The sequence below is a fragment of the Vreelandella glaciei genome, from assembly GCF_013415125.1.
Taxonomy (GTDB): Bacteria; Pseudomonadota; Gammaproteobacteria; order Pseudomonadales; family Halomonadaceae; genus Vreelandella; species Vreelandella glaciei.
Genome location: NZ_JACCDE010000001.1, coordinates 228,650 through 269,121 on the forward strand (window position 1 = coordinate 228,650; position 40,472 = coordinate 269,121).

38 protein-coding genes and 1 pseudogene (1 of these 39 cut by a window edge) are annotated in these 40,472 nt (G+C 54.7%); 20 read left to right on the forward strand and 19 right to left on the reverse strand.

What is annotated here, in order from left to right:
• The 4 genes in view from ppc to HZS80_RS01080 are tightly spaced (at most 36 nt apart) and all read left to right on the forward strand, a layout consistent with a single transcriptional unit that may run on beyond the window.
• Positions 1–1,463, forward strand: the 3' portion of a protein-coding gene (gene ppc / locus HZS80_RS01065; RefSeq protein WP_179914867.1) for a phosphoenolpyruvate carboxylase. 1,186 nt of this gene lie to the left of the window's left edge; only the last 1,463 of its 2,649 coding nucleotides appear in the window; its start codon lies beyond the left edge, outside the window; the stop codon is at positions 1,461–1,463.
• Between the two features lie 32 nt (positions 1,464–1,495).
• Positions 1,496–2,041: a DUF924 family protein gene (locus tag HZS80_RS01070; protein ID WP_179914868.1), complete on the forward strand. Its 546-nt coding sequence runs from the start codon at positions 1,496–1,498 to the stop codon at positions 2,039–2,041.
• Positions 2,042–2,077: 36 nt separating this feature from the next.
• Positions 2,078–3,175: a 23S rRNA pseudouridine(2604) synthase RluF gene (gene rluF, locus HZS80_RS01075; RefSeq protein ID WP_179914869.1), complete on the forward strand. Its 1,098-nt coding sequence runs from the start codon at positions 2,078–2,080 to the stop codon at positions 3,173–3,175.
• 26 nt (positions 3,176–3,201) lie between these two features.
• Positions 3,202–3,477 (forward strand): DUF1294 domain-containing protein, encoded by a 276-nt coding sequence (locus HZS80_RS01080; protein WP_179914870.1) that lies wholly within the window; start codon positions 3,202–3,204, stop codon positions 3,475–3,477.
• Positions 3,478–3,507: 30 nt separating this feature from the next.
• Here the strand turns inward: HZS80_RS01080 and HZS80_RS01085 are convergent, their stop codons facing one another.
• From HZS80_RS01085 to HZS80_RS01095, 3 genes are read right to left on the reverse strand one after another with little or no spacing between them, the layout of a single operon-like run.
• Positions 3,508–4,188 carry an anthranilate synthase component II gene (locus HZS80_RS01085; RefSeq protein ID WP_179914871.1) on the reverse strand — a complete coding sequence of 227 codons (681 nt, stop codon included), beginning with the start codon at positions 4,186–4,188 and terminating at the stop codon, positions 3,508–3,510.
• Positions 4,185–5,606, reverse strand: a complete 1,422-nt coding sequence (locus HZS80_RS01090) for an anthranilate synthase component I family protein (protein WP_179914872.1) — start codon at positions 5,604–5,606, stop codon at positions 4,185–4,187. The genes HZS80_RS01085 and HZS80_RS01090 overlap by 4 nt, the downstream gene beginning before the upstream one ends.
• Before the next feature lie 2 nt (positions 5,607–5,608).
• Complete coding sequence (locus tag HZS80_RS01095) at positions 5,609–5,881, reverse strand: Trp family transcriptional regulator (RefSeq protein WP_179914873.1); 273 nt, start codon at positions 5,879–5,881, stop codon at positions 5,609–5,611.
• 96 nt (positions 5,882–5,977) lie between these two features.
• Between HZS80_RS01095 and HZS80_RS01100 the strand changes: the two genes are divergently transcribed.
• Positions 5,978–7,873, forward strand: a complete 1,896-nt coding sequence (locus tag HZS80_RS01100) for a monovalent cation:proton antiporter-2 (CPA2) family protein (protein WP_179914874.1) — start codon at positions 5,978–5,980, stop codon at positions 7,871–7,873.
• Here HZS80_RS01100 and HZS80_RS01105 read toward each other — a convergent pair.
• The 9 genes from HZS80_RS01105 to HZS80_RS01145 form a co-directional block, all read right to left on the reverse strand.
• Complete coding sequence (locus HZS80_RS01105; protein ID WP_179914875.1) at positions 7,870–8,433, reverse strand: hypothetical protein; 564 nt, start codon at positions 8,431–8,433, stop codon at positions 7,870–7,872. The genes HZS80_RS01100 and HZS80_RS01105 overlap by 4 nt on opposite strands.
• A gap of 92 nt (positions 8,434–8,525) precedes the next feature.
• Positions 8,526–9,350, reverse strand: a complete 825-nt coding sequence (locus HZS80_RS01110; protein ID WP_179914876.1) for a class I SAM-dependent methyltransferase — start codon at positions 9,348–9,350, stop codon at positions 8,526–8,528.
• 3 nt (positions 9,351–9,353) lie between these two features.
• Positions 9,354–11,057, reverse strand: coding sequence for an AMP-binding protein (locus HZS80_RS01115; RefSeq protein WP_179914877.1), 1,704 nt, complete (start codon positions 11,055–11,057; stop codon positions 9,354–9,356).
• 86 nt (positions 11,058–11,143) lie between these two features.
• Positions 11,144–12,049: a hydroxymethylglutaryl-CoA lyase gene (locus HZS80_RS01120; protein WP_179914878.1), complete on the reverse strand. Its 906-nt coding sequence runs from the start codon at positions 12,047–12,049 to the stop codon at positions 11,144–11,146.
• A gap of 9 nt (positions 12,050–12,058) precedes the next feature.
• Entirely contained in the window at positions 12,059–14,113 is a 2,055-nt protein-coding gene (locus HZS80_RS01125; RefSeq protein WP_179914879.1) for an acetyl/propionyl/methylcrotonyl-CoA carboxylase subunit alpha, read from the reverse strand.
• Positions 14,110–14,934 carry an enoyl-CoA hydratase/isomerase family protein gene (locus HZS80_RS01130; protein WP_179914880.1) on the reverse strand — a complete coding sequence of 275 codons (825 nt, stop codon included), beginning with the start codon at positions 14,932–14,934 and terminating at the stop codon, positions 14,110–14,112. Before HZS80_RS01130 ends, HZS80_RS01125 begins: the two co-directional genes overlap by 4 nt.
• 12 nt (positions 14,935–14,946) lie before the next feature.
• Positions 14,947–16,554 carry a carboxyl transferase domain-containing protein gene (locus HZS80_RS01135; protein ID WP_179914881.1) on the reverse strand — a complete coding sequence of 536 codons (1,608 nt, stop codon included), beginning with the start codon at positions 16,552–16,554 and terminating at the stop codon, positions 14,947–14,949.
• A 10-nt stretch (positions 16,555–16,564) separates the two neighbouring features.
• Entirely contained in the window at positions 16,565–17,734 is a 1,170-nt protein-coding gene (locus HZS80_RS01140) for an isovaleryl-CoA dehydrogenase (protein ID WP_179914882.1), read from the reverse strand.
• 94 nt (positions 17,735–17,828) lie between these two features.
• Positions 17,829–18,296, reverse strand: a complete 468-nt coding sequence (locus tag HZS80_RS01145) for a MerR family transcriptional regulator (protein ID WP_022523812.1) — start codon at positions 18,294–18,296, stop codon at positions 17,829–17,831.
• A gap of 326 nt (positions 18,297–18,622) precedes the next feature.
• Here HZS80_RS01145 and HZS80_RS01150 point away from each other — a divergent pair, with 326 nt between their 5' ends.
• The 9 genes from HZS80_RS01150 to HZS80_RS01190 all read left to right on the forward strand — a co-directional run bounded on the left by HZS80_RS01150 (position 18,623) and on the right by HZS80_RS01190 (position 27,881).
• Complete coding sequence (locus HZS80_RS01150; RefSeq protein WP_035566060.1) at positions 18,623–19,414, forward strand: ABC transporter ATP-binding protein; 792 nt, start codon at positions 18,623–18,625, stop codon at positions 19,412–19,414.
• Positions 19,411–20,154 (forward strand): ABC transporter ATP-binding protein, encoded by a 744-nt coding sequence (locus HZS80_RS01155; protein ID WP_035566056.1) that lies wholly within the window; start codon positions 19,411–19,413, stop codon positions 20,152–20,154. Before HZS80_RS01150 ends, HZS80_RS01155 begins: the two co-directional genes overlap by 4 nt.
• Positions 20,155–20,321: 167 nt before the next feature.
• Positions 20,322–21,545 (forward strand): ABC transporter substrate-binding protein, encoded by a 1,224-nt coding sequence (locus HZS80_RS01160; protein ID WP_179914883.1) that lies wholly within the window; start codon positions 20,322–20,324, stop codon positions 21,543–21,545.
• Positions 21,546–21,645: 100 nt separating this feature from the next.
• Positions 21,646–22,533, forward strand: a complete 888-nt coding sequence (locus tag HZS80_RS01165; protein ID WP_179914884.1) for a branched-chain amino acid ABC transporter permease — start codon at positions 21,646–21,648, stop codon at positions 22,531–22,533.
• Between the two features lie 5 nt (positions 22,534–22,538).
• Entirely contained in the window at positions 22,539–23,531 is a 993-nt protein-coding gene (locus HZS80_RS01170; RefSeq protein WP_179914905.1) for a branched-chain amino acid ABC transporter permease, read from the forward strand.
• Positions 23,532–23,769: 238 nt separating this feature from the next.
• Positions 23,770–24,924, forward strand: coding sequence for an acyl-CoA dehydrogenase family protein (locus HZS80_RS01175; protein ID WP_179914885.1), 1,155 nt, complete (start codon positions 23,770–23,772; stop codon positions 24,922–24,924).
• A gap of 17 nt (positions 24,925–24,941) precedes the next feature.
• Positions 24,942–26,057, forward strand: coding sequence for an enoyl-CoA hydratase/isomerase family protein (locus tag HZS80_RS01180; RefSeq protein WP_179914886.1), 1,116 nt, complete (start codon positions 24,942–24,944; stop codon positions 26,055–26,057).
• 32 nt (positions 26,058–26,089) lie between these two features.
• Positions 26,090–27,001 carry a 3-hydroxyisobutyrate dehydrogenase gene (gene mmsB / locus HZS80_RS01185; protein ID WP_479694278.1) on the forward strand — a complete coding sequence of 304 codons (912 nt, stop codon included), beginning with the start codon at positions 26,090–26,092 and terminating at the stop codon, positions 26,999–27,001.
• 253 nt (positions 27,002–27,254) lie between these two features.
• Positions 27,255–27,881 carry a glutathione S-transferase family protein gene (locus HZS80_RS01190; RefSeq protein ID WP_179914888.1) on the forward strand — a complete coding sequence of 209 codons (627 nt, stop codon included), beginning with the start codon at positions 27,255–27,257 and terminating at the stop codon, positions 27,879–27,881.
• A gap of 110 nt (positions 27,882–27,991) precedes the next feature.
• Here the strand turns inward: HZS80_RS01190 and HZS80_RS01195 are convergent, their stop codons facing one another.
• Entirely contained in the window at positions 27,992–28,912 is a 921-nt protein-coding gene (locus HZS80_RS01195; protein WP_179914889.1) for a ketopantoate reductase family protein, read from the reverse strand.
• Positions 28,913–29,200: 288 nt separating this feature from the next.
• Between HZS80_RS01195 and HZS80_RS24220 the strand changes: the two are divergent.
• The 3 genes and pseudogenes from HZS80_RS24220 (at position 29,201) to HZS80_RS24230 (ending at position 30,619) form a co-directional block, all read left to right on the forward strand.
• Positions 29,201–29,556, forward strand: a pseudogene (locus HZS80_RS24220) (transposase).
• A gap of 57 nt (positions 29,557–29,613) precedes the next feature.
• A complete protein-coding gene (locus HZS80_RS24225) occupies positions 29,614–29,952 on the forward strand; it encodes a hypothetical protein (RefSeq protein ID WP_472956343.1) in 339 nt (112 codons plus the stop codon).
• Positions 29,933–30,619, forward strand: coding sequence for a transposase (locus tag HZS80_RS24230; protein ID WP_479694277.1), 687 nt, complete (start codon positions 29,933–29,935; stop codon positions 30,617–30,619). Before HZS80_RS24225 ends, HZS80_RS24230 begins: the two co-directional genes overlap by 20 nt.
• 435 nt (positions 30,620–31,054) lie before the next feature.
• Here the strand turns inward: HZS80_RS24230 and HZS80_RS01205 are convergent, their stop codons facing one another.
• From HZS80_RS01205 to HZS80_RS01220, 5 genes are all read right to left on the reverse strand, one after another.
• On the reverse strand, positions 31,055–33,772 hold the full coding sequence (locus tag HZS80_RS01205; RefSeq protein ID WP_179914890.1) for a cation-translocating P-type ATPase: 2,718 nt from the start codon (positions 33,770–33,772) through the stop codon (positions 31,055–31,057).
• Positions 33,762–34,409, reverse strand: a complete 648-nt coding sequence (locus HZS80_RS01210; RefSeq protein WP_179914891.1) for an amino acid kinase family protein — start codon at positions 34,407–34,409, stop codon at positions 33,762–33,764. The genes HZS80_RS01205 and HZS80_RS01210 overlap by 11 nt, the downstream gene beginning before the upstream one ends.
• 650 nt (positions 34,410–35,059) lie before the next feature.
• Positions 35,060–35,362: a hypothetical protein gene (locus HZS80_RS01215; RefSeq protein WP_179914892.1), complete on the reverse strand. Its 303-nt coding sequence runs from the start codon at positions 35,360–35,362 to the stop codon at positions 35,060–35,062.
• The gene (locus HZS80_RS23790) at positions 35,355–35,480 is read right to left on the reverse strand and encodes a hypothetical protein (protein ID WP_281372494.1); all 126 of its coding nucleotides are present in this window, start codon (positions 35,478–35,480) and stop codon (positions 35,355–35,357) included. Before HZS80_RS23790 ends, HZS80_RS01215 begins: the two co-directional genes overlap by 8 nt.
• Positions 35,477–35,992, reverse strand: coding sequence for a tyrosine-type recombinase/integrase (locus HZS80_RS01220; RefSeq protein ID WP_179914893.1), 516 nt, complete (start codon positions 35,990–35,992; stop codon positions 35,477–35,479). The genes HZS80_RS23790 and HZS80_RS01220 overlap by 4 nt, the downstream gene beginning before the upstream one ends.
• 368 nt (positions 35,993–36,360) lie before the next feature.
• Between HZS80_RS01220 and HZS80_RS01225 the strand changes: the two genes are divergently transcribed.
• Complete coding sequence (locus tag HZS80_RS01225) at positions 36,361–36,969, forward strand: hypothetical protein (RefSeq protein WP_179914894.1); 609 nt, start codon at positions 36,361–36,363, stop codon at positions 36,967–36,969.
• 181 nt (positions 36,970–37,150) lie between these two features.
• Positions 37,151–37,915, forward strand: a complete 765-nt coding sequence (locus tag HZS80_RS01230) for a hypothetical protein (RefSeq protein WP_179914895.1) — start codon at positions 37,151–37,153, stop codon at positions 37,913–37,915.
• Positions 37,916–38,080: 165 nt separating this feature from the next.
• Here the strand turns inward: HZS80_RS01230 and HZS80_RS01235 are convergent, their stop codons facing one another.
• Entirely contained in the window at positions 38,081–38,959 is an 879-nt protein-coding gene (locus HZS80_RS01235; RefSeq protein ID WP_179914896.1) for a LysR family transcriptional regulator, read from the reverse strand.
• Between the two features lie 100 nt (positions 38,960–39,059).
• Here HZS80_RS01235 and HZS80_RS01240 point away from each other — a divergent pair, with 100 nt between their 5' ends.
• Positions 39,060–40,016: a permease gene (locus HZS80_RS01240; protein ID WP_179914897.1), complete on the forward strand. Its 957-nt coding sequence runs from the start codon at positions 39,060–39,062 to the stop codon at positions 40,014–40,016.
• Positions 40,017–40,472: the final 456 nt, after the last annotated feature.

Sequence of the window (40,472 nt, forward strand, 5' to 3'; positions counted from 1 at the left end):
GCCAGGAGGCCAGCCGCCACGCACAGGTGATTGAAGAGCTGACCAGTACGCTGGGCCTTGGTCACTACCGCGAATGGGACGAAGCCCAGCGCCAGGAGTTTCTGCTCGCCGAACTGGCCTCACGTCGCCCGCTGATCCCACGCCGCTGGGAGTGCTCCGCCGAGTCCCGTGAAGTACTGGATACCTTCAAAGTCATCGCCCAGGAGCATTCAGAAGCGCTGGGAACTTACATCATTTCCATGGCCGCTGAGCCCTCGGACGTGCTTACCGTAGCACTGCTAATGAAAGAGGTGGGAGGGCAGGTAACGCTACCTATCGCACCGCTGTTTGAAACCCTTAATGACCTGGATCACGCAGGCGATGTGGTGGATCAGCTGCTGGCGATACCGGGCTACCGTTCGCTGATCGATGACCGTCAGGAGGTCATGATTGGTTACTCGGATTCGGCAAAAGATGCCGGCCAGCTGGCCGCTGCCTGGGCGCAGTATCGCGCTCAGGAGTCGCTGGTGAATGTGTGTAATCGACACGGCGTCGATTTAACCCTGTTCCACGGTCGCGGCGGCACCGTTGGTCGTGGCGGCGGCCCGGCCCACGCGGCGATACTCTCCCAGCCCCCGGGTTCGGTAAACGGCAGCCTGCGGGTGACCGAGCAGGGCGAGATGATTCGCTTCAAGTTTGGCCAGCCTGATATTGCCCTGCGCTCCATGGAGATCTATGCCTGTGCAGTGCTGGAAGCCACGCTGTTGCCGCCACGCGCGCCAGAACCGCACTGGCGTGAGGAGATGGATCAGCTCGCCAAGGTAGCGCATGGCGCCTATGTGGGCGTCGTGCGTGAAGACCCGGACTTTGTGCCTTATTTCCGCGCGGTAACGCCGGAGGGCGCGTTGGGTAGGCTGCCGTTGGGTTCACGCCCCACCAAGCGGCGCCAGGATGGCGGGGTGGAAACCCTGCGCGCCATTCCATGGATTTTTGCTTGGACGCAGATTCGCCTGATGCTACCCGCATGGCTGGGCAGCGGCGAAGCCTTTGCGCGGCGCTTAGAGCAGCCCGGTGGACGCGATGTGCTGCAAGAGATGCGCAATGAGTGGCCCTTCTTCGGCACCTACCTGGACATGCTGGAGATGCTGCTGGCCAAAGCCGATGTCGCCATTGCCGCTTACTACGAGCACCGCTTGGTCGATGAGCCCTCGCTGAAGGCATTGGGTAAAAAGCTACGCCACCGTTTCGCGTCCCTGGAAGAAGCCGTGCTGGATATTCTTCAGCAGGAGAAGCTGTTGGAGAACACGCCGCTGATTCGCCAGGCAATCGATGTACGCAACCCCTACATCGATCCGCTGCATGGCCTTCAGGCGGAGTTGTTGCAGCGTAACCGCGATGCCGACGGGGCGATTAGCGCCGATCTTTCCCGTGCGCTGATGGTGACCATGGCAGGCATTGCGGCAGGATTGCGTAATACCGGCTAGGCATAACCATATTTAACGACTAGGAGGCATCAATGTCCTCAGATGCTCAAGCGGTACTCGACTTTTGGTTTGAGGAGTTGACGCCTGCTCAGTGGTTTAAAAAAGACCCTGAAATGGATCGTACAATCTCGCAGCGGTTTGGTGCGCTGAATGCCCAAGCCGCACGGTGCGAATGTTATGCATGGCGTCAAACGGCTCAAGGGCGTCTTGCGGAGATCATCGTGTTGGATCAGTTCTCGCGCAATATCTATCGCGATGACGCTCGTGCTTTTGCCACCGATACCTTGGCGCTAGTACTAGCCCAGGAGGCGGTGTCCGCTAGTGCCGACGCCGAGTTAACCAGTCAGCAGCGGGCATTTCTGTATATGCCCTATATGCATAGTGAGTCAACGGCCATCCATGAAGTGGCGATGGAGCTGTTTAACCAGCCAGGGTTAGAGAATAACTACGACTTTGAAGTGCGCCACAAGGCGATTATTGATCGCTTTGGGCGCTACCCGCACCGCAATGCTTTGTTGGAGCGGGACTCTACCGACGAGGAGTTGGCCTTCTTGAAGGAGCCCGGCTCCTCTTTTTAATTGTTTGCTTATCCTCTTTTAGCCACGTGGCGTTTTATGTCGTTTCGAAAATCTACCCGTATCAATAAATATATTAGCGAGAGCGGGATGTGCTCTCGCCGTGAAGCCGACCGTTTTGTTGAGCAGGGCAACGTGTGGATTAACGGTCGCCGTGCCACCACCGGTGATCAGGTGGTGGCGGGGGACTTGGTTAAAGTAAACGGTCAGGAGATCGAGCCTCAGGAAGAGGAGGATCTGGTGCTGATCGCGCTGAATAAACCGGTGGGCATTGTCAGTACCACCGAATCCAGCGAAAAGGACAATATCGTTGAGTTTGTGAAGCATGGCGTGCGCATTTTCCCCATTGGGCGGCTCGATAAAGACTCCCAGGGGCTGATTTTTTTAACCAATAACGGCGACCTGGTTAATAAGATTCTGCGCGCCAATAACAACCACGAAAAAGAGTATCAGGTGACGGTAAACAAGCCGATCACCGACGAGTTTATCGAGGGCATGCAGAGCGGTGTACCGATTCTTGGCAAGGTGACCAAGCGCTGCAAGGTGCAAAAAGAGTCCACCTTTGTGTTCACCATCACGCTGGTGCAGGGGCTCAATCGGCAAATTCGCCGTATGTGCGAATATTTCGGCTATGAGGTTACGCAACTTATTCGCACGCGCATTATGAATGTGCCGCTAAAAGGCTTGGCCCTGGGCGACTGGCGCGATCTCACTGCCAAAGAGATCGATACCATTATTGCGCTGACCGAACGCTCAGAGGCGGTACCCGAGAAGAAAAGTAAAGCTAAGCCGGAAAGACCCAACTACAGCTCAGGCGCAGGAAAGGCAAAGCCGCCTTCCGCGAAAGGGCGACCGGCTAAAGCAGGCGCGAAGGCGGCTGGTGCCAAAGCGGCTGGGGCTAAACCACCCGTCAAGGGTAAAAAAGCCGCCAGCGGAAAAGTCAGTGGAAAAACAGGTGCCGGCCCGAAAGGCGGTGTGGCAGGCAAGCCGCACCCCAAGGGTGGTAAAGCCCCCGGTAAGCCTGGTGTTAAAAGTAAGCCCGGTGTTAAAAGCAAGCCTGGTGCTAAAGGTAAGCCCGTTGGTAAAGGCCGCGGTAAGCCAGCGGTGGGCGGCAAACCTTCTCAACGACGCAAGTAGCTGCTAACCACTCAAGAGTCTCCACTGTGATTCCAATCGTCGCCTTTTACGCTGTGGTGAGCGTTATCGCTTATATCACTTACGCTATCGATAAAAAGGCGGCTATTAACAACCGCCGTCGGGTGAGTGAGAAGTCGCTACATCTGCTTGGGGTAGTGGGTGGCTGGCCGGGTGCGCTACTGGCCCAACAGCAACTGCGTCACAAAACCCAGAAAACCACCTTTCAAGTTATGTTCTGGCTGACGGTTGTCGTGAATCTGGTCTGCGCCGGGTGGCTAACGGTTTCATTGAGTCTCATTTAGCCACCCGTTTAGCCACCCTATGCTGAGTGCCTACGCTCTGGCGTGATTGCCGGGCGCGAAAAGAAAATTAGCGATTAGCTCTTTACCGCCCTCGGTGGCAAACGATTCCGGGTGGAACTGGATGCCGTGAATCGGGTACTCCCGATGCTTAACCCCCATCAGTTCGAATTCACCCAATGCCTGCCAGCGGCTGCGCTGCTCAAAGCTATCCGCTTCAAGTGCGCCAACGGTGGCGGTCACTTCCAGGCACTCGGGCAAAGTGGTCGCATCGGCAATTAGCGAGTGGTAGCGCATGACCTCAAGCTGGTCGGGCACGCCGTTAAACACCGAGGCGTTATTGTGGTTGATCGGGCTGATCTTGCCATGCATCGGCAGCGGCGCTTTCACCACCTTGCCGCCAAACACATGCACGATGCCCTGCATACCCAGGCACACTCCCAGCAGTGGCGTGGTCTTACCCAGTTTTTCGATGACTTCAGCGCACACGCCAAAGTAGCGTGGGTCATCCGGCGAGCCCGGGCCGGGGGAGATGATTATGCGATCCGGGGCCATGGCTTCGATGGCGTTGAAATCGATTTGATTATTGCGCTTAACGAGTATCTCAAAATTAGCCAGCCCGCCGCGATTCTTCTCCGTGGTCAAAATCTCACCAATAAACTGGTAGAGGTTATAGGTGAAGGAGTCGTAATTATCGATGATAAGTACCTTCATGCTGGGCTCTCCATGTCCGTCTCCATAAAGGGGGCAAGGGCTTTGCGGGTGCCGGCAAACTTGCGGCGAATCTCTTCATACTCATCGGCGGCGTTGCTATCAAACACATTGCCGCCGCAGGTTTGCACGTAGGCGCGCTCACCGTTCACAAACACCGTACGAATGGGTATCGCAAAGGTGCAGTCGCCGTTAAACGAGAACTGACCCACCGCGCCGCCGTAGGGGCCGCGGCCGTCGGTTTCCAGATCGTCGATAATCTTCATCGCCTCAATTTTGGGTGCGCCGGTGAGGGTGCCTGCCGGGAAGTTGCTGGCCAGCGCCGTAAACATATCTTCACCTTCGGCGATAATACCGACGATCTCGCTGGAGATATGCTGCACGTGGCTAAAGCGCTTGATATCCATCAGGCTACGTACTTTGACCGTGCCAAACTGGGCTACGCGGCCAATATCGTTGCGGTGTAGATCCACAATCATATTGTGCTCGGCGATCTCTTTGGGGTCGTTGAGCAGCGCCCGGGCGAGCTGGGTATCTTCTTGGGTTGTTTGCCCCCGGGTGGTGGTGCCCGCCAGCGGAAAGGTCTCCATTTCACCCTGACGCAGCCGGAATAAAAGCTCCGGGCTCGCGCCGATCAGCTTCTGCTCGCCAAATTTGACGTAGTACATCTGCGGCGACGGGTTGATGGTGCGTAGCTGGTCATAGAGCGCCAGGGAATCCCCTTTAATACTGAAGCGTTTTTTAAAGCCGACTTCGCACTGGAACACTTTGCCGTCGATAATATCCTGCTTCACCTTGGCCACCGCCTCGGCGTGCTCTGCCTGGCTCATGGTGTCGCCGAGGGCAGTTATCTGCAGTGGGCCTGCCGGCTCATCGTCTGCATCAATTAGCGTCTGCAGAAAGTCGTAGCGGCTGTTGTCGTAATAGAAGTAGGTGACTTCCCCGGTCATCTTGTCGAGGATCAGGCCATCTTTGTAAAGCCCAAAGCGGAAGGTATCGAAATCATCGCTGGCTTTTAAGGTAAGCGATGGTTCGAAGTACTGCATGGCATCATAGCCAAGATAACCGCTGAGCCCACCGGCATACTTGCGGGAAATAATATTCTGCGGGATCAGACTGCGCAGCAGCTCATAGGGGTTATCGCTGGGGTAGTGATTGGCGTTGCCTTTGCGGTCTTCGATCGTCAGCGTGTTGCCGTTGGCGTAGAGCGTGTACTCGGGGTCGAAACCGATGATCGAGTGGCGCGCCATATGGCTGTCTTCGCCCAGAGACTCCAGCATGTAGCAGGTATCAAATTGGCGTTCGATTTTTTGAAACAGAGCAAAGAAGTCGCAGTCCGCCGCCAATGTCACATAGTGAGGTTTGCGTGGCAGCGTAAAAGGCTGCGGGCCTGGTGAGGCGTGCGTGTCAGCAGTGGTCATGATCAATCAATCCGTGAAGAAGGGCTTGAAGAAGGTAACGTGGTAAGGGCACGAGAGCCCCGTGAAACCGTGGCGATACCCACGCCCAGGGTTTCGGCAATTTTGCGGTGGGGCACGCCTTCACGCAGCAACTTAAAAATTTGTAGGCGTTTACTGATTTCTTGGTACTCTGCAGGCGTTAGCAGGCTAGCCAGGGCTTCGTCCATTGCTTTAGGTGAGTCAATGGCGAGCAAATGGCGAATGAGTTCAGCCTGGTAGTTATCGTCTGTTGTCATATGTGCCACCAGGTAATATGCATTGTACTAGCGTACTAGTACGCTACCTGATTGCTCAGGGAAGTCAAGCAGCACGTTTCATTTTGAGGAGTCCCCATGACCAGTTATTTCATTCAGGCGTTTATTTATCTTGTTGCCGCGGTGATTGCAGTACCGCTTGCCAAGCGTTTTGGCCTGGGTTCTGTGCTGGGTTACTTGGTTGCCGGTGTCGTGATCGGTCCAATACTGGGGCTGGTGGGTCAAGAGACCACCACTATTCAGCATTTTGCCGAGTTTGGCGTGGTGATGATGCTGTTTTTGGTCGGCATGGAGCTGGATCCCAAGGGCCTTTGGGCGATGCGGGTGCGGTTGATTGGTCTGGGTGGGCTTCAGGTTGTGTTAACCGCCGCGGCTGGCACCGCTATTGCCTGGTGGCTGGGGCTGGTTTGGCAAACTGCCCTGGCGGTGGGGCTGATTTTTGCGCTCTCTTCCACGGCGATTGTGCTGCAAACACTCAATGAAAAGGGGCTCGCCAAAACGGAGGGTGGGCGCAGCGCTTTCTCGGTGTTGCTGTTTCAGGATATTGCGGTGATCCCCATGCTGGCGCTGATCCCGCTGCTGGCGCTGCCTGAGTTGATGGGGGCGGGCGGTGATGACGGTCATGCCAGCTTAAGCCTGGTAGCGAACTTGCCCGGCTGGGCTCATGCCTTAGTGGTTGTGACAGCTATCGCAAGCGTTATTGCCGCTGGCTACTATTTGATGCCGCTGCTATTTCGCTATGTAATTGGTTCTGGCCTGCGTGAAGTATTTACCGCTACCGCGCTAATGCTGGTGATTGGCATCGCCGCACTGATGAGTGTAGTCAATTTGTCCCCCGCCCTTGGCGCCTTCCTGGCGGGAGTGGTGCTCGCCAACAGCGAATTTAAGCACGAACTGGAAGCCAATATTGAGCCCTTCAAAGGACTGCTGCTGGGGCTGTTCTTTATTACCGTAGGGGCAGGTATCAACTTCTCGGTGTTAGCCGCAGAGTGGGGCACGGTGCTATCGCTAGGCTTGGCGGTTATCGTTATAAAGGGTGTGATTCTGCTGGGTTTGGCGTTGCTGTTTCGGGTACATGGTAGCAACGGCTGGCTATTCACTTTAAGCCTTGCCCAAGCCGGTGAGTTCGGTTTTGTACTGCTGACCTACAGCGTTCAAAACAACGTAATACCTACCGATATCTCCCAGGTGCTTTCGTTAGTCGTGGCGCTATCGATGTTCTTAACGCCGCTGCTGTTTATTGCCTATGACCGGCTGGTGCTGCCGCGCTACCTTATTGCTAAAAACGATGACACCGAGGCCGATACTATTGAGGAGCAGGCCCCCGTCATCGTTGCGGGCGTAGGGCGGTTTGGACAAATTATCTGCCGCTTGTTGCGCGCCAATAATATCCCCATCGTGGCGCTGGATCTGGAGATCGAGCAGATCGAGAATCTGCGCAAAATTAACATCAAAAGCTACTTTGGCGATGCCAGTCGCTCCGACTTGCTAGAGACCGCGGGGATCGAGCACGCCCGGCTACTGGTTATCGCGCTAGACGACCGTGAGCGTGCCGTGCAGATGGTTAAGCATGTGAAGTATGCCTACCCCCAAGTGTGGGTACTGGCCCGTGCATTCGACCGTGGGCATGGCTATCAGCTACGTGACGCGGGTGCCGACGACGTTATCAGTGAAACCTATCATTCAGCGCTGGAGCTGGGCGGGCACGCACTGACAGCCATGGGCGTTCACCCCATGCGCGCCAAGCAAATGACCTGGGCGTTTGTGCAGAACGAAGATGCCCATGAGGATGAACTGTTTGAGGCCTGGAAAGAGATCGAAGAGGGCATCAGCTTCAGCCCCCGCTACGGTGAGCTATTTATGAAGCTGGAAGAGTCGTTGAACAGCGCAATGCAGCAGGATTGGCCAGAGCCCCAACAGGAAGATGTGCCGATCTGGACGCCACCTGAAAGCGATCAAGATCAAAAAGCCTAAAACGGCAGGTGCAACGAGGCGCTTAACATATTGAGGTGGCTAAGGGTGGGGGCGTCGATGCGTTCGTACTCTAGGCGGCTGACGAGTCGATTGATCGTCACCGTGGCGCCGAAACCTTGCAGCAATGCCGTGCCGCTTTCATCGGCGCCTTCCTGGTCGCTTTCCCCCCGCCATTCTGTGATGCCGGACTTTGCATAGACGCTGAAGGCGCCCATGCGAACTCCGGCAACAATGGCACCGCCCAAACTCAACGTATCCATAATTAGTGGATTTACACTGGAGGAAATGGGAATTTCTTCGCTTTCCCGGTAGGCAATTTCAGCGCCGATATCGAGTTGGGGGAGTCGCCAGGGGCTGAAGCCTGCGGTGACCCGAAAACCGCTGGTATAGTTATCAAGGCTTTGAAGGTCGCTGCCTTCCAAGATAACGCCGTTATCCAGCTGCATGAGTTCGCTGTTGGGTGCGGTATAGGCCATTACCGGCGGGGTATCGTCGGCGTAGCTGCTAAACCAGGGAACAGCGCAGCAGAGCAGGGTGCTTGCCAAGCGTTTGGTTGGCATTTTTCGTACACCTATTGTTTTATACCCATATATTGTCGTATACCCATGGGGTGGGAGAATACGGGCCGGGAGAAAAAGCTATCCCATTCAGACTAGCAACTGGCTTGGATTTCCACCACTTTAATTGCACCCTCGGCTAAGTTATCGACTAAATTTTTACCCATCGTGATAAAGCGCTCGCCAAATACCCACTGGGGAGATAGCACCGCTTGACGTGGCGCCTGCTCTTTTTGCCGCTGTCTCTGGCGCCACTCCAAGGCTAATTTGCTCCAGTCTTCCGTGTGTTCAAGTCGAAAACCGCCTGTTTCCAGCAATCGAGTCAGCTCCGCAATAGTCATTAGATGGGAGTGCTCAGAAGAGGCCGCCCAAGGCACTGGATAGCGAAGTTGCGCCACGTTCGGGCCGCTGACGACTTCATGCATCACTAGCTGCCCGTCAGGGCGCAGAACACGGCGGCTTTCTGCGATTACCTTGGTGGCATCGGGCATATTGAGTAGGCTGTGCTGAAAGAGCACGGCATCAAAGCTGCTATCGGCAAATGGCAGGGCGCTCGCGTTACCGGTTACCCAGGTGAGTGGTAACGAGTCAGCCTGGTTAACCCGTAAGCTCAGCGCTTTGTTCAGTGCACTGAAGCCATGCGTAATATCCAGCCCAGTCATCTTAAAACCCAGCGAAGCACCCTGGCGCATCAATCCGCCCAGTCCCGCGCCGATATCGAGCACTTTGCTGTGGGTGTCAGGGTTGAGGCCTGCAAGCAGCCGCTTAGAGGCCGCCACGCCACCAATATGCAGCTGATCCAAAGGGGCCAGTTGATGCAGCGTGGGGCCAGCGGGGTAGTGGGCGTCAATCTGTGCCAATACCTCATCAGCGCGTAGGGCGCGCTGATAGTGGTGGGCTAAAGGGTTGGAGGGGGTCATCGCTTACGATTCTTGATCCAAGCCCAGCTCTTGAATGGAAATTTCACGCATTTTAAATTTCTGAATCTTGCCGGTGACGGTCATGGGGAATTCGTCAACGAACTTGAAGTAGCGCGGAATTTTGAAGTGGGTGATTTTGCCTTTGCAGTATTCGCGCAGCTCTTCACCGGTGACTTCGCCCGCGGTGCTGTTGAGTTTTACCCAGGCAATCAACTCTTCGCCGTACTTCTTGTCCGGCACGCCGGTGACCTGTACTTCGGAAATCGCCGGGTGGGCGTAAAGAAACTCTTCGATCTCTTTGGGATAAACGTTCTCGCCGCCGCGGATCACCATATCTTTAATACGCCCCACGATCTGAATGTAGCCCTCTTCATCCATGGTGGCCAGATCACCTGTGTGCATCCAGCCTGCTTCGTCAATCGCTTCAGCGGTGGCTTTGTCGTTATTCCAGTACTTGAGCATCACGCTGTACCCGCGGGTACATAGTTCGCCAATTTCACCGCGGGGGAGAATGCCTCCGTTGCCAGGGTCGACAATTTTGTTCTCTAAGTGAGGCTGGGTGCGGCCCACGGTGGAAACGCGTTTCTCAATGCTGTCGTTGGCACCCGTTTGAGTGGAGACCGGGCTGGTTTCCGTCATGCCGTAAGCGATCTGCACACCCTTCATATTCATCTTGCTGATCACCTGCTTCATGATTTCCGCAGGGCAGATCGAGCCCGCCATAATCCCGGTGCGCAGCGTGGAGAAGTCAGTGCTAGCAAAACCCTCGTGTTCAAGCTCGGCGATAAACATGGTGGGCACGCCGTAGAGCGCGGTGGCTTTCTGCTCGTGAACCGCTTTAAGTACTTTGCCGGGATCGAAGCCCTCATCCGGGTAAATCATGGTGGCGCCGTGGGTCATACAGCCCAGGTTGCCCATCACCATACCAAAGCAGTGATAGAGCGGTACCGGAATCACCAAACGGTCTTCGCTAGTAAAGCCCATACTCTCCGCTACAAAAAAGCCGTTATTGAGAATATTGTGGTGGGAAAGGGTCGCGCCTTTAGGGAAGCCCGTGGTGCCAGAGGTGTACTGAATATTGATCGCATCATCAAACTGCAGCGTTGCTTGCAAGTCATCAACGTCGGTTTGGCTAACCTTGCTGGCTTCGTTCATTAAGTCAGACCAGCGCCACATACCGCCCAATTTTTCGCTGCTCAAGTTAATAATGCACTCAAGATCGGACAGTTTAGACGACTTGAGTTTGCCTTCGGCACAGGTGTTAAGTTCCGGTGCCAGTTCATATAGCATGGCGCTGTAGTCAGAGCTTTTGAAGCTATTGGCGGTGACCAAAAAGCGCGCACCGGATTGGTTCAGCGCGTACTCCAATTCGTGAGTGCGGTAAGAGGGATTAATATTGACCAGAATGGCGCCAATTTTGGCGGTGGCAAACTGAGTCAATGTCCATTCGCTGCAGTTGGGTGCCCAAATGGCCACCCGGTCACCTTTGTTGACGCCGATGGAGAGCAGGGCGCGGGCGCAGCGATTGACCTCTTCCTGGAGTTGGCGATAGCTCCAGTGAATGTTTTGATGCAGCACAATTAGCGCATCGTTATCAGCATATTGCGTCGCGATTTGGTCAAATTTATCGCCGATCGTCATGCCAAGAAGCGGCTTGTCAGCCATGCTGCTGGAGTAGCTGGGTTGGGTAAGGGTAGGTGATGCCATGGTGTATCTCTCCGATATTTTTCTTGTCCGAACGGGAAGGCAGGGGATAACTCGCTGCTTTTAATTTTTATTATTCATGTCTCATTTCAACGGCTAAGGCCTTTTGCCAGGGCCACCTTGGAACTGGGCTTGCGGCCTAGCTCGTGGGTGATCCAGTAGCCGGTTTCAATCACGGCCTGTAGGTCGATGCCCGTTTCAATCCCTAGTCCTTCCAGCAGATAGAGTACGTCTTCAGTGGCTACGTTGCCGGAAGCGCCCTTGGCATAGGGGCAGCCGCCAAGTCCCGCGGTAGCGGCATCAATAACGCTAACGCCTTCTTCTAGCACGGCATAAAGATTTGCCAGCGCCATGCCGTAGGTGTCGTGGAAGTGAGCGGCCAGAAACTCAATGGGCACCTGTTGGCGCGTCGTCTCAATCATGCGTTTAGCAGCCAGCGGCGTGCCGACGCCAATGGTGTCGCCCAGGGACACCTCGTAGCAGCCCATCTCATAAAGCGCCTTGGCCACTTCAGCCACTTTGGCGGGGGCTATCTCGCCTTCGTAGGGGCAGCCCAATACGCAGGAGACGTAGCCGCGTACGCGCACGCCAGCCTCTCGGGCGCGCTCTAACACCGGCTCAAAGCGGGTCAGTGATTCAGCAATGGAGCAGTTAATGTTCTTTTGCGAAAAAGCCTCAGACGCCGCACCAAATACCGCGACTTCCTCAACGCCCACGGTTAGCGCGTTTGCGAGCCCTTTTAGGTTGGGCGTCAGCGCGGAGTACACCACGCCTGGCTGGCGTGTGATGCCCGCCATCACCTCAACGGCGTCGCCCATTTGTGGCACCCACTTGGGTGATACAAAGCTGGCGGCTTCGATGTGCGTGATACCTGCTTTAGCAAGCCGCTCAATCAGAGCAATCTTAGTCCCGGTGGGCACAATGGCCCCCGGCTCATTTTGCAGGCCGTCACGGGGCGACATTTCAAACAGCTTTACAGAAGTAGGCAGTGGCATCAGTGACTCCTATTCGTTGGCCGCAAAGTCGAGTAGCACAGCGCCTTGGCTAACCGTGTCGCCCGCTTGGAAATGGAACGCATCCACGCTGCCATCGGCGGGGGCAGTCATGGTGTGTTCCATTTTCATGGCTTCCATGACCATTAGCGGCATGCCTTTTTCAACCGCCACGCCGGGCGCCACAAGCAGAGCCACCACCGTGCCATTCATGGGCGCAGTCAGCGTGGACTCCGCTTCATGATGGCCGTGGTCAATGGCGTCAATACGCCGCCAGAACAAGCGGGTTTCACCGCTTGGGTCGGCCATCACGACCACATGACCGTCGCGGCGGGCCTGCAGGCGACGGCGGTGACCATTCAAGGTAACGGCGACCGCATCGCCTGTGAGCGGTTGCAAACTCGCGGTAAGGGTTTCATCGCCAATGGTGAGGTTCCAAAGCGATTCGCCCGCGCTGCGTTTACCTTCGACGATCACTACCGCTTCATCGCTATCCGGCGCTTGCGCACTTGCCGGGTCACACAGGGCAATGCGAATGGTGTGCGGGGCGTTGAGGCGGAAGCCGTCGTGGCGATCCCAGGGCGAGTCGCTTTCGCACTCCTGAGCCAGTTGATTCAGGCCAATCAGTGCCGCGCTGGCGTAGGCCTCCATGCTGTAAGTGCGGGGAGCAAACAGTGTCGCTTCGTTGCGTTCTATAAAGCGGGTATCCAGCTCCACGTTCTTAAAGCCGGGGTGGGTCGCCAAGCGCATTAAGAAGGCACGGTTGGTCACGACACCTTGTACATCCAGCGCCGCCAATGCGCGGTTGAGTGTAGCCAGCGCCGCATCACGATCGGCACCGTGAACAATCAGCTTGGCGAGCATGGGGTCGTAGTGCATCGACACCGCATCACCGCTCTCCACGCCGCTGTCCAGGCGCACCTGGTCGCCGCTCAGACCCGCGCCTTCTAAATCCAGTGCAAAGCGAGTGAGCTGGCCGGTAGCAGGTAAGAAATCCTGATCTGGGTCTTCGGCGTAGATACGCGCTTCAAAGCTATGGCCGGTAATGGTTAGCTCGTCTTGGCTGCAAGGCAGCGGTTCGCCCATGGCCACGCGCAACTGCCACTCCACCAAGTCCTGACCGGTGATCATTTCGGTAACCGGGTGCTCGACCTGGAGACGGGTGTTCATCTCCATAAAGTAGAACGAACCATCAATGTCTAAAAGAAACTCGACGGTTCCCGCGCCCACGTAGCCGATCTCCTGAGCAGCGCGCACCGCGGCATCGCCCATGGCGCTGCGCAGCTCCGCCGTCATGCCGGGGGCGGGGGCTTCTTCGATGACTTTTTGATGGCGCCGCTGAACGCTGCAGTCCCGCTCGAACAGGTAAACGCCGTTGCCGTGGCGGTCGCAGAATACCTGCACTTCTACATGGCGCGGCTGCACCAGATACTTCTCGATCAGCATCCGGTCATCACCAAAAGCAGCTTTAGATTCACGGCGGCAGCCATCTAATGCAGCTTGAAAACTATCGCCAGACTCAACCACGCGCATCCCTTTACCACCGCCGCCGGCGCTGGCTTTGAGCATCACCGGATAGCCAATGTTGTCGGCTTCGCTGCGCAGCAGGGCGTCGTCTTGATCGTCGCCGTGATAGCCCGGCACCAGTGGCACGCCCGCATTGGCCATACGCGCTTTGGCGGCGGATTTGTCACCCATGGCGGCAATCGCCGAGGCGGGCGGGCCGACGAAGGTAATGCCTGCTTCTTCAAGGGCTTTGACGAAGGTGCCGTTTTCGGAAAGAAAGCCGTAGCCGGGGTGAATAGCGCCAGTACCGGTGCGCTTGGCAGCTTCGATCACCGCATCGATATTGAGATAGCTTTCCCGGGCGGCGGCAGGCCCCAGACGAACGGCCTCGTCGGCTTCACGGACGTGGCGTGCGCTGGCATCGGCGTCAGAGTAAACCGCGACGGTTTTCAGGCCCATCCGGCGCGCAGTGCGCATCACCCGGCAGGCGATTTCGCCGCGGTTGGCGACCAGTAAAGTATCAAAAGGCGTCGTGCGAGCGGTTTTTTCGTGTTTTATCATGAACGACGCTCCGAAGCGTTAGGTGTGTTATTCGATTCGACCCAATTCGGGCGGCGCTTCTCAAAAAAGCTGGATAAACCCTCTTGGCCCTCGTGGCTTACCCGCAGTTTGGCGATCACCTGGCAGGTATGTTCGCGGGTGGCGTCACTGTCAGGCGCTCGAACGACCGTGGCCATCAGCGCCTTGGTGGCGCGCTGGGCTTGGGGCGAGCCGGCTAACAGGGTGGCCAGCATGGCGTCCACTTCGTCGTCTAGCTTATCGTGCTCCACCACCAGATGGACTAGACCCAGCGCGAGCGCTATTTCGGCGTCCATGACTTCTGCGGTTAACGCATAGCGGCGCATCTGTCGCTCGCCTAGGGCTCGCTGCACGTAAGGGCTGATGACTGCGGGCGATAGGCCTATTTTGACTTCCGAAAGGCAGAATTTGGCTTTACCCGAGGCGATCACCACATCGCAGCAAGCGGCCAAACCCACCGCGCCGCCAAAGGCGGCGCCTTGCACACGGCAGACGGTAGGGCAGGGCAGCGTATCCAGGCCGTGCATAAGTGCTGCCAGCTTGCGGGAATCGGCGACGTTATCTTCCAGGTCGTAATCGACCATGCGCTTCATCCAGTTCAGATCGGCACCCGCGGAGAAGCTTTTGCCTTCTGAACCCAGCACTACTGCGCGCACATCGCCTGCTTCAGCCAACGAATGCAACTGATCAAGGTGCGCGTTTAGCTCAGCAATCAGGCTGTCGTCAAAAGCGTTATGCACCTCGGGGCGGTTTAAGGTCAGGCGCGCCACACCCTCTTCTATAGTCAGCGTTGAGTAAGCCATGGTAAGACCCCCTTACATCCGGAACACGCCGAAGCGTGTCTCTTCGATTTCTGCGTTCATCGCGGCAGCTAAAGAAAGCCCTAACACATCGCGGGTTTGCAGCGGATCAATCACGCCGTCGTCCCATAAGCGGGCACTGGCGTAGTAGGGGTGGCCCTGATGCTCGTACTGGTCGCGGGTGGGCTGCTTAAAGGCTTCTTCCTCCGCTTTGCTCCACTCGCGGCCTTCGCGCTCATGCTGTTCGCGCTTAACCTGGGCCAATACGCCCGCCGCCTGCTCGCCGCCCATCACTGAAATGCGCGCGTTGGGCCACATAAACAGCAGGTTGGGGTCGTAAGCGCGGCCACACATACCGTAGTTACCGGCGCCAAAGCTGCCGCCAATCAGGACGGTGTATTTGGGTACCTTGGCGCAGGCTACGGCAGTCACCAGTTTTGCGCCGTGCTTGGCGATGCCTTCGTGTTCGTACTTGGAGCCGACCATAAAGCCGGTGATGTTCTGCAGGAAGATCAACGGAATCTTGCGCTGGGCGCAGAGCTCGATAAAGTGCGCGCCTTTCACCGCGCTTTCGGAAAACAGCACGCCGTTGTTGGCCACAATACCCACCGGGTAGCCGTGAATATGGGCAAAGCCGGTGACCAGGGTTTCGCCGTAGTAGCGCTTGAACTCATCAAAGTCGGAGTCATCGACGATGCGGCCAATCACTTCGCGCACGTCATAGGGCTTTTTCAGGTCGGTGCCGACAATCCCATACAGTTCAGCAGGGTCGAGTTTGGGTGGCTTGGGCGCCTGCATGGCGATCTGGCCGCGTTTTTGCCAGTTCAGCCGCGACACACAGGCGCGGGCCAGCTGCAGCGCATGGGCGTCGTTTTCCGCATAGTGGTCGGCGACGCCGCTGACTTTGGCGTGAACATCCGCGCCGCCTAAGTCTTCAGCGCTGATGCTTTCACCGGTGGCGGCTTTCACCAAGGGCGGGCCGCCAAGGAAAATCGTGCCCTGCTCTTTAACGATAATCGACTCATCCGCCATGGCGGGCACATAAGCGCCGCCAGCGGTGCAGGAGCCCATCACCACGGCAATTTGCGGAATGCCTTCGGCGGACATGGTCGCCTGATTGTAGAAGATACGCCCGAAGTGCTCGCGATCTGGGAACACTTCATCCTGGCGGGGCAGAAAGGCGCCGCCGGAATCGACCAGATAGATGCACGGCAGACGATGCTTGCGGGCGATCTCCTGGGCGCGAATATGCTTTTTGACGGTCAGCGGGAAGTAAGTACCGCCTTTCACCGTGGCATCGTTAGCGACAATCACACATTCGACGCCGGCAACACGGCCAATGCCGGTGACCACGCCAGCGGCGGGAATTTCGCTATCGTAAATGTTGTGCGCTGCCAGGGCGGAAAACTCTAAAAACGGCGAACCTTCATCGATCAAGTGATCGATGCGGTCGCGGACAAACAGCTTGCCGCGGCTTTCGTGGCGCTCGCGGGCTTTGGCACCGCCACCCTGGGCGACGGCAGCGGTCAGTTCCCGCAGTTTGTTCACTTCACCGAGCATTGAGGCTTCGTTGGCTTGAAACACATCGCTGCGCGGGTTGATCTGAGTAGAAATGGAACTCATGACAGGGCCCTTACTTACTTTCGGTGAAGAGTTCGCGGCCAATTAGCATCCGCCGAATCTCGCTGGTGCCCGCGCCGATCTCATACAGCTTGGCGTCTCGCAGCAGGCGCCCGGTGGGGTATTCGTTGATATAGCCGTTGCCGCCGAGTAGCTGAATGGAATCCAGTGCGACCTGAGTGGCTTTTTCGGCGCAGTAGAGAATCACCCCGGCGGCGTCTTTGCGGGACGTTTGGCCACGGTCGCAGGCACCGGCTACGGCGTATAAATAGGCGCGGCAGGCGTTCAGGGTGGTATACATATCCGCCACTTTGCCCTGCACCAATTGGAATTCACCAATCGACTGGTTGAACTGCTTACGCTCGTGGATATAGGGCATCACCACATCCATGGCGGCCTGCATAATGCCGATCGGCCCAGCGGCAAGCACGGTGCGTTCGTAATCCAAGCCACTCATGAGTACGCGTACGCCTTTGCCTTCCCCACCGAGAATATTTTCAGCAGGAACGGCGCAGTCCTGGAAGACCAGTTCACAGGTGTTGGAACCGCGCATGCCCAGCTTGTCGAGCTTCTGGGCGGTGGAGAAACCGGGCATACCTTTTTCGATAATAAAGGCGGTGATGCCTTTGGAACCGGCGTCTGGATCTGTTTTGGCGTACACCACCAGCACATCAGCATCCGGACCGTTGGTGATCCACATTTTATTGCCGTTAAGGATGTAGTGGTCGCCATTCTGCTTGGCACGTAGCTGCATCGAGACCACATCCGAGCCTGCGCCGGGTTCCGACATGGCGAGCGCGCCCACGTGGTCGCCGCTGATCAGCTTGGGCAGGTACTTGGCTTTCTGTTCGGGGGAGGCGTTGATCTTGATCTGGTTCACGCACAGGTTGGAGTGGGCGCCGTAAGAGAGCGCGACCGATGCGCTGGCCCGGGAGATCTCTTCCATGGCAATACAGTGGGCGAGGTAGCCCATGCCGCTGCCGCCATCCTCTTCAGAGACGGTAATCCCCAATAGCCCCATATCGCCAAACTTCTTCCATAGGTCGTTAGGGAATTCGTTATTGCGGTCGATTTCGGCAGCGCGTGGAGCAATCTCGCTGGCCGCAAAGGCGTTGACCTGCTCGCGCAGCATGTTCAGTTCGTCGTCGAGGCCGAAGTTGAGTTCTGAGTAGTGTGAAAACATGGTCAATCACCTGTGCTGATTATTTGTGTTTGCTATCTGTAATTAGCCATCTGGGCTGGCGTAGCTTTGTCGGCTAATCGGGCTGGCGGACGCGTCAGTGCATAGTGGCGGAAGAGGGGGCTGAGGCTTTATCGGCCGAACTCGCGTGCTCTTCTTCGTTTTGTGTTTCTTGAGGCTCTTTTTCGAGTAGTTCTTCGAGCGCTTGGCGGCAGCGGATCTCAGCGCTTTCAAGCTCTAGCTGAACCATGGTGATGTCTTTCATTTGTTGATCCAGCGCCGCACGGCGCTCGCCTATTTTGCTAAGCATTAGATGCAGCTGCTTTTTACTGCCGCTGCGGGTTTCGTCCCAAAGCTCGAACAGTTCGCGTATCTCTGCCAATGAAAACCCTAGCCGCTTACCGCGAATGGTGAGCTTCAGCCGTACACGGTCTTTGCTGCTGTAAACCCTGGTTTGTCCGCGGCGCGTAGGGTGGAGCAGCTCCTGATCTTCATAGAAGCGAATGCTACGGGTGGTTAAATCAAACTCGTTGGCTAGTTCACTGATCGAGTAAGTTTTGCTCATGGTGACGTTCTCTCAATAAGGCGTTGTTCCCAATATATGACTCCTATGGAACACTGCCACTGAGGCTAAAACAAGTTTACGTTAACGTAAAGCAATTGTTGCTAGCAGTTGAAAAGCGTTGAAATTAGGTAAGTTGTTGATATTTATGTTTTGAAGGCAGCTATTAATTCAGGATAATGTCGTCGATAGACCAAAGTTGTAATTGTATTGCTATAGCGACAGTTGCTAGTTTGCACATACACCTTACGTTCAGGTAAGGCAGTAGCAGCCGCTTTTGCCATGCCTGTAAAGAATTAGCACAACAACAATAAGAGGCTTGCCACTCTATGAGTGCAAACGATGTCCTTCAGGGACCTGTCCTCGAAACCCGAGGGCTGACCAAAGAGTTTCGCGGCTTCACCGCCGTGGACGATGTCAATCTTCAGGTACAGGAAGGGCATATTCACGCACTGATTGGCCCCAATGGGGCTGGTAAAACCACCGTATTTAACTTATTGACCAAATTTCTGCCGCCTACCCGCGGCGATATTTTGTACCGCGGCAACTCAATCACCAGTAAAAAATCCAACGAAATCGCCCAGCTAGGGTTGGTGCGTTCGTTTCAGATTTCTGCGGTATTCGCCCACATGACCGCGTTGGAGAATGTGCGAGTGGCCCTGCAGCGCAAACTGGGTACCTCGTTTCATTTCTGGAAATCTGAGAAATCCCTGGATCACCTTAATGAGCGCGCGCTTGAACTACTGGAAGAAGTGGGTCTGCGGGAGTATGCCGATACGCTAACGGTAGAAATGCCCTACGGCCGTAAACGAGCGCTGGAGCTCGCCACCACGCTAGCGCTCGACCCCACCATGATGCTGCTCGATGAACCGACCCAAGGTATGGGCGCTGAAGACGTTGATCGCATCGTTGCGCTGATCAAGCGCGTCTCTCAGGGCCGGACAGTGCTGATGGTAGAGCATAACTTAAGCGTTGTTAGCCGCCTATGCGACCGCATCACGGTATTGGCGCGGGGCGCGGTACTGGCCGAGGGCGATTACGACAGCGTGTCGCGCAACCCGCTGGTGCGTGAAGCCTATATGGGCAGCGATGCCGCTGAGGAAGAGGGAGCCACGGTATGATGACTGCCGAAGCACAAGCACCGATCGAAAACATGCAAAACCTGGAGATGTTGCGGGTTCAGGATCTGCACGCCTTTTATGGCGAATCGCATATCCTGCACGGCGTCAATTTTGATGTGAAGCGAGGCGAGCTGGTGACGCTGCTGGGCCGCAACGGCGCTGGGCGCAGTACCACGCTGAAATCGATCATGAACATGGTAGGGCGACGCACCGGCTCCATCGTGATTAATGGTAATGAAACGCTGACCATGAAGCCGCACCATATTCCGCGTCTGGGGGTGGGCTACTGCCCGGAAGAGCGGGGTATCTTCGCTAGTTTGGATGTTCACGAAAATCTTTTATTACCGCCCACGGTGCGTTCCGGCGGCATGAGCCTCGATGAAATTTACGCCATGTTCCCCAACCTTTATGAACGGCGCAGAAGCCAGGGCACCCGGCTTTCCGGCGGTGAGCAGCAGATGCTGGCCATGGCGCGCATTTTACGCACTGGGGCAAGGATGCTGCTGCTGGATGAAATTACCGAAGGGCTTGCCCCGGTCATCGTGCAGAAATTGGCCGAGGTACTGGTTCAGCTTAAGGAACGCGGCATGACCATCGTCCTCGTGGAGCAGAATTTCCGCTTTGCGGCGCCGCTGGCAGATCGCCACTTCGTGATGGATCACGGTCAGATTGTCGAAGAAATCAGCGCCGCGCAGCTACCATCGCGCCGGGAACATCTCAATTCGATGCTAGGGGTATAACGCACTGATGATTAATCATTAAACGCTCTTTACGCCAAGGGCACGCCGCTCACCCATAATAATAGTAACCATTAATGAGCAGTTCGCACTTCCAAGACAGCTCAACGACAACTCAAAGCGACACCATCATCTCACAACAACAAAGGCCCCAGGGCCAGGAGAAGAACATGACCTTCATCAAAAAAACGCTGGCTGCCAGCATCGCCGTGGCGGCAGCTTCAAGCCTTGCTGTGTCTACCGCTCAGGCGGATATGAGCGACGGCGAAGTGCGCATTGGTTACCTGGCCGATATGTCCGGTACCTACCGTGACCTGGCAGGCCCAGGCGGCCTGACCGCCATGGAAATGGCGGTAGCTGATTTTGGTGGCAGCGTTGACGGGGCGCCTATCGTGATTTCCAGTGCCGATGATCGCAACAGCGCCGACGTAGGCGCCAATACCGTGCGTGGCTGGATCGACCAGGATAACGTCGACATGGTAGGCGGTCTGGTCGCTTCCTCGGTCTCGATCGCCGTTACCAAGGTGCTCGAAGAGAATAACGGCCTGGGGATTGTTTCCGGCTCAGCGGCCTCTAGCATTACCAACGAACACTGCACGCCTAACCATATTCACTGGGTGTACGACACCTATCCGCTAGCTAACGGTACCGCCAAAGCAGTCGTAGAGCAGGGCGGCGACAGCTGGTTCATGCTGACCGCTGATTACGCTTTCGGTCATGCGCTTGAAGCCGATGTCACCAAGGTAGTGGAAGAGAGCGGCGGTGAGATTGTCGGTGGCGTGCGTCACCCCTTCCCAACGAGCGACTTCTCCTCTTATATTCTTCAAGCCCAAGGCTCGGGTGCCAAGATCGTGGGCCTGGCCAACGCGGGCGCGGATACCGTTAACGCGATCACCACGGCCAGCCAGTTTGGTTTGACGCAATCCGGCCAGCAGCTCGCGGGTCTATTGATCTTCCTGAATGACGTTCACGCCCTTGGCCTGGAAGCTACGCAGAACCTGCTGCTGACGACCGGTTGGTACTGGGATATGGACGAGCAGTCTCGTGAATGGGCGCAGCGCTACTTCGATGAAGTGGGCCGTATGCCGACCATGGTACAAGCCGGTATCTACTCAAGCACGATGCATTACCTGAAAGCCGTAGAAGCCGCGGGCACCGACGATCCTGAAACCGTGCGTGCGCAGATGGCTGACATGCCCATCGAGGACTTCTTTGCCCGCAACGGCAGCATTCGTGAAGATGGCCGCATGATTCACGATATGTACCTGGCTCAGGTGAAAACGCCTGAAGAGTCCACCGGTGAGTGGGACCTTTACGAAATTCTCAGCACCATTCCCGCCGCAGAAGCCTACCGCCCGCTTTCTGAGAGCCAGTGCAAACTGGTACAGAACTAATCCCAGGCAGCACTTGCGCTAGGAAGTCATCGCAAGAGATGTGCAAAACCGGTTGGCGGCAAGTTGCCGCCAACTGTTTGATGGCGAGGAGAGTCGCGTTATGACGATGATATTCGGCGTGCCATTGGCCGTCTTCATGGGCCAGCTGACGCTAGGTCTTGTGAACGGCGCCTTTTACGCACTGCTTAGCCTGGGCCTAGCGGTCATCTTCGGCCTGTTGAAGATCGTCAACTTCGCCCACGGGGCGCAATATATGCTGGGTGCCTTCGCCGCGCTGCTGGGCTTTCGTTACCTGGGTATTAACTACTGGCTGGCGCTACTGCTGGTTCCCCTCGTGGTGGGTGCCTTCGGTGTGCTGCTTGAGCGCTTTCTGCTGCGCCGAATTGCCCACTTAGACCACCTCTATGGGCTGCTGCTGACCTTTGGTCTGGCGCTGATTTTTGAAGGCACGCTGGTCAACTTCTTCGGGGTTTCAGGCGCGCGTTATGCAACGCCTGAGATACTGCAGGGCGGCTTGAACCTGGGTTTCATGTTCTTGCCCACTTACCGTGCCTGGGTGTTGGTGGCGGCACTGGCGATGTGTCTGTTCACCTGGTTCATGATCGAGCGTACTCGGTTGGGGGCCTACCTGCGGGCGGGCACTGAAAACTCACAATTGATGCAGGCGTTTGGCGTTAATGTGCCGCTGCTGATAACCCTGACCTATGGCTTTGGCGTGGCCCTGGCTGCGTTTGCCGGGGTGCTTGCCGCGCCGCTGTATCCGGTCTCTCCCACTATGGGTTCCAGCCTTTTGATCGTGGTGTTTGCAGTGGTGGTGATTGGCGGTATGGGCTCGATTCTGGGCGCCATTATTACCGGCCTGGCGATGGGCATCATCGAAGGCCTGACCAAGGTGTACTACCCGGAGGCCTCTAATACGGTGATCTTCTTCGTCATGATCGTCGTGCTCATGTTGCGCCCAGTCGGGCTGTTCGGTAAGGAGGCATAAGCATGATGACAGAATCTCAACCAATGGCGGCACCCTCAGCGGTGATGGAGCGTGAGAAGCGCGCCAAGTTTCGCCGTAATATGTTTTATCTGGCGCTGATCGTAGTGGGGCTGGTAGCACCCTTTCTCGCCTACCCAGTGTTCCTGATGAAAGTGCTCTGTTTTGCGCTATTCGCCTGCGCATTCAACCTGTTGCTTGGCTATGCGGGGTTGTTGTCCTTCGGGCATGCGGCGTTCTTGGCCACCGGCGGCTACGTAACCGGCTATTTGCTGGCGAGCTACCCGGGGCTAACGCCAGAACTAGGCATTATCGCCGGTACCTTGATGGCGACCCTGTTGGGCGTGCTATTTGGGGTGCTCTCCATTCGTCGCCAGGGCATCTATTTTGCCATGGTGACGTTGGCGATCGCCCAGCTGGTGTATTTCATGTTTGTTCAGGCGCCGTTTACCGGCGGTGAAGATGGGCTGCACGGCGTGCCGCGTGGCGAACTGTTTGGCTTTATCAGCCTGAGCAGCAACCTGGCGATGTACTACTTTGTATTTGCGATTTTCATCTTCGGCTTTGCGCTGATTCAGCGCACGGTGCACTCACCGTTTGGCCAGGTGTTAAAAGCGATTCGTGAAAACGAGCCCCGCGCAGTATCGCTGGGCTACAACGCCGATGCCTACAAGTTGGTAGCGTTCGTGATATCTGCCGGTTTGGCCGGGCTGGCCGGTTCGACCAAAACCGTGGTCTTCCAGCTGGCTTCGCTGACCGATGCCCACTGGCATATGTCGGGTGAGGTCATTCTGATGACCCTGCTGGGTGGGGTAGGAACGCTGCTGGGCCCCTTAATGGGCGCGGGCATTGTGGTTAGTCTTCAGCATATCCTCGCGCAATCCCCCTTGGGGAACTGGGTGAGCGTGATTCTGGGCATTATCTTTGTGTTCTGCGTGCTTAGCTTCCGCAGCGGTATTGTCGGCGAGCTGGACAAAATGTACCGGAAAAACTTCAAGTAGCGGTTAGAGGCGGCTTTGCCTCGGGCTTATTGATTCTTCCCATTGGGCGCCGTTTGGCGCCCTTTTTTCGACTCCATTCCCTATACGACGCTAGAGCTTCCCTATACCACGCCCGAGCCTCTACACCTAAGGTAGCAAGTGCTTGCAGGTTGCTTGTGATTGGGTAAATGGATAAGTTAACGTTAACGTCAATTATAACGACAACAGCAGTGCGCACGCGCATTCGCGGAGATACGCCATGAATTTTGAACTCAACGAAGATCAGGTCGCCTTTGCCGATATGGCGCGGGCATTTGCCCAAAACGAGCTAGAGCCCCATGCGGCCGAGTGGGATCAAACCTCATTCTTTCCAGTTGATGTGATTCGCAAAGCGGGCGAGCTGGGCTTTTGCTCTCTTTACGCGCCAGAAAGCGTGGGCGGGTTAGGGCTCTCGCGGTTAGACGCCAGCATCATATTCGAACAGCTCTCCATGGGCTGCACCTCGACCACCGCGTATCTGACCATTCATAACATGGTGACCTGGATGCTGGCGGATTTCGGCACGCCGGACGCAGTGGAGCAGTGGGGCGCAAGGCTGGCCACGGGCGAGCTGCTGGGCTCCTACTGCCTGACCGAACCTAACTCAGGCTCCGACGCGGCCTCGCTAAAAACCACCGCCAAGCGCGATGGCGATCACTACGTGTTGACCGGCAGCAAGATGTTTATTTCCGGCGCGGGTAGCACCGATTTCCTGGTGGTAATGGCGCGCACCGGTGGCGAGGGGGCGAGCGGCGTGTCGGCGTTTGCGGTGGATGCCAAGAGCGATGGCATCAGCTACGGGCGCAAAGAAGAGAAGATGGGCTGGAACAGCCAACCCACCCGCATGATTACCTTTGAAGAGGTGCGGGTGCCCGCCAATCACCTATTGGGCAACGAAGGCGACGGTTTCAAAATCGCCATGAAGGGCCTTGACGGGGGGCGGATCAATATTGCCACTTGTTCGATCGGCACCGCGCAGCAGGCGATCAACAAAGCGCGGGAATACATGCTCGAACGCAAGCAGTTCGGCAAACGGCTCGCCGAGTTCCAGGCGTTGCAGTTCCGCCTGGCCGATATGGTCACCGAGCTGGTCGCGGCACGGCAATTGGTACGCATGGCCGCCACCAAGCTGGACGCTGGCCACGCCGATGCACCGACCTACTGTGCCATGGCCAAACGCTTTGCGACCGATGTGGGTTTCAAAGTGTGCGATGAAGCGCTGCAAATGTACGGCGGCAATGGCTATATCAAGGAGTACCCCATGGAGCGCTACGTGCGCGATACGCGGGTGCACCGGATTCTCGAAGGCACCAACGAAATCATGCGCCTGATCATCTCCCGTCGGGTATTGGCAGACGGCGCCACTGAGCTGTAAAAGGATAAGGAATGCCCATGAGCAGTGTACTGTTTACCGAACACCCCGCCCAAGACGGCCACGTCATCGCCGAAATAAAGCTGGATGCCGAGCGCTCGCTGAACGCGTTAACGCTCGAAATGTGCGAAGCGATGTTGCCGCGCCTGCGCGAATGGGTCACCGACGAGCGTGTGGTGGCGATCCTGCTGGATAGCGCTGGTGAGAAAGCGTTCTGTGCCGGTGGTGATGTCGTCAACCTGTATAAAACGATTACCGGAGAAGGCGACCCCAGCTTTCCCGAACGCTTTTTCGAAACCGAGTACCGGCTCGACTATCTGCTGCACACCTACCCCAAGCCGGTGATCTGCTGGGGGAGCGGTATTGTGATGGGCGGCGGCATGGGGCTGTTGAGTGCCAGTAGCCACCGCGTGGTGACCGAAACTTCGCGCTTGGCCATGCCGGAAGTCACTATCGGCCTTTACCCGGATGTGGGCGCCAGCTGGTTCTTGAACCGCCTGCCCAGCGGCACTGGCCGCTTTTTAGCCATGACCGGCTGTCAGGTCAGTGCGCCGGATGCCGTACACCTCGGCCTGGCCGATCGCTGTATTGCCAGCCACCACCGGGATGCATTGCTGCAGCAACTGATCGATGCGCGCTGGGGTAAAGGTGCCGACACCGATGCCCATGGCGTGGTCAACCGCATTATGCGCGAGCTAGAACAAACATCGCAGCCGGTGTTTGCCGAGCTGGAAGCTCCCGTTTATCAGCACGCCACGCTGATTCGCGAATTGATGGATCACGACAGCGTCGAGCAGATCGTTGCCGCCATTGCCGCGGTAAAAAGCGACAACAAGTGGTTCAACAAAGCGCAGAAAACGCTGGCCCACGGCAGCCCGGTGTCCATCAAACTGATTGATGAACAGCTGAAGCGCGCCAAACACATGTCGCTGGCGGAAGTGTTCCAGTTTGAGATGGCGCTTTCGGTGCAGTGCTGCCGCCACCGAGAATTTCCCGAGGGCGTGCGTGCGCTGCTGGTCGATAAAGATGGCCAGCCCGCGTGGACATACCCGGACGTCGCTTCGGTCGAGCAGGGCTTTATCGATGAGCTATTAGCCTCGCCGTGGGAGACCAACCCGCTCGCCGATCTAAAATAAATAGCAGCACTAACGTCACTCTTCATCAACGAATAATAAGGACAATACGCATGACTACCGTCGCGTTTATCGGTTTAGGCAATATGGGTGGCCCAATGGCCGCTAACCTATCGAAAGCAGGATTTAACGTTCGCGCTTTTGACCTTTCTGAAGGCGCACTGGAGGCCGCCAAAGCCAACGGCTGCGAAGTCGCGTTTTCAGCCCAAGAAGCCGCCACCGGAGCGGATTTCGTCATCTCCATGCTGCCCGCAGGCAAGCACGTGCGCGACCTGTATATTGAGGGCGATGCGCCGCTGTTCGAGGTGATCAAGCAGAGCACGCTGGTGATCGACTGCTCCACCATTGACGCCGACACCGCCCGCAGCGTGGCCGCTGAAGGCGAGAAGTTGGGCATTGGCTTTGTCGATGCGCCGGTATCCGGCGGGGTAGGCGGCGCGCAAGCGGGCACGCTGACCTTTATCGTGGGTGGCTCGGAGGCTCAGTTCGAACAGGCCAAATTGGTGCTGGACGTGATGGGCAAAAACATCTTCCACGCCGGAGACCATGGTGCCGGGCAGGTGGCCAAAGTGTGCAACAACATGCTGCTATCCATCCTGATGGCGGGCACCTGTGAAGCGATCAATATGGGCGTCAAAAACGGCCTGGATCCCGCGGTGCTTTCAGAAATCATGAAGCAGAGCTCCGGCGGCAACTGGGCGCTCAACGTTTACAACCCTTACCCAGGCGTCATGGAAAACGCACCGGCCTCCAAAAACTACCAGGGTGGCTTCCAGGTCGACCTAATGATCAAAGACTTAGGCCTCGCCATGGATGTCAGTCAGCAAAGCGCCTCCGCAGTCCCCATGGGCTCCGCCGCCCGCTCACTGTTCACCCTGCATAAAGCCAAAGGCAACGGTAAACTCGACTTCTCAAGCCTGATGCAGTTCTATCGGGATAAAGAGTGAGGGTAAGGCGGGAGGTGTGAATGGTAAATGGTGAGGAGTGAATCGTGAGGTATGAATCGTAAGTGGTGAGGAGCGGGGTTTTGCAGCGCGTGGTAACGAGTTTTGCGAGGAACGAGCAACACGCGGCACCCGTATGGACGGCCCCGCGCGAATGGGCGGCGAAGCCGCCCCAGCTATCCCACCAAAGCCACAGCTTGTCTCCGGCCTCAAGGGCGGGCAAACTTAAAGAAACTGCTCATATACAAGGACTACCATGATCACGCTTTGGGGCCGCAACAACTCCACCAACGTCAAAAAAGTGCGCTGGGTGCTAGAAGAGCTGGAACTACCGTTCGAACAGATCCAGGCGGGGCTTGAGCACGGGATTAACAATACGCCGGAATACTTGGCCATGAACCCCACCGGGCTAGTGCCGCTACTCAAAGATGACGCCACCAACAGCGTGCTGTGGGAATCCAATACGATTATTCGCTACCTTGCCGCGCAGTACGGGCAAAGCAAGCTATGGATCGAAGTCCCCGCCGAACGGGCGCAGGCAGAAAAGTGGATGGATTGGTCGAACAGCACCCTGTCACCCAGGCACCGCACGATCCTGATGGGCTATGTCAGAACCCCACTCGAAAAACGCGATAATGCTGCCCTTGAAGCGGGTATGCAGGCGTGTGAAGAGCTGTTTGAATTAATGGATAACGTGCTGGCCAAGCAAGCGTTCTTCTCGGGCAATGTGTTTGGCCTGGGCGATATTGCCGTTGCACCGTTTATCTACAACTTATGGCATATCGGCCTAACCTGGCAGCCGCGTCCCAATTTAGAGCGCTGGTACCAACAAATCGCCGAACGCCCCGCCTACCAAAAAGTGGTAGTGATTCCTGTTACGTGATGCTTGAATCTAAATGAGGTAAGCATACTTGTAGCGCGAAGTAACGAGTAGCGAGCGCAGCGAGAAACGAGGCACCCGCGGGAGAGCAGCAAAGCTGCCCCTGGTAATGCCTAAAAGCTCGCCTCAACCTCCGCCAACTCATTATCCAGCCCCTGCAATACCTCGCACGCCAACCCATGGCGCTGGGCACTCTCAATCAACGGCCCCAATATCGCCCCGCGCTCGGTGGGGCGTTTGGCTTCCACGTCCTGCAACATCGACGCCTTATTGTTCGCGGTGTTTTCCACCACCTGCCACACCAACGCCAACCAGGCATCTTCACCATTGCCATCATTGGGCGGCGCAATGCCCTCGGCTAACATAATCGCCGCGACTTCTTTTACCACCGCCACCACACGGCCCACATAAGCTTCCCCGCGCAACTCGCCGTTACGCACACCATTCAGCGCCACCAGTGGGTTAATCGCCGCGTTCACTGCCAGCTTCTGCCACAAACGTTGGCGAATATCACCCACCTTTGTGGCGGCAAGCCCTGCCTGGGTTAATGTGTGCGCCAGTTCTTCTGCCAGCGCACCGTGCTGGTTATGCAAATCACCCACAAAGGTATGCCCACGCCCCGCATGCACCACGCCATCATCACCGGTTAGATAAGCACCTTCAGTTGTTGTCGCGCAAAGCACCGGCCCTGGCCATGCCTGTGTGATAAGCGGCTGGGCCAAAAAACCGTTTTGCCACAGCACCAGGGGGGTAGCAGGGGAAATGCAGTCAGTAATGCCAGCCAACGCCGACTCAGCCACCATGGCTTTGGTAGTGATATGCACAAAAGCGGGCGGTTTAGGCGTGTTTGATTCCAGTTGAGCTATCGTCAACGAGTGTAATGGCAGAACGCGCTGCTCGCCTTCCGGCGTGGTCAGCATCTGCCGCGCAGGCAGCGCACGGCGACCGAGTAGCGTAGTAGCTGCTATTGGGTAAAGCGAATGGGCTAGCAGGCGGCCAATGGCGCCCGGGCCGAGTATCCAATGGGTAGTCATATTAAGTACGTACTCAATAGCGGCGTTGCCGCCAAGCTTACCGTGTTTGGTTTAGGGGCGCGAAGGTGAAAAAGCACGAGCAAAGGGGACTAATGGCTAGTGACGGTGGCAAACAATGTCTGATAGGTTTGAGGCTAAGTGAATTTTGTGGATGAAGTGTTCAATGCGTGATGGCGTGTTATGTATGATGTTGTCATGAGACATTATTTGATGGCTGCTTTCGGCCGAGGCTGTGTGAAAACGTAGCTGTCGCTATACTCTACCCATGACAGTTCGTGGGAGGTGCCGATGAAACGTTTCGTCGCAGGTGAATCCCGATCCCAAACAACGTTGTTTCCTGAGCTTCTGGATGATTTCGTTACTGAAGATAACCCAGTTAGGGCTATTGAGGCTTTCGTGAACGCCCTCGACCTCAAGCAGCTGGGGTTCAAAGGTGTTGATCCCCATGCCACAGGCCGGCCCGCCTATCACCCCGCTGTACTTCTAAAATCTATCTCTACGGCTACCTCAACCGCGTGCAATCCAGCCGCCGTTTGGAACGTGAGGCGCAGCGTAATGTTGAACTCATGTGGCTAATGGAGCGCCTCGCCCCGGACTTCAAAACGATTGCCGATTTCCGCAAGCACAATGGCAAGGCGATCTAAGCCACCTGCCGAGACTTTGTCTTGATATGTCGGCGTCTGGGGCTCTTTTCACAATCAGTGAGGGCCATTGACGGCAGCAAATTTAAGGCCGTCAACAATCGAGACCGCAACTTTACCTTGGCCAAGATGAAGCGGCGAGCAGAAGTAATCGACAAAAGTATTGAGCGCTATTTACGCCAGCTCGACGCAATGGATCAAGGCTCCGCTGTTGTCACAGAAGCACAGACGACACGGTTGAAGGAAAAAATCACCTCTCTCACAGAAGAAGTTCAGCAACTGCAATCCATTGAAATTCAAAGAACCGAGACACCTGATCAGCAAGTCTCTTTGACAGACCCTGACGCTCGCTCTATGAACGCGAATTGTGGGCTACAACGTGCAGACGGCTATCGATAGCCAGCATCATCTGATTGTCGCCCATGAAGTCACTAATGTCGGCAGTGACCGGCGTCAGCTTTACCGGATGGCCAAGGAAGCACGCAATGCTAGCGGCGTTAGTGATCTCCACGTCGTAGCTGATCGCGGTTATTTTACAGGTAATGAAATTCTTGCGTGTCACGAGGCCGGTATTACGACGTATCTCCCTAAACCCCAAACCTCGCCGAACCAGGCCAAAGGTATGTTTCCCAGGGAAGCGTTCCGGTATGTGCCTGAACGTAATGAGTATCGCTGTCCCGCGAGAGAGCGGCTAATTTGGCGCTTCAAGAACGTCGAAAAAGGCCAGACGCTACCTTGCTATTGGAGTTCGGCCTGTCCAGATTTCTTAATGAAATCGCAATGTACTACAGGTACCTACCGGCGCATCAAACGCTGGGAACACGAAGAGGTTCTGGAGGCGGTAACAGCACGTCTTGATCAGGCGCCGGATATAATGCGCATCCGTCGTCAAACGGTTGAGCATCCCTTTGGCACGTTAAAAGCGTGGATGGGAGCGACTCACTTTTTAACCAAAGGGCTTAAGAACGTTAGCATGGAAATGAGCCTTCATGTGCTTGCTTACAACATGAAACGCGTCATGAATCTCCTTGGCACCACGGGTTTGATCCAGGCGGTGCGAGCATAGGGTAGCTAACCCTGGCTCTACCGCCCTTACTAGAAGTCGGTGATACTCTACAGAAGGTATTTTTTAGGCTTTATCTCGAACATCTTCAGATGTGGAAATAATAAAGGAAGGCACTCTGAAGCGTATTGCTAGCCGATAGTCGTGCCAATACGGCTGAACGCTGTAATCGCCAACTGGTTTTAGGTTTTCACACAGCCTCGGCCGGGAGGAATCTTATGCCATATTAATAACAGGGCACATGACTACCCAAAACGGAAAAGCTGGTAAATGCAGCCTCGCGCGTGCCAATTCTAGCGTGCCATCGCTGTTGAAGGGAGGCAGGAATTAAGTGGGACTTTGAATCTTCGAAACAGGCTCTAAGCCTAATAAAAATTAACACTGTAACTCTAATCTTCATATTACTGTTACATGTGCTTTTGTTGGCGCTTTCTCATGCTAGTTTGACCTGGCCGACCACAGGCGTCTGCGAATCCAGGTTTCGATTTCCAGTATCACCAGTACCGCCACTCCTGCTAGACAGGCTAAAACCAGCATTTCCAGGGATAGGGCGCTAGTTTCAAAAGTGTTATGGAACCAAGGCAGATAAGTAAACAGAAGTTGCAGAGCTACGATTGTCGCCACTGCAAGTAACACAATCGGAGTGCCCAGAACACCACGAAGCGTTATAGACGGTGTGTCGAGATAGCGCACAGCGAACAGATAAAACACCTCCATGGCCACTAAAGTATTTACGGCCAGAGTGCGAGCTATGCTTTGGTCGTCATAGTGGTGCATTGCCCAGAACCAGGCCCCGAAGATGCCTGTTAGAAACAGCAGTGACACAAAAAACACCCGCCAGACCAGAAATCCCTGCAGTAATGACTGTTCTCTCGGCAGGGGGGGGCGTTTCATAACATCCGGTTCTGGTGGTTCAAAAGCCAGGGTTATTGCCAACACAACAGCGCTGACCATGTTGACCCAGAGAATCTGCAGCGGTGAAATCGGTAACGCAAGACCTAGCAATAAAGCGGTGATAAGACTGATGGACTCACCGCCATTAATTGGCAGCAGGAACGCTATGCCCTTTTTCAGATTAGAGTAAACCGTACGCCCCTCGCGGACGGCCGCAACTATGCTGGCAAAATTATCGTCCAGCAACACCACGGATGAGGCCTCCCGCGCCGCCTCTGACCCCTTTACACCCATGGCAATTCCCACATCGGCCCGCTTCAGGGCCGGCGCATCATTGACACCGTCTCCAGTCATGGCGACAACCCCATGCTGTGCCTGCAGGGCTTCCACCAGTCTCAGTTTATGCTCCGGGCTGGTGCGTGCGAACACATCTACTTCAGTCGCTAGTTGTTGTAACTCCTCATTGGTGAGGCTATCCAAGTCCTTTCCAGTCAAAACCCGCTCGCTGTTTCGCAGCCCCAGTTTCCGAGCAATGGCCCCTGCCGTCAGAGCATGGTCCCCGGTAATCATCTTTACCTGGATACCCGCCGTATGGCAGTCGGAGATAGCGCGGATTGCTTCTTGCCGGGGTGGATCCAGCAACCCCACTAAGCCCAGCAGTTCTACACCAGTGCCAAGATCCTCCACAGCGAGATCGGCCGTATCCCTTAAAACCGGTTTCCGGGCCAAGGCCAGTACCCTTAAACCATCCGATGCCAGATCGGTAATTATCTGATCCCACCAATAACGCTCCAGGGCAGAGGTACCGCCGTTTTCTGTCACCTCCGCCTCGCACATATCCAGGATGCGCTCCGGAGCACCCTTGACGTACACCACGCTGTGGCCATGGTGATCATGGTTGAGAGTGGCCATAAAACGGGTCTGGGTGTCAAAGGGGATTTCATCCCTGCGGGGCCAATCGCGGACACCACCTTCAATATCAAACGTTGCCTTGTGAGCAAACACTTTCAGCGCCGCCTCCATAGGGTCGCCCTGAATGCGCGGCTGCTTTTCTCGTAAATCAAGGTGGGCATCGTTGCAAAGTCCAGCTGCCCGGGCCAGCTCCACCAACAACTCAGTGGCATCCACGGGGCGGCTATCCTGGCTTACGGCACCCTCAAGTCCATAACCCTCTCCGGATATGTCCAGGCGCTGTCGGCCCGCCACTGCTGTGGTCACCACCATTTCATTGCGGGTGAGTGTGCCGGTTTTGTCAGAACAAATTACTGATACCGCTCCCAGTGATTCAAGGACAGGCATTCGACGTACCACCGCCTGACGTTTCGCCATCTGGCGCACGCCTATCGCTAGCGTGATGGTTAGTATGGCTGGCAATCCCTCTGGAATGGCGGCCACCGTCAGCCCTACAACGGCCATGAACAGCTCTTGGAAAGACAGGCTACTGAAGACCAGGCCGCCGGCAAATACGGCTGCAGCGGCAATGACTATAATGGCGGACAACATTTTGGCAAAGCGGTCCATCTTTTCTACCAAGGGCGTTTTTAGAGACGTGGTCCTTGCCAACAAACCAGAGATACGACCAATCTCCGTCGCCGCTCCGGTACGAACCACAACCCCACGCCCGGTACCCGTAGATACCATGGTGCCGGAAAATGCCATGCTGTTTTGGTCACCCAACGCTGCTTCTTTATCCACCGGTTCCGGGGATTTCTCTACCGCCACGGATTCACCCGTAAGGATGGCTTCCTCTATCTTCAAGTTATGGCATTTTTCCAGGCGGGTATCCGCCGGTACGCGGTCGCCGGGTTCCAGTAGCACCGTGTCTCCGGGCACCAGGTCAGCGGCGTTAATTTGATGCTGGCCATCCTCACGGACTACACGTGCCTTCGGTGCCAGCATATGTCCAATGGCGGACAGTGCCTGCTCGGCCTTGCCTTCCTGGATAAAGCCCACCAGCGTCTGGATTACCACTACTGCCATGATGACCCCTGCATCCACCCAGTGGCCGAGTGCCCCTGTAATAGCCGCCGCAGCCAACAGAACGTATATCAAGACGTTGCGGAGCTGGCGAGTGAGCCTAGCAAGGGGCCCGCTTGCCTTTCCTTCCGGCAGACGATTAGGGCCATAGACGGCAAGCCGCGCGGCGGCTTCCTCACCACTCAGGGGCGCTGTTGCTTCCAGTAGCTCTCTGGTACCGGAAGCATTCACGGAGTGCCAGTGCTGTTCTGAAGATTGCTGGGTTAAGTTATTTTCAGACAGCATAGGTACCTGCCCGGAGTTCAAGAATTGCGAGTGCATCCCTCAGCCTACCAATGCCACGGAGGACACCACCGCTTTCGGCGAAGTTGACCGCTGCGGCCATTTTAGGACCTATAGAGCCGGCCGGTAGGTCAAGTTCTCGGGCTTCAGCAAGAGTCAGTCCATGGATCGGTTCAGCGGCGTCCATTCCAAAATCGCGATAGATATCATTCACATCTGTTAGGAGTAATAAGGCATCGGCACCCAGTTGCCAGGCCAACAGGGCGCTGGCAGCATCTTTATCGAGAACAGCCGCCAAGGTGTTCACTTGAAATCGCAAGCCGCAAACGGCTTCCGCTTCGAGCAACGCACGCTGAACAGTCGAAAGCCGTTCGGTATAATGGCCGATGAATTCCGCTATTTCCTCTGGGATGGCGTCATACTCAGGCAATAGCTCGCCAGCCGAGCTGTGGTGACTTCCTGCTTTGTGAGTGATGAGGTCACTCACGACATGTGCCAAGAAATTTGGCAGGCCATCAGTTCGCTTGTAGAGTAAACGCACAAAGGATTCCTGGGTCAGGGCAGGCACAAGCCTCGCGATATACTCAGAGGCTTCCTGCTTAGGAAAATGGTTGAATACAACTTTTTTCAGATAGGCCATACAGCCTCAACTCATTGCGCACGGCCCTGAGGGAATGGATGTAGGCAGCGTCCCCTAACAGACGGATGGAGACCAGCCACAGCAGCCAGACGCGCCCCTACGCCGTGCAGTGTGATCCATCAATTCAATGGTCAGGCGTTCACTCAAATACAGATCTTCGTTGAATTTATTCAGATCAATGGTGCCGAATCGCCCACATCCAGGCGTGCCAATAAGGTGCTCATGATCCTGAGGAGGAAACCTGTTATTCATTGCATCCGCCTTTGAAGTTCAGTTCGAAGCGACCTGACCATTAAATTGTAGGCCATCACAAGCGTCCACCCTTGCGCTACATCAATTTTTTCCGAATTTCAGCTATGTCGTGACCGCGACTGAACTATCACAGGGCCGATTCGAAAGGACGGGCGACTTATCTACCCAGTAGAGCTCCAGGGTCAGTACGCTGACAGCTCTCAGAAACTGGTGAGATCGAAGTATCTACAAAAAAACTGGGCTTCCTTGACATTTAGTAAACATTCATAGTGACATCTTCAGTGTTCTTGATGACAGCGGCCTACAGGTGGTCGCGATGGCTTTGCCGTCATATCAGGCAGATCCATTTATCAGAGAGCCGCTGCAGGCTCCCCTGGAGTTGATTGGCGAGCAGGTGGCTATTTTATTCGCTCTATAAGTGGCAAGATCTGATGGTTCTGAGCTTTGGCGTTGGCGTAGTAGATCGCTTGCATGAGCAGATTGTCAGCCTCGTCGGTGGCGATAGAGCTTGGCACCATAATGGTTATGGGGTTGCGCCCACGCTCATCAACTTCAACCTCCACCGTGATGGCCGATTGTTGGCTGTATGGCTGGCGAATAGCGTTGCGTAAATCCTTCAGGCTTCGCAGTGTGGTCAACAACCCAGTGACCACAACAGAATCCGGCGTATAGTCAATGTCAGTAGGCGGCTGATCATCCATCCCTAAGGGGGGCAGCCCCGTTCATCCGGGTGGCCGCTTCACGATATACGGCAATAGCGGTGTCGACGGCTTGGACAAACAACCGGTTATCGTCGGCGTGTAGCGTTACTTGGGTCATGCGTTGCACCTCTTATCAGCTTGGGGTGGTCCGACAGGGTCAGGACTCTGCCCATACATTGATGCATCTAGACCTATTTCGGTAACCCAGGCTTTCACAATACGGGCATATTGGCGCGTTAAAAGTTGCTTTGCGCTATTGATTCGGCTAGGAAACAGGAAGTCTTCGCTTCGGAGCTGAGCCAGCTGTATCCAGTCGATAATAGCGATGCGAGTCTGCTCGGTAATTTCGAACTGGACAGGTCGATGCGTTTTTTGCTGCATCACGATGGCTCGTGGGGATATGCACGCACCATGGGCTATATCCCTGACTCGTAAATTTACAAGGTCGCAGCCCCGTAATTTGCTATCAATGGCTAAATTGAAGAGGGCAAGGTCTCTCGTCTTTTTGGCAAGCTGTAGGCGCACACGTATGGCCCAGATATCTCGAAGGCGCAAAGGCACCTTCTGTCCAACTAATTTTCCTTTATTCCAAGGTGTAGGTGTACTGGGGCTTTCAGTCACAACGTTCATGGCATGATCCTCCATCAGGTGGAGGTCAAAGAATGGCTCAATTCACGCTCGTCATGTGCTAAGGTTAATTTACAGTCGGGGCTCGACCCAAAGCGGCCGTGCCGTTAGATGCAGCAGAATAAGTGCTATATTTGGGAGATGATCGTGTCAGTGCGCTTAAACAGACACAGAGCGAGCTGGCTGTTACCCGTAAGCTTGGGCATTTGTTGAACCTGAGTTAATTATTCCATAATATGGAGATGGCTACGCGGTTCAGAGCTGCTGTTAACTGGAGAAATACTCAGTTTCTGAGAGATAACTCTGAAATACAGTGAAAAAATTCTACCTACCAAAGGGTAGAAGCCTGAACCCTAGCCCCAAAGATAAAAATGAAAAATGTAACCTTTGTTTTTTTTCATCCTGATTTAGACATTCTTTCTGATAGAACAATAAGATCTCTCCTAAAGAAAATATCAGTAATTCTGCGCGAAGTACAGTTTCAGGAAATTGCATATTTAATAAAGCAGAGTGATATAACTCCATCCGAGAAGCAGTCACTGCGTGATCGATTGGGGGGGCAGCTTAACCACATTGAAGCCTATTATCTTGAGCGACTAGAAAGAGGGAGTTTAACTCTTACTGTATCTCTTACTGCTGTTGCTATATGGTTGCTTCAGCAAACCATCGGAGAGTCTATAAAGGAGGCCTGGAGGCAGAGTGAAATGCACAAGAACCTTGTTTCCTACCTTAGCGGACCTCAAAGAAAAGAGGTCTTAGTTAAAAATATTGATCGAGTCCTTGATGCTTGGTCTTATGATGACTATCTCATTGAGGACACGAATAAATCTATTGATAATCAAGGTGATCTTACCGTTAAAGTTGATCTAGGCACTCCTCTCCAAGTTAAAAAAAGAATTGAAGAAAACTCTGGCCCAATTACTATTGAAAGTATTATTGACGATTCTGAAAAAATTATAATTCAATTGAAACCTGACTAAGGAAAAAGAAGTTAAGCATAGTGGACGTGCCGGAGTTGTGCATATTGTCTAAGACCTATTAGTACGGAGTGCAGCTCTTAGCGAAAATTTACTCAAATAAACAAGTAGTCAAAGGAGCGTCAAAGCTTCACACTTCGTTGCCAGCTATTGATATTTTTTTGTGTCAAGGAGAAAAACGCGTATGAGTTTAAATAAGAAACTTATTGAATTTCGAAAAAAAATAAGAAAAAATCAAAAAAATATTATCGATTCGATCATTGATGATCACTCAACAAATATCTGTATTTTTTGCGGTAAAGCTGATGATCTGACAAAAGAACATGTAATACCTCAATGGGTCTATGATCGATGTACGAAGAGAAACTTTGTGACTACAACGAATAAAACTTCACAGACCTACAACAAAACAACCGTACCAGCATGTAAAGATTGCAACAACAGTATACTCGGAGAATTAGAAAGGTATCTCAAGCATAGATTTAACGATATTGACTTGCTTGAAGAGTATTTCACTGACAGTGATATAGAAAAAATCATTCTCTGGCTTGAGACACTAGAGTATAAACTTCAGGTTCTTGATCTCAGAAGAAACCTGAATAAAGTTAAAGGCTCTGAATACATCCCATATATTGGAAAAATTCCTATCGCGATGTTTCAAGGGCCAATGGATCAAAGTCCATCAAAAGTATTCTCAAATTTAAGAAATTCTCTAAAGACCCTTTCCGTTAAATCAAAAGTATATAAGAGAAATTCACTTTGTGTTTTGCACACAAAAAACCCCGACTTTTACTTTTTTCACTCAACTAACAATTTTATTTTTATAGAGCTTGCACAATATAATGTCGCGTTCTTTTACTTTTACAAGGAAGAATTTAACAGTGCCATGGAAGCCGCATCCAAAGCAAAAAAAATTGTAAAAAATGAGTATGCATCAGCAGTCACATAACAAGGAAATTCACGTGACGTCTGAGCCGAATTTTAATTATCTTTGCGTGAGAGCCATCTCAATGTCCGCTCTTGGCCGGATAACGACGGCTTAGCCCAGTCCGTCGTTTCACCATACCAAATTTCCGTCTACTCAATTATTCTAAACAGTCGTCAAATAAATAAGTTAACAGCGGCCACCTATTGAGTAATCTTTTGAAGTGAAATGCTGCTGTATTAGTCGCGCCATCTCTACTGACCTAGGTGCATTGCCATCTGCTAGCTGCAATACTAGATGAGAACCTGGCAGGTTAGGTAATCCTAAGCTTTTAGGCACCTGACATACGCCTTCTGGCATCGTACTGAACCCTAGCACACCGATACCTAGCCCGGCCTGGACCGCTGCGGCGACGCCAGCGATGCTGTCGCTGGTATAAGCGATGCGCCACTCTCGCCTGATTTCGCTCATTCGATCCAAGGCCCATTGTCGCCACCAACAAGCTTGATCGAAAAGCACTAGGGGCAAGGGCTCACTGACCGGCAACTCAAAATCCTCTGCCATAACCCACCAAGTCGGATCGTAAAGTAGCGCGTCACCGCGTCGCCTTTCATCGTCCGCGACAATGAGTCCGAGATCCAAAGCACCTTTTTCGATGGCCGACCCAAGCCGATCACTGCTGGCACACTGCACGAATAATTCGACCTTGGGTTGGCTGCGTTGAAAGCGGCTCAGTAGCCTGGGAAGTTCGGTGCCGGAGTATTCTTCAGGAATGCCGACTCGCAATGGTCCCGATGACAGTTCGGGAGCCTCGAAGAGGGTAGAGGCATCATAAAGGGCCTCGGCAGTACGCCGAGCGTAGGGTAGGAGACGCTCGCCCGCTGGGGTGGGAATGACTCCACTACGTGCCCGTGCTAATAGCGATGTAGCTGCCGCAGCTTCCAGTTGCTGAATTTGCATGCTCACTGCAGATTGGGTGCGATGCATGCGTTTTGCCGCGTCAGTAAAGCTCCCCGTTTCAACCACAGCGACGAAAGCGACCAGCCACTCACCTCTCATATGTCTCATTATCAGATAACCTGATGCAATGCATAAATAGAATTCGTTTTTCTTATTCTACCTTCAGGATCATCCTATAGCTATACAACGGTTCTAGGGAACATTCTTCATGAACACACGCTTTTCTTTGGTTTGGTGGGCCACGCTTGCACTGCTGGCTCTTGGCTCCTTGTTACCTGAGCCGAGTATCGAATTAGCTCGCTCTGTAATCGTTGAGCTTTTCAAGCTGTTGCCACTGATTTTGTTCGTTGCCCTCATGGCGGGTTGGCTCGCATCAAGCCAACTCGCAGATCGAGTGCGCAATACGTTAGATAGCCGCCCATGGCACGCTATTGTCTTCGCTGGCCTGATTGGTGCAATAACGCCGGTTTGCGGTATTGCAAGTGTTCCTCTGGTTGCCGCCTTGCTGCGTCAGGGTATACCCATGGCGGCGGCTATGGCCTTTTGGCTATCCTCACCGGTCACCGATCCAGGCATGCTGATCCTGACAGCAGGCATTCTCGGATGGCCATTTGCCATCGGAAAATTACTTGCTGCGCTATTGCTTGGCCTGGTTGCAGGGGCGGTTATGCAGGGGCTAAGTTGTTGGAAGCCGCAAACTCACTGGGTTCGAGAAGGTGCGTTGTTGCAAGTCAGCACGAATTCGTGCGATTCGTCAGCACCGTCGCGCTTTATCGATGAGGCAAAAGCAACCTTTTCCATGGTTGTGCGCTGGCTTGCTTTCGCTCTGACCCTTGAAGCCATGGTGCGTGCACATCTAGGAGAGACGGGGTTCTCAATTCTCACCACGGTAGACAGTGCATGGGCTGTGCCTTTAGCGGTAGCGGTAGGTGGGCCGCTTTATATCGAAGGGTATGCAGCTCTGCCACTGTTGCGAGGATTGATTGATATGGGACTGACACCAGGTGCTGCAATGGCCTTCTTGATGTCAGGAGCTACTATCAGTTTGTACTCGGCCATTGCAGTATGGAGTCTTGTTCGTCCGGCGATTTTTGGTCTTTACCTTACTCTTGGAATCGTAGGTGCGCTGATTGCGGGGTGGATGACTGATTTAGTCATGTTATAAAAGGGATTACTGGCGATGTTTCACGTCGATATCAGAATAAACGTTCATGTCATGATCCTTCATCAGGTGGAGGTCATAGTGTGGCTAAATTGATGCTAGTTATGTGCTCAGATTAATTAACGGTCGGTGCCGACCCTGAGCGGTCATCCGCCGTAACTACATATTCACAATAGCCTATAGCTCACAATAAAATAAACTATTAGGCTTACATGATGAAACTGCCAAATTTTGCTACCCACTACTATTTGCCTGAAACTGGTCCGTTTCGGAGTCTCTCCGAACTTCCCGCGGGGTCTGAAGATCCCGTCTTCTTAGATATTCTAACTCGCCATCAGCGTAAGCGCTCCACTAACCCCATCTATGCAGGCTTCGCTTAGACCGGTAAGGTCTCTTTCCACTGCCAGGGCAGCAGCGTATGGAGCTCATCAGCGTCGAGGGTGGGCAGGGTCGCGAAGA

Coding starts and splice junctions, on each gene's coding strand:
- HZS80_RS01140 (WP_179914882.1), bottom strand. CDS start 17,734: ATGTTTTCACACTACTCAGAACTCAACTTCGGCCTCGACGACGAACTG.
- rluF (WP_179914869.1), top strand. CDS start 2,078: ATGTCGTTTCGAAAATCTACCCGTATCAATAAATATATTAGCGAGAGC.
- HZS80_RS01165 (WP_179914884.1), top strand. CDS start 21,646: ATGACGATGATATTCGGCGTGCCATTGGCCGTCTTCATGGGCCAGCTG.
- HZS80_RS01070 (WP_179914868.1), top strand. CDS start 1,496: ATGTCCTCAGATGCTCAAGCGGTACTCGACTTTTGGTTTGAGGAGTTG.
- HZS80_RS01100 (WP_179914874.1), top strand. CDS start 5,978: ATGACCAGTTATTTCATTCAGGCGTTTATTTATCTTGTTGCCGCGGTG.
- HZS80_RS01195 (WP_179914889.1), bottom strand. CDS start 28,912: ATGACTACCCATTGGATACTCGGCCCGGGCGCCATTGGCCGCCTGCTA.
- HZS80_RS01090 (WP_179914872.1), bottom strand. CDS start 5,606: ATGACCACTGCTGACACGCACGCCTCACCAGGCCCGCAGCCTTTTACG.
- HZS80_RS01175 (WP_179914885.1), top strand. CDS start 23,770: ATGAATTTTGAACTCAACGAAGATCAGGTCGCCTTTGCCGATATGGCG.
- HZS80_RS01160 (WP_179914883.1), top strand. CDS start 20,322: ATGACCTTCATCAAAAAAACGCTGGCTGCCAGCATCGCCGTGGCGGCA.
- HZS80_RS01155 (WP_035566056.1), top strand. CDS start 19,411: ATGATGACTGCCGAAGCACAAGCACCGATCGAAAACATGCAAAACCTG.
- HZS80_RS01115 (WP_179914877.1), bottom strand. CDS start 11,057: ATGGCATCACCTACCCTTACCCAACCCAGCTACTCCAGCAGCATGGCT.
- HZS80_RS01205 (WP_179914890.1), bottom strand. CDS start 33,772: ATGCTGTCTGAAAATAACTTAACCCAGCAATCTTCAGAACAGCACTGG.
- HZS80_RS01110 (WP_179914876.1), bottom strand. CDS start 9,350: ATGACCCCCTCCAACCCTTTAGCCCACCACTATCAGCGCGCCCTACGC.
- HZS80_RS01235 (WP_179914896.1), bottom strand. CDS start 38,959: ATGAGACATATGAGAGGTGAGTGGCTGGTCGCTTTCGTCGCTGTGGTT.
- HZS80_RS01085 (WP_179914871.1), bottom strand. CDS start 4,188: ATGAAGGTACTTATCATCGATAATTACGACTCCTTCACCTATAACCTC.
- HZS80_RS01150 (WP_035566060.1), top strand. CDS start 18,623: ATGAGTGCAAACGATGTCCTTCAGGGACCTGTCCTCGAAACCCGAGGG.
- HZS80_RS01210 (WP_179914891.1), bottom strand. CDS start 34,409: ATGGCCTATCTGAAAAAAGTTGTATTCAACCATTTTCCTAAGCAGGAA.
- HZS80_RS01180 (WP_179914886.1), top strand. CDS start 24,942: ATGAGCAGTGTACTGTTTACCGAACACCCCGCCCAAGACGGCCACGTC.
- HZS80_RS01105 (WP_179914875.1), bottom strand. CDS start 8,433: ATGCCAACCAAACGCTTGGCAAGCACCCTGCTCTGCTGCGCTGTTCCC.
- HZS80_RS01190 (WP_179914888.1), top strand. CDS start 27,255: ATGATCACGCTTTGGGGCCGCAACAACTCCACCAACGTCAAAAAAGTG.
- HZS80_RS01225 (WP_179914894.1), top strand. CDS start 36,361: ATGAAAAATGTAACCTTTGTTTTTTTTCATCCTGATTTAGACATTCTT.
- HZS80_RS01220 (WP_179914893.1), bottom strand. CDS start 35,992: ATGAACGTTGTGACTGAAAGCCCCAGTACACCTACACCTTGGAATAAA.
- HZS80_RS01170 (WP_179914905.1), top strand. CDS start 22,539: ATGACAGAATCTCAACCAATGGCGGCACCCTCAGCGGTGATGGAGCGT.
- HZS80_RS01095 (WP_179914873.1), bottom strand. CDS start 5,881: ATGACAACAGACGATAACTACCAGGCTGAACTCATTCGCCATTTGCTC.
- HZS80_RS01135 (WP_179914881.1), bottom strand. CDS start 16,554: ATGAGTTCCATTTCTACTCAGATCAACCCGCGCAGCGATGTGTTTCAA.
- HZS80_RS01120 (WP_179914878.1), bottom strand. CDS start 12,049: ATGCCACTGCCTACTTCTGTAAAGCTGTTTGAAATGTCGCCCCGTGAC.
- HZS80_RS01125 (WP_179914879.1), bottom strand. CDS start 14,113: ATGATAAAACACGAAAAAACCGCTCGCACGACGCCTTTTGATACTTTA.
- HZS80_RS01240 (WP_179914897.1), top strand. CDS start 39,060: ATGAACACACGCTTTTCTTTGGTTTGGTGGGCCACGCTTGCACTGCTG.
- HZS80_RS01145 (WP_022523812.1), bottom strand. CDS start 18,296: ATGAGCAAAACTTACTCGATCAGTGAACTAGCCAACGAGTTTGATTTA.
- HZS80_RS01130 (WP_179914880.1), bottom strand. CDS start 14,934: ATGGCTTACTCAACGCTGACTATAGAAGAGGGTGTGGCGCGCCTGACC.
- HZS80_RS23790 (WP_281372494.1), bottom strand. CDS start 35,480: ATGACCCAAGTAACGCTACACGCCGACGATAACCGGTTGTTTGTCCAA.
- HZS80_RS01230 (WP_179914895.1), top strand. CDS start 37,151: ATGAGTTTAAATAAGAAACTTATTGAATTTCGAAAAAAAATAAGAAAA.
- HZS80_RS01215 (WP_179914892.1), bottom strand. CDS start 35,362: ATGGATGATCAGCCGCCTACTGACATTGACTATACGCCGGATTCTGTT.